Annotated in this window: 50 protein-coding genes and 2 tRNA genes (1 of these 52 cut by a window edge); 20 read left to right on the forward strand and 32 right to left on the reverse strand. The window is 66.6% G+C overall.

Annotated elements, in window-relative coordinates:
• Window positions 1–407: 407 nt before the first annotated feature.
• The 10 genes from pgaD to AC27VL_RS06020 all read right to left on the reverse strand — a co-directional run bounded on the left by pgaD (window position 408) and on the right by AC27VL_RS06020 (window position 11,188).
• A complete protein-coding gene (gene pgaD / locus AC27VL_RS05975) occupies window positions 408–899 on the reverse strand; it encodes a poly-beta-1,6-N-acetyl-D-glucosamine biosynthesis protein PgaD (protein ID WP_488765829.1) in 492 nt (163 codons plus the stop codon).
• A complete protein-coding gene (pgaC, locus tag AC27VL_RS05980; RefSeq protein WP_218946688.1) occupies window positions 896–2,143 on the reverse strand; it encodes a poly-beta-1,6-N-acetyl-D-glucosamine synthase in 1,248 nt (415 codons plus the stop codon). Before pgaC ends, pgaD begins: the two co-directional genes overlap by 4 nt.
• Before the next feature lie 7 nt (window positions 2,144–2,150).
• The gene (gene pgaB / locus AC27VL_RS05985) at window positions 2,151–4,058 is read right to left on the reverse strand and encodes a poly-beta-1,6-N-acetyl-D-glucosamine N-deacetylase PgaB (protein ID WP_100553031.1); all 1,908 of its coding nucleotides are present in this window, start codon (window positions 4,056–4,058) and stop codon (window positions 2,151–2,153) included.
• A gap of 1 nt (window position 4,059) precedes the next feature.
• Complete coding sequence (gene pgaA, locus AC27VL_RS05990; protein WP_488765830.1) at window positions 4,060–6,099, reverse strand: poly-beta-1,6 N-acetyl-D-glucosamine export porin PgaA; 2,040 nt, start codon at window positions 6,097–6,099, stop codon at window positions 4,060–4,062.
• 374 nt (window positions 6,100–6,473) lie between these two features.
• Window positions 6,474–7,679, reverse strand: a complete 1,206-nt coding sequence (locus AC27VL_RS05995) for a CynX/NimT family MFS transporter (protein WP_100553029.1) — start codon at window positions 7,677–7,679, stop codon at window positions 6,474–6,476.
• A 239-nt stretch (window positions 7,680–7,918) separates the two neighbouring features.
• A tRNA-Pro gene (locus tag AC27VL_RS06000) sits at window positions 7,919–7,995 on the reverse strand.
• A gap of 138 nt (window positions 7,996–8,133) precedes the next feature.
• A tRNA-Pro gene (locus AC27VL_RS06005) sits at window positions 8,134–8,210 on the reverse strand.
• A gap of 56 nt (window positions 8,211–8,266) precedes the next feature.
• Window positions 8,267–8,380: a cytochrome bd-I oxidase subunit CydX gene (cydX, locus tag AC27VL_RS06010; protein ID WP_025876452.1), complete on the reverse strand. Its 114-nt coding sequence runs from the start codon at window positions 8,378–8,380 to the stop codon at window positions 8,267–8,269.
• 54 nt (window positions 8,381–8,434) lie between these two features.
• A complete protein-coding gene (cydB, locus tag AC27VL_RS06015) occupies window positions 8,435–9,589 on the reverse strand; it encodes a cytochrome d ubiquinol oxidase subunit II (RefSeq protein ID WP_088101726.1) in 1,155 nt (384 codons plus the stop codon).
• Window positions 9,590–9,604: 15 nt separating this feature from the next.
• On the reverse strand, window positions 9,605–11,188 hold the full coding sequence (locus AC27VL_RS06020) for a cytochrome ubiquinol oxidase subunit I (protein WP_099821188.1): 1,584 nt from the start codon (window positions 11,186–11,188) through the stop codon (window positions 9,605–9,607).
• Between the two features lie 228 nt (window positions 11,189–11,416).
• Between AC27VL_RS06020 and cydD the strand changes: the two genes are divergently transcribed.
• Window positions 11,417–13,162 carry a thiol reductant ABC exporter subunit CydD gene (gene cydD / locus AC27VL_RS06025; RefSeq protein WP_488765831.1) on the forward strand — a complete coding sequence of 582 codons (1,746 nt, stop codon included), beginning with the start codon at window positions 11,417–11,419 and terminating at the stop codon, window positions 13,160–13,162.
• Window positions 13,159–14,838, forward strand: coding sequence for a thiol reductant ABC exporter subunit CydC (cydC, locus tag AC27VL_RS06030; protein ID WP_488765832.1), 1,680 nt, complete (start codon window positions 13,159–13,161; stop codon window positions 14,836–14,838). The genes cydD and cydC overlap by 4 nt, the downstream gene beginning before the upstream one ends.
• Before the next feature lie 50 nt (window positions 14,839–14,888).
• Here cydC and AC27VL_RS06035 read toward each other — a convergent pair whose 3' ends face one another.
• The 11 genes from AC27VL_RS06035 to ccmA form a co-directional block, all read right to left on the reverse strand.
• Window positions 14,889–15,233: a DUF1294 domain-containing protein gene (locus AC27VL_RS06035; RefSeq protein WP_488765833.1), complete on the reverse strand. Its 345-nt coding sequence runs from the start codon at window positions 15,231–15,233 to the stop codon at window positions 14,889–14,891.
• Window positions 15,233–16,345 carry a homoserine O-acetyltransferase MetX gene (metX, locus tag AC27VL_RS06040; RefSeq protein ID WP_488765834.1) on the reverse strand — a complete coding sequence of 371 codons (1,113 nt, stop codon included), beginning with the start codon at window positions 16,343–16,345 and terminating at the stop codon, window positions 15,233–15,235. Before metX ends, AC27VL_RS06035 begins: the two co-directional genes overlap by 1 nt.
• Window positions 16,346–16,498: 153 nt before the next feature.
• On the reverse strand, window positions 16,499–17,488 hold the full coding sequence (locus AC27VL_RS06045) for a tetratricopeptide repeat protein (protein ID WP_488765899.1): 990 nt from the start codon (window positions 17,486–17,488) through the stop codon (window positions 16,499–16,501).
• Window positions 17,482–17,940, reverse strand: coding sequence for a cytochrome c-type biogenesis protein (locus tag AC27VL_RS06050; protein ID WP_100554154.1), 459 nt, complete (start codon window positions 17,938–17,940; stop codon window positions 17,482–17,484). Before AC27VL_RS06050 ends, AC27VL_RS06045 begins: the two co-directional genes overlap by 7 nt.
• 4 nt (window positions 17,941–17,944) lie before the next feature.
• Complete coding sequence (locus AC27VL_RS06055) at window positions 17,945–18,562, reverse strand: DsbE family thiol:disulfide interchange protein (protein WP_025876469.1); 618 nt, start codon at window positions 18,560–18,562, stop codon at window positions 17,945–17,947.
• Between the two features lie 9 nt (window positions 18,563–18,571).
• Window positions 18,572–20,491, reverse strand: coding sequence for a heme lyase CcmF/NrfE family subunit (locus AC27VL_RS06060; protein WP_100553024.1), 1,920 nt, complete (start codon window positions 20,489–20,491; stop codon window positions 18,572–18,574).
• Entirely contained in the window at window positions 20,492–20,953 is a 462-nt protein-coding gene (gene ccmE, locus AC27VL_RS06065; RefSeq protein WP_191077877.1) for a cytochrome c maturation protein CcmE, read from the reverse strand.
• Window positions 20,950–21,141: a heme exporter protein CcmD gene (gene ccmD / locus AC27VL_RS06070; protein ID WP_100553022.1), complete on the reverse strand. Its 192-nt coding sequence runs from the start codon at window positions 21,139–21,141 to the stop codon at window positions 20,950–20,952. Before ccmD ends, ccmE begins: the two co-directional genes overlap by 4 nt.
• Window positions 21,138–21,911 carry a heme ABC transporter permease CcmC gene (gene ccmC, locus AC27VL_RS06075; protein WP_100460624.1) on the reverse strand — a complete coding sequence of 258 codons (774 nt, stop codon included), beginning with the start codon at window positions 21,909–21,911 and terminating at the stop codon, window positions 21,138–21,140. Before ccmC ends, ccmD begins: the two co-directional genes overlap by 4 nt.
• A gap of 43 nt (window positions 21,912–21,954) precedes the next feature.
• Window positions 21,955–22,650 (reverse strand): heme exporter protein CcmB, encoded by a 696-nt coding sequence (gene ccmB, locus AC27VL_RS06080; RefSeq protein ID WP_100553021.1) that lies wholly within the window; start codon window positions 22,648–22,650, stop codon window positions 21,955–21,957.
• Window positions 22,647–23,531: a heme ABC exporter ATP-binding protein CcmA gene (gene ccmA / locus AC27VL_RS06085; protein WP_425507003.1), complete on the reverse strand. Its 885-nt coding sequence runs from the start codon at window positions 23,529–23,531 to the stop codon at window positions 22,647–22,649. The genes ccmB and ccmA overlap by 4 nt, the downstream gene beginning before the upstream one ends.
• Here ccmA and AC27VL_RS06090 point away from each other — a divergent pair.
• From AC27VL_RS06090 to AC27VL_RS06100, 3 genes are all read left to right on the forward strand, one after another.
• Complete coding sequence (locus tag AC27VL_RS06090) at window positions 23,485–24,633, forward strand: pyridoxal phosphate-dependent aminotransferase (protein WP_265952928.1); 1,149 nt, start codon at window positions 23,485–23,487, stop codon at window positions 24,631–24,633. The genes ccmA and AC27VL_RS06090 overlap by 47 nt on opposite strands.
• Window positions 24,634–24,647: 14 nt before the next feature.
• Entirely contained in the window at window positions 24,648–25,454 is an 807-nt protein-coding gene (locus tag AC27VL_RS06095; protein WP_100553018.1) for an amidohydrolase, read from the forward strand.
• Between the two features lie 105 nt (window positions 25,455–25,559).
• Window positions 25,560–25,997 carry a hypothetical protein gene (locus tag AC27VL_RS06100; RefSeq protein ID WP_180166407.1) on the forward strand — a complete coding sequence of 146 codons (438 nt, stop codon included), beginning with the start codon at window positions 25,560–25,562 and terminating at the stop codon, window positions 25,995–25,997.
• On the opposite strand, the gene AC27VL_RS06105 is transcribed toward AC27VL_RS06100, so the two are convergent.
• A complete protein-coding gene (locus AC27VL_RS06105; RefSeq protein ID WP_100460594.1) occupies window positions 25,984–26,277 on the reverse strand; it encodes a hypothetical protein in 294 nt (97 codons plus the stop codon). The two genes, AC27VL_RS06100 and AC27VL_RS06105, sit on opposite strands and share 14 nt — an antisense overlap.
• A 95-nt stretch (window positions 26,278–26,372) precedes the next feature.
• Window positions 26,373–27,500: an MFS transporter gene (locus tag AC27VL_RS06110; protein ID WP_488765835.1), complete on the reverse strand. Its 1,128-nt coding sequence runs from the start codon at window positions 27,498–27,500 to the stop codon at window positions 26,373–26,375.
• A 90-nt stretch (window positions 27,501–27,590) separates the two neighbouring features.
• Here AC27VL_RS06110 and AC27VL_RS06115 point away from each other — a divergent pair, with 90 nt between their 5' ends.
• Complete coding sequence (locus AC27VL_RS06115) at window positions 27,591–28,424, forward strand: AraC family transcriptional regulator (protein WP_488765836.1); 834 nt, start codon at window positions 27,591–27,593, stop codon at window positions 28,422–28,424.
• A 73-nt stretch (window positions 28,425–28,497) separates the two neighbouring features.
• On the opposite strand, the gene AC27VL_RS06120 is transcribed toward AC27VL_RS06115, so the two are convergent.
• The 3 genes from AC27VL_RS06120 to AC27VL_RS06130 are packed head-to-tail and all read right to left on the reverse strand — an operon-like array spanning window position 28,498 to window position 32,003.
• On the reverse strand, window positions 28,498–30,219 hold the full coding sequence (locus AC27VL_RS06120; RefSeq protein ID WP_346558279.1) for a pseudouridine synthase: 1,722 nt from the start codon (window positions 30,217–30,219) through the stop codon (window positions 28,498–28,500).
• Entirely contained in the window at window positions 30,212–31,084 is an 873-nt protein-coding gene (gene scpB / locus AC27VL_RS06125) for an SMC-Scp complex subunit ScpB (protein WP_089236192.1), read from the reverse strand. The genes AC27VL_RS06120 and scpB overlap by 8 nt, the downstream gene beginning before the upstream one ends.
• A 13-nt stretch (window positions 31,085–31,097) precedes the next feature.
• Complete coding sequence (locus AC27VL_RS06130) at window positions 31,098–32,003, reverse strand: segregation and condensation protein A (RefSeq protein ID WP_089236191.1); 906 nt, start codon at window positions 32,001–32,003, stop codon at window positions 31,098–31,100.
• Between the two features lie 372 nt (window positions 32,004–32,375).
• On the opposite strand from AC27VL_RS06130, the gene AC27VL_RS06135 reads away from it, so the two are divergent.
• From AC27VL_RS06135 to AC27VL_RS06180, 10 genes are all read left to right on the forward strand, one after another.
• Window positions 32,376–32,675, forward strand: coding sequence for a YciI family protein (locus AC27VL_RS06135; RefSeq protein ID WP_025876500.1), 300 nt, complete (start codon window positions 32,376–32,378; stop codon window positions 32,673–32,675).
• Window positions 32,672–32,947 (forward strand): BolA family protein, encoded by a 276-nt coding sequence (locus AC27VL_RS06140; RefSeq protein ID WP_100460571.1) that lies wholly within the window; start codon window positions 32,672–32,674, stop codon window positions 32,945–32,947. The genes AC27VL_RS06135 and AC27VL_RS06140 overlap by 4 nt, the downstream gene beginning before the upstream one ends.
• A gap of 164 nt (window positions 32,948–33,111) precedes the next feature.
• Window positions 33,112–34,134: a LacI family DNA-binding transcriptional regulator gene (locus AC27VL_RS06145; protein ID WP_089238008.1), complete on the forward strand. Its 1,023-nt coding sequence runs from the start codon at window positions 33,112–33,114 to the stop codon at window positions 34,132–34,134.
• Window positions 34,135–34,210: 76 nt separating this feature from the next.
• Window positions 34,211–37,267 (forward strand): TonB-dependent receptor, encoded by a 3,057-nt coding sequence (locus AC27VL_RS06150; RefSeq protein ID WP_108266225.1) that lies wholly within the window; start codon window positions 34,211–34,213, stop codon window positions 37,265–37,267.
• Window positions 37,268–37,513: 246 nt separating this feature from the next.
• Window positions 37,514–39,118 carry a glucoamylase family protein gene (locus tag AC27VL_RS06155; RefSeq protein WP_089236188.1) on the forward strand — a complete coding sequence of 535 codons (1,605 nt, stop codon included), beginning with the start codon at window positions 37,514–37,516 and terminating at the stop codon, window positions 39,116–39,118.
• A gap of 64 nt (window positions 39,119–39,182) precedes the next feature.
• Entirely contained in the window at window positions 39,183–40,463 is a 1,281-nt protein-coding gene (locus AC27VL_RS06160) for a sugar ABC transporter substrate-binding protein (protein ID WP_165781021.1), read from the forward strand.
• Window positions 40,460–41,341 (forward strand): carbohydrate ABC transporter permease, encoded by an 882-nt coding sequence (locus AC27VL_RS06165; RefSeq protein WP_089236186.1) that lies wholly within the window; start codon window positions 40,460–40,462, stop codon window positions 41,339–41,341. Before AC27VL_RS06160 ends, AC27VL_RS06165 begins: the two co-directional genes overlap by 4 nt.
• Window positions 41,338–42,174 (forward strand): carbohydrate ABC transporter permease, encoded by an 837-nt coding sequence (locus AC27VL_RS06170; RefSeq protein ID WP_089236185.1) that lies wholly within the window; start codon window positions 41,338–41,340, stop codon window positions 42,172–42,174. Before AC27VL_RS06165 ends, AC27VL_RS06170 begins: the two co-directional genes overlap by 4 nt.
• Window positions 42,171–45,338, forward strand: a complete 3,168-nt coding sequence (locus tag AC27VL_RS06175; protein ID WP_488765837.1) for a discoidin domain-containing protein — start codon at window positions 42,171–42,173, stop codon at window positions 45,336–45,338. The genes AC27VL_RS06170 and AC27VL_RS06175 overlap by 4 nt, the downstream gene beginning before the upstream one ends.
• A 2-nt stretch (window positions 45,339–45,340) precedes the next feature.
• On the forward strand, window positions 45,341–46,222 hold the full coding sequence (locus AC27VL_RS06180) for an endonuclease/exonuclease/phosphatase family protein (RefSeq protein WP_488765838.1): 882 nt from the start codon (window positions 45,341–45,343) through the stop codon (window positions 46,220–46,222).
• 192 nt (window positions 46,223–46,414) lie between these two features.
• On the opposite strand, the gene AC27VL_RS06185 is transcribed toward AC27VL_RS06180, so the two are convergent.
• The gene (locus tag AC27VL_RS06185) at window positions 46,415–49,666 is read right to left on the reverse strand and encodes an Rne/Rng family ribonuclease (protein ID WP_488765840.1); all 3,252 of its coding nucleotides are present in this window, start codon (window positions 49,664–49,666) and stop codon (window positions 46,415–46,417) included.
• A 406-nt stretch (window positions 49,667–50,072) separates the two neighbouring features.
• Between AC27VL_RS06185 and AC27VL_RS06190 the strand changes: the two genes are divergently transcribed.
• Window positions 50,073–51,047: an RluA family pseudouridine synthase gene (locus tag AC27VL_RS06190; protein WP_100553008.1), complete on the forward strand. Its 975-nt coding sequence runs from the start codon at window positions 50,073–50,075 to the stop codon at window positions 51,045–51,047.
• Window positions 51,048–51,551: 504 nt separating this feature from the next.
• On the opposite strand, the gene zupT is transcribed toward AC27VL_RS06190, so the two are convergent.
• From zupT to AC27VL_RS06205, 3 genes are all read right to left on the reverse strand, one after another.
• Window positions 51,552–52,361 carry a zinc transporter ZupT gene (zupT, locus tag AC27VL_RS06195; protein WP_025876721.1) on the reverse strand — a complete coding sequence of 270 codons (810 nt, stop codon included), beginning with the start codon at window positions 52,359–52,361 and terminating at the stop codon, window positions 51,552–51,554.
• Window positions 52,362–52,458: 97 nt separating this feature from the next.
• Entirely contained in the window at window positions 52,459–52,875 is a 417-nt protein-coding gene (locus tag AC27VL_RS06200; protein WP_312705987.1) for an energy transducer TonB, read from the reverse strand.
• A complete protein-coding gene (locus AC27VL_RS06205; RefSeq protein ID WP_089236179.1) occupies window positions 52,872–53,222 on the reverse strand; it encodes a 4a-hydroxytetrahydrobiopterin dehydratase in 351 nt (116 codons plus the stop codon). The genes AC27VL_RS06200 and AC27VL_RS06205 overlap by 4 nt, the downstream gene beginning before the upstream one ends.
• Window positions 53,223–53,312: 90 nt before the next feature.
• Between AC27VL_RS06205 and AC27VL_RS06210 the strand changes: the two genes are divergently transcribed.
• Window positions 53,313–53,912, forward strand: a complete 600-nt coding sequence (locus tag AC27VL_RS06210; protein WP_089236178.1) for an NfuA family Fe-S biogenesis protein — start codon at window positions 53,313–53,315, stop codon at window positions 53,910–53,912.
• Between the two features lie 10 nt (window positions 53,913–53,922).
• Window positions 53,923–55,677, forward strand: a complete 1,755-nt coding sequence (locus AC27VL_RS06215) for a hypothetical protein (RefSeq protein ID WP_488765843.1) — start codon at window positions 53,923–53,925, stop codon at window positions 55,675–55,677.
• Between the two features lie 123 nt (window positions 55,678–55,800).
• Here AC27VL_RS06215 and AC27VL_RS06220 read toward each other — a convergent pair whose 3' ends face one another.
• Window positions 55,801–56,214 (reverse strand): barstar family protein, encoded by a 414-nt coding sequence (locus AC27VL_RS06220; protein ID WP_099821159.1) that lies wholly within the window; start codon window positions 56,212–56,214, stop codon window positions 55,801–55,803.
• A complete protein-coding gene (locus AC27VL_RS06225; protein ID WP_488765844.1) occupies window positions 56,211–56,666 on the reverse strand; it encodes a guanyl-specific ribonuclease in 456 nt (151 codons plus the stop codon). Before AC27VL_RS06225 ends, AC27VL_RS06220 begins: the two co-directional genes overlap by 4 nt.
• Before the next feature lie 223 nt (window positions 56,667–56,889).
• On the opposite strand from AC27VL_RS06225, the gene AC27VL_RS06230 reads away from it, so the two are divergent.
• Window positions 56,890–57,214, forward strand: the 5' portion of a protein-coding gene (locus AC27VL_RS06230; RefSeq protein ID WP_089236174.1) for a superoxide dismutase. The gene runs 287 nt beyond the window's last position; only the first 325 of its 612 coding nucleotides appear in the window; it begins with the start codon at window positions 56,890–56,892; its stop codon lies beyond the right edge, outside the window.

Raw genomic sequence — 57,214 nt, forward strand, 5'->3', positions numbered from 1 at the left:
CATCCATGGCGCTTACACCCCCGCAACCGGACCCACCCCGCCTTCGACAGATTTCCGCGAGCTGTCGGAACGGCATTCTGTGCTGCTCTTGGTGGGTGTCGATCTGGGTCGACACCTGGATCCACGCCATGCGTGGATGCTTTTCATTCCGAATTCGAAATATTCGATTCCGATGGAGATTCATCCACGCATGGCGTGGATCTACCAGATTGCGGAAATCTGTCAGAGGTGGGGCGGTGTCGGATTGCGGGGTGTCCGCGGCATGGATGCCGCGGCCAAGCCTACAGGGACGTACTTGCGGCGTCCCCGCAATCCGACACCGCCCCGCCATCCCACGGAATGCCAGCTGTTGCTGTTGCTTCGGCCGTTGCCTCTGCAGGTGCCGGGCGCAGCCCGGCCGAACCCCGTCACCGCAACAGCTGCGCAGTCATGCCCAGCGGCCGCGCATGCTCATCCATGTGCAGGGTGATGGCCTTCGCATTGAACATCTGTTCGGCGAGCTGATCACTGGCACCAAGCGAACGGGCGATCTCCGAACGGCTGGCGTCCTCGCGTGGGTTGCGCCGTTCCCTGCCGGCGAAACGGTAGCGGTTGTATTCGGCCCAGGCGATCAGCAGCAGCGCGCAGCCGGCCAGGATCACCGGCAGGGCGATGATCACGAACGGATCCAGGTGCTGCTTGCGCTCGTACAGCTGCAGCCACGCCTGCTGCCCACCCAGCATCCAGGACACCAGGGTGACCAGCGGCGCCCATAGATAGAAGTAGAACCCCCAGAACGCCAGGGTCACAAACCCCCAGGCGGTGCGCTGCAGGCGGGGCTGCTGGCGCGGCTTCTGGATCAGGCGCGAGTCGAAGCGGTTGGACGGCTTCCTCGTGGCGGTCTGGCGGTGTGCGTTCATCGGATACCCCTGTCTGGGCTGACCCAGGTTGCACGCTTGCCACGCCGCCTGAGCAGGGTCTTGGGCAGCGCCACCAGCGTGGTGAACAGGCTGATCAACCAGTACGCCATCGGGTACCAGATGACCCAGAAATAGTTGCGGCCGATATGCGTTTCGTAACGCCTGTCGATGATCAGGCTGCTGGCGAACTGCAGCAGGCAGACCAACGCCAGGATCACGCCATGCCATTGCGGCAGCAACGTGTCGATGTACAACTGCGGCGGCACCGGGATGAACTTGCCCAGTGCCCACAGCAGGATGATCGCGAGCATGGTGTAGGCCCACAGCACGCTGAGGATGTATTCCAGCAGCACGCCCCACATGCGCCGCTTGCGCCAGCTGAACAACGAGGAGCCATGGCGCAGCAGCACTTCCACGCCGCCCTGTGCCCAGCGCAGGCGCTGCCGCCACAGTCCCTTCAGTGTTTCCGGCATCAGGATGAAGCACAACGCATTGGGCTCGTAACGGATGTCCCAATGATCCAGCTGCAGGCGCCAGCTGATGTCGATGTCCTCGGTGACCATGTCATCGGCCCAGTAGCCGATGCGGTGCAGGGCCGTACGACGGAACGCGGCGATGACCCCGGACACCGTGAAGATGCGGCCGTAGACACGCTGGGCGCGCTTGATCATGCCGATGATCGAGGAGAACTCCGCCACCTGCAGGCGGCCGAGCAGGGTGGAGCGGTTGCGGATGCGCGGGTTGCCGGTCACCGCGCCCACGCGCGGACCGCTGGTCAGGTGCCAGACCATCCAGTGCATCGCGAACTCTTCCAGCATGGCATCGCCATCGATGCACACCAGATACTCCGAACGCGCAGCCAGGGCGCCCATGCGCAGCGCGTTGGCCTTGCCAAGATTGCGGTCCAGATGGACCACACGCAGGCGTGGGTGCAGGGCCGCAAGCGCATCCAGGCGGGCGCCGGTGTCGTCGCTGCTGCCATCGTTGATGGCGATCACTTCGAAGTCCGGATAGCGCTGGGCCAGGGCTGCGCCGAGGGTGTCGTCCAGGTTCGCTGATTCGTTGTGGCACGGAATCAGCAGGCTGGCGAACGGATACTCCGCCATGGGCGGTGGGTCGTTGCGCGGCCGCGACTTCCGCTCACGGCGGAAGAAGTAGTACAGGCCACCGGACATCCAGAAGAACGCCATCACCATGGGGTAGAAGAAGGCGAACTGGAACATGGCGTTGAGCCACGGGTTCATGTCCACGTCACTTCTCCGGATACGGGAAGTTGCGCGCGGACATCGCCGCGCGTGCATCCTGGGTCGACGGCTTGTCGGCGATGAAATCGTCCGGGTACCACGCGAAATGACGCACGCCCTGCGCCTGCAGGCGGCGGATCTGCGCGCGCAGCTGTTCGCCGCTGATCGGCGTCTGCGTGCGCCAGTCCACGGTCTGCAGCTCGAACATCGTGTGCTTCAGGTCCGGGTCGTGCTCGCGCACTGCCACGACCAGGCGGTCCATCCAGCGCTGGGGACGGCGGCTGCCTTCCATCCACGGCATCGCCATCAGCGCGGTGCGGTCGTAGGCCTGGTTGAACAGATCCAGGCGCTGGGCGAACCACGCCGCGCTCTGCGGTTCCAGCACCGGCTGCGCGTACAGGTTGCGCACGGTGCCCAGCTTGGGGCGCCAGCGTTGCGCGCTGTCACGCAGTTCCAGGGTGAAATCGATCAGCGCCTGGGTGCGGCCACCGTCGCTGCCTTCCTGTGGCAGCTGCGCCAGCTCGGTATCGCGTACGTAGCCGTCATCATGGAACAGCAGGCCTTCGAAGTACGAATTGATCGCCAGGTCTTCGTAGATGTCCTTGATGATCTGCCGTGCCTGCGGCTCGGTGAAATCCAGGCGGTACATGCCATCGCGTTCCGGGCTCTGGATGCCCAGCGCCGCACGCTGCGCGGCATCGGGCAGTTCATAGCCCAGCACCGGCAGCCACGCGTAGACCTTCACCCCGGCACGGGTTTTCAGCTGCCAGGCGACACGGTTGAACAGGTCCGCGCGCATCGGCAGGTGCCGGTTCGGGAAGTACAGGGCATCGGCGGTGTTGTTGCCGTCCGGGTCGGCGAAGGCCTGCAGGTAGACATGGGTCGGGCCGATCCGCTTCACGCGCTCGATCAGGGCGTCCAGGTTGCGCGCCTGCTGGGCAGGGTCGCTGTCGTAGACCGAATCCAGGTCGATCTGCAGTGCACGGGTACCGTCCAGGTTGACGTTGCGACGCAGCTCGAAGGCCAGCGAGGTGACGTTTGGATTGCTGGTCACCAGCAGGCGTGCAAGGCCATGCAGGTCGGCGGTCACCGGCGTGCTGCGTCCTTCCAGGTCGAAGGACACCGGCATGCCCAGCTGCTCGGCGATGTCGTTGCTCAACTGGTTGTAGGCGGCATACGGCCAGACGATCGCTTTCGGACGTACGCCCAGTTCCTTTTCGATGCGCTGCACGCTGCGGCCGAGATCGTCGCGCAGGCGCTTCTCGTACTCCTGCGCGCTTTCATAGCGCTGCGCCTTCGGGTCGTAGATGCGGGTGATCACCGCCGGGGTCTGGTTGCCCTGCGGGTTGGACTGCACGCCGTGGTGCAGGTTGTCGGTATGGCTGGCCAGTTCGATCAGGCCGCTGGCCTGCATCTCGCGCAGCTGGTCCCAGGTCAGGAAATCGTCATGGCCGAACGGACGGTAGCCGTAGTCGATGGTGCGGCCCGGTGCCATGTCCACGTAGTCGGTGATCACCGCCACCAGCGCCGGATAGTTGTACGCGCGCAGCAGTGGATAGACACGGCTGTACACGCTGCGCAGGCCGTCGTCGAAGGTCAGCAGCACCGGCCGCGGTGGCAGCTTTGCTTCTCCGCGCGAGGCCTTGATCAGCTGCGACAGCGAGACCGGGTGATAGCCATGGGCGGACAGCCAGTCCAGGTGTGCGGCGAAGTTCTGCGTGCTGACCGCGTAGGCGTCGGCATCGGACTTCTCCAGCACATCATCGCGTACGTCGTGATAGCTGAGGACCAGCAGGCCGTTGTCGGCCGCGTCCAGTTCCGCGGCCGAGCGGGCGCGCTGGGCGGCGGCGGGCAGGGCCAGGAACAGCAGCGCCAGCAGCAGTACGGTCGTCAGGTTGCGAAGCATCCGTTCCATCTCATTCTCCCCAGCGCAGCGCGGCATCGAAGCCGATATGTCGTTCACGTTGGCCGTCGTAGACCGGCCGCGACCAACTCACGCCGTACTCGAGGATCCGCCCCTGATCGAACTGCCATTCGTGGCGATAGGCCACGGTCGGAATGATTGAACTGCCAAATCCTTCCTGCCAGTAGTTGCCAACGGACACCGTCAGGCGATGGCGGAAGTGGCGCTCATAGTGGCGCCACAACTGCTGGTCGATGCGCAGGCCCACTTCCACCGAGCGATCCCGCGAGGGGTTGAAGTACGGCGCATCGTCGCGGCTGCCACGGCTGGTGTAGACACTGCCCAGGCCATCGATCAACAGGCGGGGGCGGGTCAACAGCCGTTGTTCGATCGCGCTGTTCAGCGTGTCGCGGCGGTTGCCATCGTCGTAACGGAACTGGCTGCCACCGATGCTCCAGTGCGTGCGTTCGTTGCGCGTGTAATCCACGGCAACGGCGACGCTGTCGGCGGTGATGCCGGCCACGCGTGCCTGCATCGAGGCTTCCGGGTCATTGCGGGCGGCCGTTACGCCAGCGTGCCAGCGGTCGTTGAACTGCCAGCCGAAGCCGCCCCGCAAACCGGTGTCGCCGATGCTGTCGTTGGGGCGCAGCACCGCCGCCTCGGCATCGACGCGGTCGAAGCGGTAGCGCACGCCGGCACCGATCCACAGCGGATCGATATCCTGATCCTGGAAGGTGACCGAACGGCGGTCGGCGAAGGCGAACAGGCGCCAGCGGTCGTTGAGCACCGGCGAGGCGACTTCCATGCCGTAGTGCAGGTCGTCGTTGCCCAGCGGCGAGGTGCCGCCACCGCCGGAACTGCGGCCGCCCTCGACCTTGGCCAACAGCTGCCAGCCGCGATGGGCGCGCCAGTCGCGGTCCATGCGCTGCACCGACGGCTGGCTTGGATAGCGGGCCAGAAGATCGTCATGCAGCGGTCGCGCCAGGTCGTCGCGTTGCAGTTGCACGTAGGATTCGTACATGCCCAGCCGCGGCGCGATGTCACGCGGGTCCAGGGTGTAGGCCATCTGGTGACGTTCCAGAGCGCGCCGTGGCCAGCCGCGCATCTGGTAGACGCTGCCCAGCGAGGTCTGCAGGCTGCCATTGCCCGGGCCGACGTCGACCAGCGCTTCCAGCTCGCGCTGGGCCGTGGGCAGATCGCCGCTGTAGGCCCGCACCATCGCCAGGTTCAGGTCGGCTTCGTAGCGCGCCCAGTTCTGGAAGGGTGTCTTGCCACCGCCCCAGCGCCATGCCGGTTCATCCTTCTGCCACGCCTGCAGGTAGCCCACCGCCTTCTCCGCCTGCTCGGTCTCCAGGTAGGCATAGGCCAGCTCCGAGCGCGACTGGAAGCGCGAAGGATCGTTCTTCGCGGCGGCCTCCAGCAACGGGATGGCCTCTTCCGGATTCTGGGTGGACATCAGCGAATCGCCGACCACTGGCAGCACGTAATCGGGCAGGGCATGGCCCTCGCGCTGCAGCGCCCGGGCCTCGTCGCGCACCTGCGCATGGCGGGCCAGGCGGTTGAGCAGGATCAGCCGGTCCATGCGGATCCGCAGCGGCGCCTGCGCCTGCGCGGTGCCATCGCGCTCGACGTACTGCTCCATTTCCGCCAGCGAAGCCTCGGCCTCGTCCAGCCGGGTGTCTTCGGTTTCCCCGTAGGCCAGGCTCCAGTTGACCAGCTTGGCCACGTAGTTGGCTTCCAGCCGCGTCTTCTGGTCCTGGTCGAACAGGTTGGGCCGTGCCTGGTAAAGCCGCCAGGCGCGATGGGCATTGCCGATGTCGCCCAGGGTCAATACCTGCAGCTTGTACAGCAGGTCGTCGTTGGGCTCGCGCAGCTGCGCCCGCTCGATTGCCGCCAGGGCATCGACCCAGCGTGCCTGGTCACGGTAGTGGCCGATTTCGGCGAGCCGTTCGGCGCGCGTGGTCGCGGTGGGCGGCGGCGCCGCATCAGCCCAGGACGCCAGAGTGGCGCAGGCCAGGCCGACGCAGAACGCCAGCGGACGGTAGACAACCATGAGACCCCCTAAGCATCCATACCTGAACGATGTGCTTAAAGTGTGACGCACATCACATGCCAACTATAGCTGACGCTTTGCCGATGCAGGCAGTTGCGGTCCGTACCAGATTGACGGAAAGTCCGTGAAGGATCGGCCAACCCTTCTGCAACTCATTGTTGAAACAGGTATTTTTTGATTTCTCTGGCGCCAGGGGGGCGGCAGCACGGCACGTCCCCGGGCTGTCCGGCACCCCAAGCCGCGCCCGGTTCTGGACGCGAACCGGGTCAGCTTTGGACACGCTACGTCACCCGCTGCGGTGGCGGTGTGTAGGTCGCGGTAGTGGGGTGTGTGGGTCCAGCTTCACGGCGGCGGGCGTCAGGCAGCCGGGGCGGTCACCACAGGTCTTCCAGCTTGCGCGGCTTGCAGGCGACCCACGAGGCGCACAGCATCAGCACCGCGCAGCCGAACAGGAATGCGAAGGGCAGGGTCCAGCCCTCGCTGACGGTATGCAGCCAGCCGACCAGGAACGGGCCCAGGCAGCTGAAGCTGTAGCCCACGCCCTGCATGAAGCCGGACAAGGCGGCCGAGCCGGTGGGGGTGCGCGTACGTAGATTGATCAGGGTCAGCGCCAGGGGGAACGTGGACGGCCCGACGCCCAGCAGGCAGGCCCACAGCAACGGCGCCTTCATCGGCGCGAACAGCAGGCCAGCGAAGGCGATGACGAAAGCGGAAAAGCCGATCAGCACCAGCGGGAACGGGTTCTGCAGGCGGACCGCCAGCGATGGGATCACCAGCGAAGGCAGCAGGCCCAATGCCGAAAACACCGCCACCATCACCCCACCGAAGGCGGGCGTGGCACCGGCTTCGACCACGATGCGCGGCAGCCAGGTGAACATCGAGTAGGTCATCAGCGAAGTCATGCCGAACATCAGCGTCATGCTCCAGCCCAGTGACGTGCGCCAGACCCTGCCGTGCGGCTGCACGGTGGGGTCGTTGCTGTCCAGCACCGGTTTCGGTGCACGGCGCGCCAGCAACAGCCACGGCAGGGTCGCCGCCAGCGCCAGCAGGGCCCACATGCCCAGCGACACCCGCCAGCCTGCGGCGTTGGCCACCGGCACCGCCAGCAGTGCCGGCATCATCGTGCCCAGCTGCAGCACGCTGATGTACAGCGTGCTCATGGTGCCGACCTTGTTGGCGAAGTAGCGCTTCACCAGCGGCGGCACCACCACGTTGCCGATGCCCATGCCGGCCAGTGCGATCACCGAGCCCAGCAGCAGGGTGCCGACATTGCCGGCGCTGGAGCGCAGCAGCAGGCCGGTGGCGGCCATCAGCATGGCCAGCAGGGTGGTGCGCTCAAGGCCCAGGCGTCGTGCCAGCGCCGGGGTGGCGACGCCGAACAATGCGAACGAGGCGGTCGGCAGCATGCCCAGCACACCGGTCATGGTGGTGCCGAAGCCGAACTGCTGGCCCAGCACGTCCAGCAGCGGAGTGATCGAGGTGACCGCAGTACGCAGGTTGACCGCTGCCAGCAGGATCGCGGCGAACGCCAGCAGGCGACCGTGCAGCAATGATGGCGAAGGGGAGGTGGGGGACGTCATGCGGTGTTCCTTGCAGGTGGCGCACGCCGCGCAGATGGCGTGCAGCGCCCGCACCGGACGGAGCCGGTGTGGCAGGTGGGGGAGTGGCGGCCATTGTACGTGGCCGGCCGCGTCAGGTCCTCGACCCCGGTGCGGGGCGGCACGTTGCTGACGACGGCGTAGCCGGGTGTCCCGGAGTGCAGGCACAAAAAAACCCGGAGGACAGTGATGTCTTCCAGGCTTCTTGGTGACCACCGAAGTGGTCGGGGAGACAGGATTCGAACCTGCGACCTCTACGTCCCGAACGTAGCGCTCTACCAGACTGAGCTACACCCCGAAGGGAGCCGCCTATTCTAGCCATTTCCCCCGATGGCGGCAAGGGGGAAGACCGTTCTGCTTCGCTGCCGTGACAGCGACTCCTGCGGGAACAAAAAAGCCTGGAAGACTTCACCAGGCTTCAATGCGACCACCGAAGTGGTCGGGGAGACAGGATTCGAACCTGCGACCTCTACGTCCCGAACGTAGCGCTCTACCAGACTGAGCTACACCCCGAAGGAGCCGCCAAGAATACGGTGTGAAGGCCGTATCGGCAACCCTTTTTTACAGTTTCAACGCACTTCCTTGTCGGCGCGGGCGCTTTCGCGCGCTTCGAACCACATCCCGTTGAGGATGGCCACGACCGAAGCCAGGCCAGCGCCGAGAATCCAAGCGAAATACCACATGGTCAATCTCCTGTGTGCGAGGGGTGTGCCGACCCTGGGCCGGCACACGGGCAATCAGTACGCGTTGGGGTTGTCGTCCATGTCCTCGACCGTCGTCTTGCCCTTCAGCACGCGGTACACCCAGGTGGTGTAGGCGAGGATGATCGGCAGGAAGATGGCCGTGGCCAGCAGCATGACCCACAGCGTGAGGTGGCTGGACGAACTGTCCCAGACGGTCAGGCTGGAGGTGGGCTGGCTGGAGGACGGCAGCAGGAACGGGAAGATCGCAAAACCGACGGTGAGGATGATGCCGGCAATGGACGCGCCCGAGGCGATGAAGGCCAGGCCGCCACGACGCGCGCGCAGCAGCACCGCACTGGCAAGCGCACCCAACAGGCCCAGCACCGGGAACACCAGCGTTGCCGGCATGCTGCTGTAGTTGCGCAGCCAGCCACCTGCGGCGGTGCCCAGTTCGGCGGTCTTCAACAGCGGATTGGTCGGCCCGTCGGTCACCACCTGCGAGGTGATCTGGTAGCCCGGCAGGCCGAAGGCCACCCAGGCGCCGGCAGCGGCGAACAACACGAAGCTGATGATGGCGGCGATGCTGCCGTAGCGCGCTGCACGTTCGGCCACCGGGCCGTCGGTCTTGAGCACCAGCATGGCCGCACCGTGCGACACCAGCATGGCCACGCTGATCAGGCCGGCGATGAGCGCGAACGGCGTGAGCAGGCCGAAGAACGAACCGGTGTAGGTCACGCGCAGCGTGTCATCGAAGTGGAACGGCACACCCAGCAGTACGTTGCCCACCGCGACGCCGGCAATCAGGCCCGGCAGCAGGCCACCAACGAACAGCACGCGGTCCCAGTTGTCGCGCCAGCGCTTGGACGGCAGCTTGCTGCGGTACTTGAAGCCGACCGGGCGCAGGATCAGCCCGAACAGCATCGCAAACACCGCCAGGTAGAAGCCGGAGAAGCTGACCGCATACAGCGGCGGCCATGCGGCGAAGATCGCGCCGCCACCCAGCACCAACCAGACCTGGTTGCCTTCCCACACCGGGCCGACGGTGTTGATCACCAGCCGGCGTTCTTCATCGGTCTTTGCCACGAATGGCAGCAGGGTGCCGACGCCCAGGTCGAAACCATCCATGACGGCCCAGCCGACCAGCAGGATGCCGAGCAGCAGCCACCAGATCACGCGGAGCGTGGTGTAATCAAGTGCAATGAATTCCATCTGGATTCTCCTGCCTCAGGCCTGGCCGGGGGCAACGGCATTGGGGGAAACAGGGCGGATGTCGGCCTGCAGCGTCGGCAGGATGTCGTCCGGACCCTTGCGGACCGCCTTCAGCATCAGCTTGATTTCGATGATCAGCAGCACCGTGTACAGGCTGGTGAACACCGCCAGCGTGGTCAGGATTTCATGCAGTGCCAGGCCCGATGCCGCATAGAAGGTGGGCAGCACGCCGTCCACCGCCCACGGCTGGCGACCGTACTCGGCCACGAACCAGCCGCATTCGATCGCGATCCACGGCGCTGGCAGGCTCCACACGGCCAGCTTCAGGAACCAGCGCTTGTCCTGGAAGTTGTTGCGGCACGAGTAGTAGAAGGCCAGCGCGAAGAAGGCGATCAGGTAGAAGCCCAGCCCGGCCATGATGCGGAAGGTCCAGAACAGCGGCGCCACGCGCGGCACGGTATCCATCGCGGCCTTGGAGATTTCCTCCGGCGTCGCGTTGAGGATGTCTTCGCGGTAGCGCTTCAGCAGCAGGCCATGGCCGAGATCCTGCCAATGGCGGTCGAACATTTCCCGGGCTTCGAGGTCGTTCTTGTCCTTCTTCACCCGTTCCAGCGCGCCGTAGGCGATCTGGCCACCACGGATGCGGTGCTCTGCACGGTCGACCAGTTCGAGGATGCCCGGAATCGGCTGGTCCAGCGAACGGGTGGCGATCAGGCCCATCAGGTATGGGATCTTGATCGCGTAATCGTTGGTGTGGGTGTCCTGGTTGGGAATGCCGAAGGCGGTGAAGTCGGCGGGCGCACGCTCGGTCTCCCACATCGCTTCGATCGCGGCCAGCTTCATCTTCTGGTGTTCGCTGGCGGCATAACCACTCTCGTCACCCAGCACCACCACCGACAGCGAGGACAGCAGGCCGAAGGCTGCGGCCACCGCGAACGAACGGCGGGCCATGTCCCTGTGCTTGTTGCGCAGCAGGTACAGGGCGCTGATCGACATCACGAAGATCGCGCCGGTCACGTAACCGGCGCTGACGGTGTGCACGAACTTGGCCTGCGCAACCGGGTTCAGCAGCACCGCAGCGAAGTCGACCACTTCCATGCGCATGGTTTCGGGGTTGAACACCGCACCGGTCGGGTTCTGCATCCAGCCGTTGGCGATCAGGATCCACACCGCCGACAGGTTGGTGCCCAGCGCCATCAGCCAGGTCACGGTGAGGTGCTTGACCGGGCTCAGGCGCTTCCAGCCGAAGAAGAACAGGCCGATGAAGGTGGCTTCCAGGAAGAACGCCATCAGGCCTTCGATGGCCAGCGGCGCACCGAAGATGTCACCCACGTAATGGCTGTAGTACGACCAGTTCATGCCGAACTGGAACTCCATCACCAGGCCGGTGGCCACGCCGATGGCGAAGTTGATGCCGAACAGGGTGCCCCAGAACAGGGTCATCTGCCGCCAGACCTGCTTGCGGGTCATGACGTACACGCTTTCCATGATGGCCACCATGAAGGACAGGCCAAGCGTGAGCGGTACGAATAGGAAGTGGTACATCGCGGTCAGAGCGAATTGCAGCCGCGACAGTTCTACGACTGTCTGATCAATCATGGCCTGGCTACCTCGTTGGATAGTGCCGTTGCAGGTGGCGGGAAGGGTGGTCTACGGGGTGAATGATGTGACCGACTACTTCAAACAGCCTTGATCCAGATCAATGTATGAACACGTGTTCAGGGGGATCGTATGCCAACCCGATGAAGACTGCGACCGCCGGCCGCAGGGGAAGGCTGTTGCCTGCGCCTACAATGCCGTCCATCCCCCTGCTGCCTGTGAAGAGCCTTGAGCGCTGCCGAACCGACCGCTGACGCCCCTGATCGGGATGACGAATCGACCCGCTTGCGGCGTGTCCGCACCGCGTGGCTGGCCGATCTGGCCCGCGCCGCGAAGGGACGGCAGCGGCTGGCGTCGCTGTGCATCAGCGTGTCCGGCGCGCTGTTGATCGGTCAGGCCGCCGCCATCGCCTGGCTGGTGCAGCAGGTGCTGGTCGAGCGCGCGCCGTTGGCCCAGGGCCTGCCGGTGCTGGCCGCGCTGGCGGTGATCCTGATGGTGCGGACCCTGCTGGGCAGTGTCACCCAGGCTGCGGCCGGTGACGTTGCCGATGCTGCACGCCTGTCCCTGCGCGAGCGTGTCTTCGCGCGCCTGCTCGGGCATGGCCCGCTGTGGCTGCGGCAGCGCCGCACCGGTGAGCTGGGTGAGCTGATGCTGCATCACGGCGATGCCATCGAGAATTACTACAGTGGTTTTCTGCCGGTACGCACCGAAGTGGTGGTGGTGCCCTTGTTGATCCTGGCCGCTGTGGCCTGGGTCGATTGGGTGGTTGCACTGATCCTGCTGTTCACCGCACCGCTGGTGCCGTTTTTCATGATGCTGGTGGGTTGGGGCGCCGAAGCGGCCGGACGCGCGCAGTTGGGCGAACTGGCGCGGATGAGCGGGCACTTCGCCGATCGCATCAAGGGCCTGGGCCTGCTGCGCCTGTATGGCCGCGGGGAGGCCGAACTGGCCGGCATCGAGGCTGCGGCCGAGGGCGTTCGCGTGCGCACCATGAAGGTGCTGCGCATCGCCTTCCTGTCGTCCACCGTGCTGGAATTCTTTGCGTCGGTCAGTGTGGCGATGGTCGCGCTGTATCTGGGCCTGAGCTATCTGGGCCTGATGTCGTTGCATGCGACCGTGCCGACGCTGGGGGCTGGCCTGTTCTGCCTGCTGCTGGCACCGGAGTTCTACGCGCCGTTGCGGCGCCTGGCCGCGCACTATCACGACCGTGCCAATGCGCTGGCCGCTGCCGCCGAGGTGGAGCGCCTGCTGCAGACGCTGCCGGAAGACGAGGCCACGATTGCAGAGGACGGCGTGCCGCTGGCACCGGAGCCGGCCGAGGCCGCCTTGCCGCCGCTGCAGGCGCACGGTCTGGTACTGCGTCCGTTGGGCGCTACCCACGACGTGCTGCAGAACCTCGACCTGCAGCTGGAACCGGGGCAGCGGCTGGCCCTGGTCGGCCCCAGTGGCAGCGGCAAGAGCACGTTGCTGGAAGCGCTGGCCGGGTGGCTGCCGCCGCGCGCGGGCCGGGTGCAGCTGCGGCCGGGACTGCAGGTGGCCTATGCCAGTCAGCGTCCCTATCTGTTCCACGGCACCATTGCCGAAAACCTGCGCCTGGCCGATCCCGGTGCCAGTGATGCGCGCCTGCGCGCCGTTGCCGAAGCCGCACAGGTGCTGCAGTTCGCGCAGCGCCTGCCAGAGGGGCTGGATACGCTGATCGGCGAGCGCGGCTTCGGCCTGTCGGGTGGCGAAGCACGTCGCATCGGCCTGGCGCGCCTGCTGCTGCGCGATCCGCAGGTGCTGCTGCTGGATGAGCCGACTGCTTTTCTCGACGCCGAAACCGAAGCGGCGCTGCTGCGCAGCCTGGCTGCGTATGCGCGCGGACGCAGCGTGGTGGTGGCCACCCACAGCCCGGCGGTGATTGCCTGGGCCGACCGCTGCCTGCTGCTGCCAGAAGGACGCCTGGTTGAACCGGCGCAGGCGGTGCGCGCATGAGCCGCTCTTCCGATTCACTGCGCGCGGTGTTCCTGCGCCATCGCCCGCGCCTGCTGCTGGCGGTGCTGCTGCTGTGGACCACGATGCTGGCCGGCACCGCGCTGCTGGGCCTGTCCGGCGGCTTCCTGACCGCTGCAGCGCTGGCCGGTGCAGCGGGCCTTGGCCAGGGGTTCAATTTCTTCACTCCGTCGGCCGGCATCCGCGGGCTTACCATGGCGCGCATCGCATCGCGCTACTTCGAAAAGCTGGTGGGGCATGACGCTACCCTGCGCATCGCCCGCGATCTTCGCGTGTGGTTCTTCCGCCGTGCGTTGCCGCTGGCGCCGGCGCGGCTGGGGGCGACCCGCACCGGCGATCTGCTGGCGCGGCTGCTGGGCGACATCGGCGAGATCGATGGCCTGCTGGTGCGTGCCATCGGCCCGCTACTGGCGCTGGCTGCGTTGACGCTGGTGGGCGTGGGCTCGGCGGCGTTGATCCTGCCATCGGCGGCGCTGCTGCTGGCGGTACTGGGGCTGCTGATCGGTGTTGGCGTGCCGTGGCTGGGCGTGAGGGGACATGACAGCGAAGAGGCCGACCGCGCTGCACATCGAGCGGCGTTGCGCACGGCGGCATTCGAAGGGCTGGAAGGGGCGGCCGATCTGGCCGCGCTGCATGCCGGCAATGCCTGGCAGTTGAAGGTGCGGGTGGCGGCCAAGCAGGTGGCCTCGCGCGATCGTCGTCGACGCCTGCGCCTGATCGCTGCATCAACGCTGCACGGCGTGCTGGCCGGGCTGGGGCTGGTGGCGATGCTGGCGCTGGCGCTGCACGCGGCCGAACAACAGCGGATCGCACCGGAAATGGCCGCCGGGCTGGTGTTCCTGACGGTGGCGATGATCGAGCTGTGGGCGGGCATGGGCCTGGCCTGGCAGTCGCTGCAATCGGGCCGCATTGCGGCCGCGCGTCTGCAGTCCATCGTCGAGCAACCGCCTTCGGTGGAAGAGCCGGCAGCGCCACAGCCGCTGGCGCCGGCCGCGACCGTGCACTGGGACGACGTCCACTTCCAGTGGCCAGGCGCCGCGCGGCCGGTTCTGTGTGGCCTGCAGCTGACGCTGGCGCCGGGCGAGCGCATCGCCATCCGTGGCGACAGCGGCAGCGGCAAGACCACGTTGTCGAGCCTGCTGTTGCGTCTGTGGGATCCGCAGCACGGACGGCTGACCTACGGCGGCCAGGACCTGCGCGATGTCGCCCAGGCCGACTGGCACCGGCATCTGGCATGGCTGCCGCAGAACGCACCGGTATTTGCCGGCAGCGTCGCCGAAAACCTGCGACTGGGCGATCCCGAGGCCAGCGACGAAACGTTGTGGTCGGTGCTGCAACGGGTACGGCTGGGCGAATGGGCCGAGCGCAATGGCGGCCTGCAGGCCTGGGTGGGCGAGAACGGCGCGACGATGTCGGCCGGCCAGGCGCGGCGCCTGGCGCTGGCCCGCGCGCTGCTGCGCAATGCGCCGATCCTGCTGGTGGATGAGCCCACCGAAGGCCTGGACGTGGATACCGCGCGCGCACTGCTGCAGGACCTGCCAGCGCTGTTGGAAGGACGCAGCCTGTTGATGATCACCCACGATGACCTGCCCGCAGGTGTTGTGGATGTGCAGTACCGGTTGCGCGATGGGGTGTTGGTCCGCGAACCGCTTCGGTAGATGCCGACCCTGGTCGGCATATCCACGCGTGGCGTGGATCTACAGGGCGGCTACCGCGAAAATTCGCGCAGCATCACCGCGATCGAGGCCGCGTTGGCCAGCACGCACAGCCAGAACACCCACTGGAACTGCATCTTGCGATGTTTGTGGCGGAACACCGCCTGGCCGAGCAGGGCACCAGGCCAGCCGCCAGCAAATGCCAGCAGCTGCAGCGTGCGTTCCGGCGTCCGCTGCTGTTTTCGCTGCGCTGCCCGCTTGTCGTGTCCATACAAGCCGAACGACACCGCGCTGGCCAGCGCGCACCATGCACCCAGCCACAGCGGAAAAACGCCGGTTGCGGTCAAGCCGATCAACGCACCGCACGCGGCCAGTGCGAGATTGCGCCGCCACACCATTACAGTTCGTCGAGGAAGCCGCGCACGGCCGGGCCGAAACGTTCGAAGTCGACCAGGAACGCGTCATGGCCCTGCGGTGATTCCAGGCCGATGAAACGCGCATCCGCGCCGCCAGCGCGCAGGCCATCGGCGACCTGTTGCTGCTGCTGTACCGGGAACAGGATGTCGGTGTTCGCGCCGATCGCCAGCGCCTTGTCGACGCGGAGGCTGGCCAGTCCGGCCAGCACATCGCCATCGCCATATTCGGCCAGGTCGAACCAGTCCATCGAGCGGCTCAAGTACAGATAGCAGTTCGGATCGAAGAAGCGCACGAACCGGCGTGCATGTCCTTCCAGATAGCTTTCGACCTGGAATTCCAGACCGAACGGGTCGTCGTCGGCCTGGTCTGAATCCAGCCGTACGCGACCGAAGCGGCCATCCCATTCCAGCGCCGAGCGGTAGGTGATCACACCCAGCTTGCGTGCCATGCGCATGCCCGATTCCGGGTATGCCTCATTGTCGTAGTGACCACCGTTCCAGCGCGGATCCAGGCGGATCGCTTCGCGCTGCAGCGAACGGATGGCGATGGAGAAGGGCAATGCCTGTGCGCTGCCGGAAATGTTGATATGGCTGCGGGCGATGCCTGGATGCAGCAGCAACACCGCCAGCGCCGTCATCCCGCCCATTGAATTGCCGATCACGCAGGCGAGCTGTTCGATGCCCAATGCGCGCACCACGTCGATCGCCGCGCGTGCGCCGTCTTCGATCGACAGTTCCGGAAAATCCAGGCGATACAGTTCGCCGCTGGCTGGATTGATCGATGCAGGGCCGGTGGAGCCCTTACAGCTGCCCAGCGAGTTCACGCAGACCACGAACCAGCGGTCTGTATCGATCGGTTTGCCGGGGCCGATCATGGCTTCCCACCAGCCTGGCGCAGGATTGGCTTCGTTGGCCGCCGCATGTGCGTCGGGCGACAGGCCGGTGACGATCAGGATCGCGTTGCCGGCGTCTGCGTCCAGCGCACCCCAGGTCTCGTAGGCCACGCGCGCACCGTGCAGGGCGCCGCCGCGTTTGCACGGAAAGGGCGAGGGCAGGGCATGGAAGCGGGTGCCGGGCGGAATGAATTCGGTCATGTGGGCATTCTAGCGGGGCGGCATGTGCAGCTGGCGACACGCTGGTTTCCATGGGCGGGCAGAGCGTGGATCCGCCGGCCATGGCCCGGCGCTACCGGTGGTGCGCGTGGGTAGCGCCGGGCCATGTCCGGCGAGCGCAGTGGCGCGGGTACGTTACGGGAACCGCAGCTCGACCATGCCGTCATGCGGCAGGCTGACCTTGACCGGCGCGGTCTGCAGGTCGTCTTCAGTGCGGTTGGCGCTGCCGCTGCGCGAAATGCGCGCCAGTACTTCCACTTCGCGATGCGCCGACAAGGGTGCAGTCGGCATCGGGCTGTCGCCGTCGCCGAGGCCGACCGTTGCAGGGAAGTTGGCCAGTGGCAGTTTGCGTGCAGCCACCGGCATCGGCGGGCCACCCACTGCGCGCGCCAGCACGAACACCTGGGTGCTGGCCGGCCAGTCACCCGTTTTCAGCGATGCGGGCAGGTGCACCCGCACCTGCAGCAGCGGCGGTGCCGCTGCCGGTGTGTCCGACGGCTGGCCGGCCGCCTCCCGGGCGATGGAGATCTGCGCCTGCAGCGCCTGCGCCGCACCCGGCTCCAGGCGAGGCAAGAGGGTGCTCCAGAGATCGGCAGCCTCGGCGTTGCGGCCACGCTGACGCAGCGCGATGCCGAGCAACCAGCTGGCGCGCTCGGCATCGGGCGACAAGGTATGCGCACGCTGCAGCCATGCCAGCGCGGTGTCATCGAACTGCTTGCCCGGATCGGCCTGCGCGCGTGCCTGCGCGGCCTCGACCAGCACGCCCGGTTCGTCCGGTGCCAGTGCTGCGGCGCGGTTGAAGGCATCGGCTGCAGCGGCGGCATTGCCGAGTTCGGCCTGCGAACGGCCCAGCAGTGCCCAGCCATCGGCGCGTTGCGGATCACGCTGCAACGCCTGCTGCAGTGCCTCTACGCCGTCGCGCAGGGTGGCCACCGAAGGCGCGGGTTGCACCTGTGCAGCGCGTGGATTGCCGACCAGCAGGTACAGGCAGGCGCCGGCTACACCGAGCGCCACCACCCCCAGCACGAAGCTGCGGCGGCCTTGCTGGCGCAGCGGCCAGAGCACTACTGCCGCCAACAGCGCAGCGGCCACTGCGGCGACCATCGGCAACCAGTGCGTCACCAGTCCTCTCCCTCGGTTGGGTTCACCGCAGCGGATGCATCCATCTGCCGGCTGCGACGACGGACGATGCCCATCACCACCAGCGCGCCGCCACCCAGTACCAGCAGCGGACCGCCCCACAACAGCCAGGTGCCGGGTTGCAGCGGCGGTTGATACAGCACGAACTCGCCGTAGCGGGCGACCAGGAACTGCTTGATGGCCGCATCGTCGAGGCCCTGCTGCATCAACTGCAGCACTTCACGGCGCAGGTCCTGGGCGATCTGCGCATTGGAATCGGCCAATGACTGGTTCTGGCACTGCACGCAGCGCAGCTGCGCGGCCAGGTCGTGGAAGCGCGCTTCCTCGGCCGCATCGCGGAACACCAGCGGCCGCGCATCATGCACCGGTTGTTGGGCGAGGCCGGCGTTCGGCAGCGCCAGGGTCATCGCCAGCAGCAGCGGCAGCAGCCAGCGCATGTGCTTACGGCGAGGCGTGCAGGGTGTTGCCGGCATCGCCTTGGGCCTTTTCAAGCTTCTCCAGCGCCGGAATCAATTTTTCGTCGACTACCTGCTGGGTCATCGCACCGCTGTACTTCCAGCGCACGATGCCACTGCCATCGACCAGGAAGGTTTCGGGTGCGGCCGTCACGCCCCAGTCGATGGCGGTGCGGCCTTCGATGTCGCTCAGCACGACCATGAACGGGTTGCCCAGCTGTTCCAGCCAGTGCAGCGCGTCGGTGGGTTCATCCTTCCAGTTGTAGCCGATCACGCGTACGCGCTTGCTCTCGGCGAAGCGGGTCAGCACCGGATGTTCTTCCCGGCAGGCCGCACACCAGCTGCCCCAGACGTTGAGCAGGTAGGGCGCGCCACGCAGTTCCTCGCTGCGCACGATCATCTGCGGGTCATGCAGCACCGGCAGCGCGAACGCCGGCGCCGGCTTGTCGATCAGTGCCGAAGGCAGCACATCGCGCTGCGGATCGCCCGATTTCATCACCCCGTAGATCATCAGGCCAAGCAGGCCGAAGAAGAACAGGACGCCAATCACGATGGCTACCGGCGGCAGCGGGCGGGAAGGGCGTGGGGCGGGTGACTCGGACATGGGGAACTCCTACGGACGACGAAAGCGGCGATCGGCGGCGGCGATGAATCCGCCCAGGGCCATCAACAGCGCGCCCAGCCAGATCCAGCGCACGAAGGGCTTGATGTGCACCCGTACCGCCCACGCATTGTTGCCCAGCGGCTCGCCCAATGCCACGTAGACATCACCGCTGAGGCGTGCATCGATGCCGGCTTCGGTCATCACCTGACCGCCGCTGGCGTACTGGCGCTTCTCCGGATGCAGCAGGGCCAGTTCGCGACCATCGCGCAGCACCCGCAGATGGCCGCGATCAGCGATGAAATTGGGGCCTTCGCGGTGGTCCACGCCCTCGAAGCGCACCTCGTGGCCGGCGACCACCACCTGCTGGCCGGGTGACAGCGCCACTTCGCGCTGCACGTTCAGTGCTTCCACCAGCAGCGCGCCGGCCAGGAACACCGCGACACCGGCATGGGCGACGATCATGCCAAGCATCTCGGCAGTGAAGCGGCCATTGCCACGCAGGCGCTGCCAGACGAAACGGGCGGTGCCCAGGCCGACCCAGGCTGCGGCCGCGACGCCGATGCCGGCTTTCCAGCCATTCTGCGGCGCCTGCCACCAGGCCCAGGCGCCGAGCAGCACGGCCAGGCCCGCCCATGGCAGCAGCAATGCCAGTGCGCGCGAGGGTTGGTCGCGCTGCCACTTCACCAGCGGACCGAACGGCAGCAGCATCACCATCGGTGCCATCAACAGCAGGAACAGGCTGCCGAAGTACGGTGGACCCACCGAAATCTTGCCCAGCGACAGCGCATCGGCCAGCAGCGGGTAGAGCGTGCCGAGCAGGACCATCGCGCAGGCGCTGGCCAGCAGCAGGTTGTTGGCCAGCAGCAGGGTTTCGCGCGAGGTCGCGGTGAAGCCGCGGCGCGGATCGCCAGCATCCACGGCCAGCCGTGGCGCACGCAGCGCATACAGCAGCAGGCTGCCACCCACCAGCACCGACAGGAAGATCAGGATGAACAGCCCACGCGAGGGATCGGCGGCGAACGAATGCACGCTGGTCAGCACGCCGGAGCGGACCAGGAAGGTGCCCAGCAGCGACAGCGCGAACGCCGCGATGGCCAGCAGCAGCGTCCAGCTGCCGAAGGTGCCGCGCTTTTCGGTCACCGCCTGCGAATGGATCAGCGCCGCGCCAACCAGCCATGGCATGAAGCTGGCGTTCTCGACCGGATCCCAGAACCACCAGCCGCCCCAGCCCAGCTCGTAGTACGCCCACCAGCTGCCCAGTGCGATGCCCAGCGTCAGGAAGCCCCAGGCCACGTTGGTCCAGGGTCGCGTCCAGCGTTGCCAGCGTGCGTCGACGCGGCCTTCCAGCAACGCCGCCACGGCGAAGGCGAAGGGCACCGCAAAGCCGACGTAGCCCAGGTACAGCATCGGCGGATGGATGATCAGCCCCGGGTCCTGCAGCAGCGGGTTGAGGTCACGGCCTTCCAGTGGCACCGGGTTCAAGCGCAGGAATGGATTGGAGGTGAAGATCAGGAAGGCGAGGAAGCCGACACTGACCACGCCCATCACCGCCAGCACGCGCGCCTGCACCGGTGCCGGCAGATGCCGCGAGAACAGCGCCAGCGCGCCGGTCCACAGCGCCAGCACCAGCGCCCACATCAGCAGCGAGCCTTCGTGCGCCCCCCACACCGCCGAATAGCGGTAGATCAGCGGCAGCAGTGAATTGGAGTTTTCGGCGACGTAGCGCACCGAGAAGTCCTGCTGCACGAAGGCCGCCGTCAGTACGGCGAATGCGCCGGCCAGCAGCACCAGCTGGGCAAAGGCTGCCGGGCGGGCAATGGACATCCATGCGTCGTTGCCGCGCTGCGCACCGACCAGCGGCAGCACTGCCTGCAGCAGCGAGGCCAGCAACGCGCAGAGCAGGAGGATCTGACCGAATTCGGGAAGCACTCAGCGCACCTCGGGCGCCGTGACCGGCACATCATGCTTGCGATGGGCCTGGCCCATCTTGTCGGCCACTTCCTTGGGCACGTACTTTTCATCGTGCTTGGCCAGTACCTCGTCGGCGACGAACGTACCGTCCTGCAGGCGACCACTTGCGACCACGGCAGTGCCTTCGGCGAACATGTCCGGCAGGATCCGCGAGGTGGATACCGGCAACTGCGCATCGCCGTCGGTGACCTTGAAGTGCGCTTCCAACGAGCCGAGCGGGCGGTTGAAGGAACCCTTCACCACCATGCCGCCGAGGCGGAACCGGGTCTGTGCATCGACATCGCCGCGCAGTACTTCCGAGGGTGTGTACAGGTAGGCGATGTTGCGTTCCAGCGCCATCGCCACCAGCGCGGTGGCCAGCCCTGAGGCGAGCAGGGCCAGCAGCACCCAGACCAGACGGCGGCGTTGGATCGGCGTCATCGCTCCAGCTCCGCCGACAGCGCAGGCGCGGCGACCTGCTGTGCGGCCTGACGGGCCTGCTGCCGCTGCTGGCGCGACTGCGCCTGGCGGCGTGCCGCGCGCAGGCGCAGCCACGACCCAAGGGCATCGGCGCCGAGCACCAGCACGAACACGGCGTAGGCGCCGATCACGAAGGGCAGGTGAGTCATGGCCGCGATTCCTCCACCTCGGTTGCCCGGGCATCGACGCGGTCGCCAACCCAGGCCTTGCCGGCTTCGCGGTACAGGTTGTCGGCGCGTGCCTTGGCCAGCAGCGAACCACAGAACCAGAGTTTGGTGGCGATCACCATCCACCACAGCGGAGCAATCAGCTCGGTACGGATGGCCGATTCACCGAACACGCTGATCGACTGGCGCTGGTGCAGGCCACCCCACCAGTCCACCGAGTAACGGATCACTGGCAACAGGCTGACGCCGACGATGGCCAGCAGGCCGGCGGCACGCGCGGCACTGCGGCGGTCTTCGATGGCGTGGTAAAGCCCGATCACGCCCAGGTACAGGAACAGCAGCACCAGCTCACTGGTCATGCGCGGGTCCCAGTCCCACCACGTGCCCCAGGTGCCTTTGCCCCAGATGCTGCCGGTTACCAGGGTGATCAGGGTGAAACCGGCGCCCATCGGCGCGCACGCCATGGCCAGGATCTCGCAGATCTTGATCCGCCAGATCAGTGCGATGGCGGCATACAGCGCCATCAGCGCGAACACGAACAGGCTCATCCAGGCGCTGGGCACGTGGATGTAGAGGATGCGGAAGCTGTCCAGCTGGCGGGCTTCCGGCGGCACCACCAGCAGCGCCTGCCACATGCCGACCAGCAGCACCGGTACCGCGGCGATGTAGAACAGTCGCGACCAGCGGGCAGCGAAACGATCGAACGTGGGAGGCGAGCCGAGTTGATGGAACCAGCGGACAATCGGATTCATGCGTGGCGGCTATCCAGCAGGGGTGGATTGGCTCTCAGCTCGGTCAACTCAGAGAAATACGAATCGCAGCAGCGGTCGCCAGCGGTGCCAGCACCAGGGCGATCACCAGTCCAGCGCCCAGCATCAGCAGCGCACCGACCGGATCCTGTCCGCGGCTGGCTGCCGCCAGGCTGCCGGCACCGAAGACAAGCACCGGTACATACAACGGCAACGACAGCAACGCCACGAGAATACCAGAGCGCCGGATGCCCACGGTCAGTGCAGCGACCACGCCACCGATCAGGCTCAACAACGGTGTTCCCAACAGCAACGATGCCAGCAACATCGGCAGCTGGTCATGCGGCAGATGCAGCATTTCCGCCAGCAGCGGGCTCAGCAGGATCAACGGCAGGGCGGTGGTCGCCCAATGCAGCAGCACGCGTACCAGCACCAGCCACGCCAGTGGCACCGGCGCCAGCAGCCATTGTTCGAGCGAACCGTCTTCGGCATCGGAGCGGAACAGCGAATCCAGCGCCAGCTGCCCGGCCAGCAGCACCGCCAACCACAGCACCGCACCGGCGGTGGCAGCCAGCGGCTGCGGATCCCGGCCCTGGGCGAGGGCGAACAGCACCACCACCAGCAGGGCGAACAGCAGCGGCTGCAGTGCATCGCCGCGACGGCGCCAGAGCAGACGCAGGTCGCGCGCAACCAAGGCGCGGGCGGTCTGCCACAGGCCCGGTTCAGTGCCCGGCGCGATCATGCGGCACCGCCGAGATCGAGCTGGCGGGTGCGTACCGGCGGGGCGGCATAGGCGCCATGGGTAGTGACCAGGGCGGCGCCGCCGCTGCGCAGGTGTGCGGAAATCATCCGGTTGACCAGGTTGATGCCTTCCAGGTCGAGGTTGGCATAGGGTTCGTCGAGCAGCCACAGCGGTGCTGGCGACAGCCAGATGCGGGCCAGTGCCAGGCGCCGTTTCTGTCCGGCCGACAGGTGCCGCACCAGGGTGTCCTCGTAGCCGGCCAGACCAACGATGGCCAGCGCATTGCCCGGCATCTGCCGTGCGCGGCGGCCGTGCAGGCCACACAGGAAATGCAGGTTCTCCAGCGTGTCCAGGTCCGGCTTCAGCGCCGGCAGGTGGCTGAGGTAGGCGACATAGCGCGCACGCTCGGCGTTGCTGGCCGGCTTGCCGTCGATCAACACCTGGCCCGCGCCCGGGCGCGCCAGGCCCGACAGCACGCGCAGCAGGGTGGTCTTGCCGGCACCGTTGCCGCCCTGCACCAGCAGCGCTTCGCCGGCATCCACGTGGAAGTCCAGCGGGCCGAACACCGGCTCGTCATTGCGGGAGAAGCTCAGGCCGCTGGCAGCCAGCAATGCAGGGGTGTTCAAGGCGCAGGGGTCTTCATGCAGGAGTGCGGCGGCAATTGTAGCGGTGAAACCGCATCGGGTAGTGCCGGCCGCTGGCCGGCAGCTTTGCCAGGCGCCGGTGTGGCATGTGCAAAGAGCCGCCGGGTATGACCCGGCGCTACCGTCGGCGCCGCAGGCCGGGTCGGGATTTCGTACACTTCCAGCCCTTGTTTCCCCACAGCCCAGGCCGATGCAACCGAACACCAAGCTGCCCAAGGTCGGTACCACGATCTTCACCGTGATGTCCCAGCTCGCCGCCGAACATGGCGCGGTCAACCTCGGCCAGGGGTTCCCGGATTTCTCCGCGCCGCAGCGGCTGATCGACGAAACCAGCAAAGCGATGGCCGCCGGCCTGAACCAGTACCCGCCGATGACCGGCGTGGCGCCGCTGCGCCAGGCCATCGCACAGAAGTCGCTGGACCTGTACGGCGCGCAGATCGATCCGGACACCGAGATCACCGTCACCAGCGGCGCCACCGAGGCGATCTTCAACGCCATCCACGCCGTGGTGCGTGCCGGTGAGGAAGTGATCGTGCTCGACCCGGCCTACGACTGCTACGAACCGGCGATCGAGCTGGCCGGTGCTACGGCGGTGCATGTGCCGCTGGACCCGCAGACCTTCGCGGTGGACTGGGACCGCGTGCGTGCGGCGATCACCCCGCGCACCCGCCTGCTGATGGTCAACACCCCGCACAACCCGTCCGGCGCGATGCTGGACGAAGCGGACATGCAGGCGCTGGCCGATGTGCTGCGCGGCACGCAGATCTACCTGATCTCCGATGAGGTGTACGAGCACATCATCTACGACGGCCGCCGTCATGAATCGGCACTGCGCTACCCTGAGCTGCGCGAGCGCACCTTCGTCATCTCCAGCTTCGGCAAGACCTACCACTGCACCGGCTGGAAGATCGGCTACGCGGTGGCGCCGCCGGCGATGACCGCCGAATTCCGCAAGGTGCACCAGTACAACACCTTCACCAGTTTCGGCCCGGCGCAGTACGGCTTTGCCGCAATGATCCGCGACGAGCCGCAGCATCATCTGGAACTGGGCGCGTTCTATGAAGCCAAGCGCGACCGCTTCCGCGAGCAGCTGGCCGGTACCCGCCTGAAGGCGCTGCCGGTGCCGGGCGGCTACTTCCAGCTGGTCGATTATTCGGCGATCAGTGACCTGCCGGACCACGAGTTCGTGAAGTGGCTGACCATCGAGAAGGGCGTCACCGCCATCCCGCTGTCGCCGTTCTACGAAACCGCGCCGGTCGGCCAGCGCCTGGTACGCCTGTGCTTCGCCAAGAACGAGGCCACCCTGGACGCGGCGATCGAACGCCTGCGCCTGCTGTGAGCGGAGTAGACGACATGCAGGATCTGCGCATTTCCCTCGTTCAGGGCGACACGCGCTGGCACGACCCGGCCGGTAACCGCGCCTACTACGGTGCGCTGCTGGCGCCGCTGGCGGGGACCACCGATCTGGTCATCCTGCCGGAGACCTTCACCAGTGGCTTTTCCAACGAGGCCATCGCCCAGGCCGAAGGCATGGACGGCCCGACCGTGGCCTGGGTGCGCGAACAGGCCAAGGCCTTGAACGCGGCGGTGATCGGCAGCGTGCAGCTGCGCGATGGCGAGGGTGTCTACAACCGCCTGCTGTTCGCCACCCCCGACGGTGGCCTGCAGTACTACGACAAGCGCCATCTGTTCCGTTACGGTGGCGAGCACGAGCGCTATGCCGCCGGCCGCGACCGCCTGTGCGTGGAATGGAAGGGCTGGCGGATCAATCCGCAGGTCTGCTACGACCTGCGTTTCCCGGTGTTCTGCCGCAACCGCTACAACGTCGAGCGTGTTGAACAGCTGGACTTCGACCTGCAGATCTTCGTCGCCAACTGGCCGTCGGCTCGCGCTTATGCGTGGAAGACCCTGCTGCGCGCGCGGGCGATCGAGAACCTGTGCTTCGTCGCTGCGGTCAACCGCGTAGGCGTGGACGGCAACCAGCTGCATTACGCCGGCGATAGTGCGGTCATCGACTTCCTCGGCCAGCCGCAGGTGGAGATCCGCGAGCGCGAGCAGGTGGTGACCACCACCATCTCGGCCGAAGCGCTGGCCTCGCACCGTGCACGCTTCCCGGCGATGCTCGATGCCGACGCCTTCCATCTGGATGTGCAGGCCTGATACGGCGGCTGAACGCCTCCTGCCTCACCGCGCGCGCCTGCATCCAACGTGCACGCGCGCGCTGCTAGATTCGCCCACATTCCGACCGATGTGGACGTTCTGCCGATGAATACCAAGCCGTTTGCCCTGCTGCTGGCGCTGGCCACTGCCTCCCTGGCCCCGACCGCGCAGGCCGGTGGCAATCTTGATTGCCAGCTGCGCTACAACCTGTCGGGCTGGTCGCTGATCTACAAGACCGCCTCGGGCAACGGCACCATCCACTGCACCAACGGCGCCAGCATGCCTGTGCGGATCCAGCTGAAGGGTGGCGGCCTGACCGTCGGCAAGTCGAAGATCACCGATGGCCGTGGCAGCTTCACCGGCGCCAGCAGCGTCGGCGAGCTGCTGGGTACCTACGCCTCGGTAGGCGCGCACGCGGGTGCAGTGAAGTCCAGCAACGCGCAGGTGATGACCAAGGGCGATATCTCGCTGGCCCTGTCCGGCACCGGCAAGGGCTGGGACCTGGGTGTGGACGGCGCCGCGTTCACCATCAGCCGGCGTTGAGCCGGGCCGGCGCGGCTCCTTCCCAGCTGATGCGGATGTAATGCTGCTCGGCATCGCTGGGCAGTCGTTCGACCTCGAAGCCATTCTTCTGCAACTGCGCGACGACGCCCTCGACGAGCCGCTCGCTGGCCAAAGCCTGGCTGAAGCCGAACACGATGTAGCGGCGGCCATTTTCCGACCCCGCCTGGATCGATGTGTCGAGATCGCGGTAGTACTGGTCGACAGGACGCGTAGCGGCATCTGCGTTGGCGCGGGCCTGTTCGGCGGTGATGGTGATCATGGGCATCTGCCTCGTTGGGGAGAGTGCGCACGATAGCCAGTGCATAGGGGGCGATTCCGGAAGCAGCGCACAGCGCATGGCCTTTGCAATAATTCCTAGGCCACAACGGCGCGCGGCCGCTGCAGACAAAGTGCAAGCAGCCCGCATGCGATGAGCGTCGGTGCCAGCAGCTGCAGTGCACCGACCACGGCCATCGCCACGCCGATCAACAGGTAATAGAGCAGGCCGAACAGCGCGCCTGCGCTGCCGAGGCAATGCGGATAGCCGCGCAGGGCCTGGCCGAGCACATTGGGAATGGCCAGGCCGAAGCCGGTCACCACCGGCACCATCGCCACGACCAGAGCGGGTCGATCATGCAGCAGTACAGCCAACAGGCCACCGGCCAGCACCAGCCCCGCGGCGAGTTGGATGCGGGTGGTGGCGCACGCGCCTGCGCGTAGCAGGCGGCCATTGCCCCAGGCGCCCAGCGCCGAACCCAGCGCCAGCAGCGCTCCGCTGGCACCGAACCAGGCCAGCGGCCAGTGCAGTCGCTCGAACACGAAGGGCCCCAGGGCGTACCAGCTGTACATGGCCACGTTGAATGCCATCACCAGCAGCGCCTGTGACCAGATCCAGCGGTCGCAGAGCAGTTGCCGCAGCAGTGGCAGCAGAGGGGTGTGCCCGACGTTGGCAGGGCGGCTCTCGTGCAGGCCGGATGTGCATCCGAGCATCAGCAGTAGGGCAATCAGCAGCAGGCCTGCCTGCACGCCGGCATAGCCATGGGTGGCAACCAGCAACGTCCCCAGTGCCAGCCCGATCGCCGGGCTCAATGCCAGCGCCATGCCGATCCACGAGAACGCCTGCGCCAAGGCCGGCCCCTGCAGGTGATCGCGCAGTACTGTCTGCGTCACCACCGAGGCCGTCGCCGCGCCCAGCGCGGCCAGTGCCTGGGCCAGCAGGACCTGGCCGAACGTGCTGGCCAGCAGGCCTCCGCAGGCCGCCAGTGCGAACACGGCCAGGCCGCCGAGCAGGGCTGGGCGGCGGCCGATACAGTCGGCCAGCCATCCCCACAGCGCGACACCGGCGGCGAAACCGAACAGGTAAAGGCTCATCGCCTGGCTGGCGGCGCCCGGGGGCAGCGCGAAGCGCCCGGCGAGATCGGCCAGGGCGGGGCTGTACAGGGTCTGGGCCAGCTGCGGGAACATCAGCAGCGCGATGGTGAGCAGCAACAGGCGACGCGACATGCGGGCGCTCCGGAATCGGGGCCGCGCATTGTGGTGGCCGGCGCGTTGGCGCAATCTGTCGGTCCTGACAGAAAGTGTAGGAAATCGGACATGGCCTGGCTGCAGCCGGATGCGCACTTCGATGCCGATGCCTGGGACGCGCCGGTGCTGGGCATTGCCTCGTCGCTGGCTGATCACGATTCGGGCTGGCATCAGCACGCACGTGCGCAGCTGCTGTACACGCGGCAGGGCTGCACGCGGCTGACTTTTGGTGACCGCATCAGTCTGCTGCCGCCGTCGCGCGCGGCCTGGATCCCTGGCGGCCTGCGCCATCGCGCGCAGATGCGTCAGGCGGTGGACTACCGCTCGCTGTACTTCGATACCACGCTGTCGGCACAGCTGCCGCAGCAGCCGGCAATCATCGGGGTGGGGCCCTTGCTGCAGGCGCTGCTGGAGCCGATCGCGCAGGCACCGTTCGATCACGACTGGCAGGCGCCACGTGCGCACCACCAGCTCGCGCTGTGCTTGCTGGAGATCGCCGCCGCACCGGTAGCGCCGATGGACCTGCCATTGCCGCACGATCCACGCATCGCACGTTGCCTGCCGCTGGCCGAACACCTGCCGCCCGAACTGGGGGAGCTGGCCGCACGCACGGGCTTGAGCGTGCGCACCGTGGGCCGGCTGATGCAGCGCGACACCGGCATGGGCTACCAAGCCTGGCGCCAGCAATGGCGCCTGATGCGGGCGATGGAACTGCTGCTGCTTGGCCATCGCGTCGCACACGTCGCGCAGGACACCGGCTTCTCGGCAGAGAGCCCGTTCATTGCCTTCTTCCGCAGCATGGCTGGCACCACACCCGCCGCCTTCCAGCGCCACGCGAAAGGGGACGGAGGGGATCAAGTCGCTTTCGCCCATTCGACACACAGTCTGGCAAAAACGACTTGATCCCCTCCGTTCCCTGTTTAAAGAAAAACCCCGGCCGGAGCCGGGGTTTTTCATGTGTCAGCAGTGCGGCCGATCAGCCGCCGCGCGGGCCGCTGCGACGCGGGCCACCCGGGCCACGGTTGCCGCCGGGGCCACCCGGGCCGCGGTTGCCACCCGGGCCGCCGGGACCACGATTGCCACCGGGGCCACCCGGACCGCGATTGCCGCCCGGACCACCCGGACCACGGTTACCACCCGGACGTGCATTCGCATTGCCGCCCGGACGACCGTTGCCGGCCGGACGCGAGGTGCCGTACGGACTGAAGCCGGGATTGGCGTGGTCGGACGGGAAGCTGGGGGCATTGCCCGGATGGCCGTACGGATGCTTGTTGCCCTGGCCCTGCGAGCGGTTGCCCGCACCGGCCGGACGACCCTGGCCGCCGGCGCCACCACGACCTTCTCCACCGTAGCCACCACGACCTTCACCGCCGTAACCGCCGCGACCCTGGCCGCCACCGGCGCCTGCGCCCGGGCCCTTCGGCTTGCCGTACGGACGGCCCTGGCCGCCTGCACCTGCACCCGGACCACGCGCGCCGGGGCCGCGTGCGCCCGGACCGGCATTGCGGTGGCCGCTCGGGCCGGTGCTGACGCCATCAGGCACGTACCAGGTACGGAATGCGGCCGGGTTGCCTTCCGGCAGCGAGCGGTCGTTCTTCGGCGCGCGCTGTTTGAACGGGCGCTGCGCCTGCTTGGCTGCGGCTTCACCGCTGACCGTCAGGCCGCCCTTGAAACCGCCGCCACCCTTGCCGCCGCGACCGCGGCCGCGGTCTTCGCGGACGTTGTCGAAACGACGCAGTTCGCGACCTTCATCGGCGGTGTTGTGCCCGTTGACGTAGGCGTTGCCGCGGCCACCTTCGCGCACGCGCACGGTGGTCTTGGCGGCACGACGCTGGCCGATCACCGGCTGCAGGGTCAGGGCCGACGGCGCGCCTTCTTCCAGCTTCAGTTCGGCGCGCAGCGCTTCGACCTGGCTGCCCGGCAGTTCGACGGACTGGCCGCGGGCCAGTTCGCGCGGCAGGCTGACCTTGCCGTAGCGGGTGCGCTTGAGGCGGCTGACCTGGCAGCCCTGCGATTCCCACAGGCGGCGCACTTCGCGGTTGCGGCCTTCCTTCACCACGACGCGGAACCAGTCGTGCGAATCGGTACCGCCGATGCGTTCGATCTCATCGAACTTGGCCGGGCCATCTTCCAGCGCGACACCACGGGTGAGGCGGTCGACGACGGCGTCAGGCACCTTGTCCTCGCCTTCCGGGGCACGCACGCGCACCACGTACTCGCGCTCGACCTCGAACGAGGGGTGCATCATGGCGTTGGCCAGCTCACCGTCGGTGGTCGCCAGCAGCAGGCCGGTGGTGTTGATGTCCAGGCGGCCGACGGCGATCCAGCGGGCGCCCTTCAGCGCCGGCAGGGATTCGAACACGGTCGGGCGACCTTCGGGGTCTTCGCGGGTGGTCACTTCGCCTTCCGGCTTGTTGTAGACCAGCACGCGCGAGGGTTCGGCCAGCGCGGTGGCGACGAAGCCGCGACCGTCGAGCTCGATCTTGTCGCCGCTCTTGACCGACATGCCGGTCTGCGCGACTTCACCGTTGACCTTGACCAGGCCTTCAGCGATGCGCTGTTCCAGCGCACGACGCGAGCCGAGGCCGGCCTGGGCCAGGACCTTGTGCAGGCGTTCTTCCAGCTTGAACTGTTCGGACGTGGCTTCGCGCTTGAGCGAAAGCTTGTTCAACGAGGGCTTGCGGGGGGTGTCACTCATCAGTTTTGCTCCGGCCGACGGTTTCGAGGTCGGCCTCTGGTTCGGAATCGGCTTGGTCAACAGCCACGGTCGTCTTCGCGACGGCGTTGTCTTCGCGTTCGTTCACTGTCACCGCGCGCTCGCCCGGCGCGGAATCGGGGTGCCCATCATCGGAGGGCGAAGGTGCTTGCTCATCGTCGGCCGCCGCAGGACGTGCGTCGGCAGAATCGGGGGTGTCGCCAGCGGTGATGCCGGCGTCGTCATTTGCAGCGGTATCCGGGTCGGCGCTCACGTCCGGGCCGTCGGCACTGGCGGCGAGGGGGGCGTCGCGATCCAGCGCCAGCTGCGGTTCCAGGTCGCCCAGGTCCTTCAGCTCGGAAAGGGGCGGCAGTTCGTCCAGGCGTTTCAGCCCGAAGTAGTCCAGGAAGCCCTTGGTGGTGCCGAACAGGGCGGGCTTGCCGGGTACGTCGCGGTGGCCGACCACGCGGATCCACTCGCGCTCTTCCAGTGCCTGGATGATGTTACTGCTGACCGCCACGCCGCGCACCTGCTCGATCTCGCCACGGGTGATCGGTTGCCGGTAGGCGATCAGTGCCAGCGTTTCCAGGGTGGCGCGGGTGTAGCGGGTTTTGCGTTCGGTCCACAGCCGGCTGATCCAGCCATGTACTTCGGCAGTCACCTGGTAGCGGAAGCCGGAGGCCACCTCCACCAGTTCCACGCCACGGTCCTGGCAGCTCTCGCGCAGCCGTTCCAGCGCACGTTCGATGCTGCCCGGCGGCGCCGGCTCATCTTCCGGGAACAGGTCCTTCAGCTGGGCCAGGGTGAGCGGCTGGCTGGAGGCCAGCAGCGCACCTTCGACAATGCGGTTGATCAGCGTTTGATCCATCGGCAGTCAGCGCTCACTCGTTTTCATTGGCGGCGTCGTTGTCGTCGAATTCGCTGCTGAACTGCAGCGGGGCATTGGTATTGCCGGCGGCCAGGGACTTCACGTAGATCGGCGCCAGCGGTTCTTCCTGCACAAGGTCCAGCAGCTGCTCCTTGGCCAGTTCCAGCACGGCCAGGAACGTGACCAGCACGCCCAGCTTGCCTTCTTCGGCGGTGAACAGGTTTTCAAAACGATAGAACCTGCCGTCTTCAAGCCGTCCCAGCACTTCGCCCATGCGCTGCCGGACACTCAGCGCCTCGCGCTTGATCGCGTGGCCGGTGAACAGCTCGGCGCGCTTGAGCACGTCGTGCAGCGCCATCAGCATTTCCTTCAGGTCCACCGGCGGCGGCAGCTTCACTGCGGCGCGCTCGGGCATGAAGGCATGCGCCACGCTGGTGTCACGGTCCTGCCGGGGCAGGGCGTCGATATCCTCGGCGGCCTGCTTGAAGCGTTCGTACTCCTGCAGCCGTCGCACCAGCTCCGCACGCGGATCGGCCTCCTCGCCCTCCACGCTGGGGGGGCGCGGCAGCAGCATGCGCGACTTCACTTCCGCCAGGATCGCCGCCATCACCAGGTACTCGGCGGCAAGCTCGAAGCGCAGCTCGCGCATCACGGTGATGTATTCCACGTACTGCCGGGTGATCTCGGCCACGGGGATGTCCAGCACGTCCAGGTTCTGCCGGCGGATCAGGTACAGCAGCAGGTCCAGCGGTCCTTCAAAGGCGTCCAGGATGACTTCCAGCGCATCCGGCGGGATGTACAGGTCCTGCGGAATCTGCAGGACCGGTTGCCCATGCACCACGGCCAACGGCATTTCCTGCTGCTGGGGGGCGGGCGGCCGGGTTGGCGTGTTCGCGTCGAGCGCGAGTTCGGAAGTCATCTAATGGAGATCAGGATTGCAACGGACCAGTCGCGGCAGCTGGCATACCGGGCAACTGCCACGGACCGCCAGGACACCAAGCACGCCTGTCTCGGCGCGGTTCCACACATCAAACAATATGACGCTCCGCAGGACACGGCAGCGACAGGACTACGGGAGGTCGTCTACGGGGCCCGGTCGGGTGGACCGGTTCGAAGCAGCGGGTCGGTCGTCGGGGGCTGCGTTGGCCGCAAAAACCGACGGGCTGCTGCATCCAGCCACGTGCAATGGTCCCTAGGGTAAGCCTTTGCCGCGTCGGTGTCCAGCCGAGGCCGGGCAGGGTGTTGGATTGGCTAGAATCGCTTGACCAGCAACGCGAGCGAGGAAATGCCGGTGTGGTATGTGATTGAAGGATATGACGGCCAGGATGTCCTGGCCCAGCGGCTGCAGGCGCGGCCCGAGCACCTGGCGCGGCTGACCGCATTGCGCGATGAAGGCCGCCTGCTTCTGGCTGGACCGTGTCCGGCGATCGACAGCGAAGACCCGGGCCCGGCAGGGTTCAGTGGCTCGGTGGTGATTGCCGGCTTCGACTCGCTGCAGCAGGCCCAGGCTTGGGCCGATGCCGACCCATACGTCGCCGCGGGCGTCTACGTGCGGGTACAGGTGCGTCCGTTCCGCAAGGTGCTGCCGTGAACGCGAAACGGATCGAGCAGATTCGTGATGCGCTGCAACAAGCACTGGCCCCCAGCGTGCTTGAGATCGAAGACGACAGCCATCGCCATGCAGGCCACGCCGGAGCGCGCGATGGTCGTGGCCATTTCAACGTGCACGTGGTCAGCGAGCGCTTCGCGGGAATGGCGCCGCTGGCCCGTCATCGCGCGGTCTACGCGGCGTTGGGCACGCTGATGGAAACCGACATCCACGCGTTGTCCATCCGCGCACACACCCCGTCAGAGCAGGGCTGAAACCCTGTCCCGAGCTGTCCTGGCAGGTCCGTCGAGGGGCCTGCCAAGGACAGATTTCTGTGTCCGTTTAGGGACATTCGCCTAACGGACTGTTTACAAGCGCAGATGGAAACGCTTACATTCCGCGCCATTGCTGGTAGATCCAAGCCGTGGAGGGCGGCTTCGTGAACAAAGCAGCCATAACAATCAAAGACGTCGCCCGTGAAGCCAAGGTCTCTGTGGCCACCGTTTCGCGCGCGCTCAACGGGCATGAAAATGTCGCCGAACCGGTCCGCCAGCTTGTGCTGGAGGTGGCCGCACGGCTGCGTTACACCCCGCACGCCGCCGCCCGCAGCCTGAGCAGCCGCCGCACCAATACGGTGGGCGTAGTGCTTCCAGACCTGTACGGCGAATTCTTCTCCGAGCTGATGCGTGGCATCGACAACGTCGCCCGCAGCCGGCGCCAGCACCTGCTGGTGTCGAGCTATCACGGCGACCAGGAGCAGCAGGGCGCAGCCCTGCGTGCCATGCGCGGCCGGGTCGACGGTCTGCTGGTGCTCTCACCCTATGCCGAGAGCCCGGGGTTCCTGACCGACAACCTGCCGCAGGCATTGCCGACGGTACTCATCAACACCTACCTGCCTGGGCAGGACCATCCGGTGTTGAGCATTGATGACCACGCCGGGGCGATGGCGATGACCCGCCACCTGCTCGACGCCGGCCATCGGCGCATTGCATTCATTTCTGGCCCGGACCTCAACTTCGACGCGCGTGAGCGCCTGCGCGGCTTCCGTGATGCGCTGGCGGCTTTTGGCGGTGGCGCCGAGGGGATCGAGTTGCCCGGTGATTTCGACGAAGCTTCCGGCCATCGCGCCGGTCAGGAGTTGCTGGCAGCCGGCACGCTGCCCGATGCCGTATTCGCCGCCAACGACATGATGGCCCTGGGCTGCCTGTATGCCTTCGCGCAGGCAGGTGTCCATGTGCCGTCCGATGTCGCCCTGGCCGGTTTCGATGACATTCCGCTTGCGCGTTTCGTCCACCCGTCGCTGACCACCATGCAGGTCAGCATCGCCGAACTGGGCGATCGGGCGATGTCGCGCTTGCTGCAGTTGATGGACGGCACCTCCACGGATGGGACAGGGGACAAACAGACCCTGGTCCCGCGCCTGATTGTTCGCGATTCCACCACTCCGCCATCCGGCCATTGAAGCCAGAGGCGTTCCTTCTTTTTTGATTGATCGCAGGTGCCGCGCAAGCGGTCACCGCCACCCGGAGATTGAGTTGATGATGCATTCCACGATCCGCACGCCGGCGCGCCGGCTGCTGAGCACCGCCCTGGTCAGCTGCCTGATGCTGGCCGCCGCCCCGAACGTCATGGCGCAGTCGGCCAACGCCAGCCTGCGTGGCCAGGTCTCCGGCGCGCAGGCCGGTGCCGAAGTCACCGCCACCAACGTCGCCACCGGTACCGTGCGTCGCGGCACCGTGCGCGCCGACGGCAGCTATTCGCTGATGGGCCTGGACCCGGGCACCTATGACGTTGTGGCCAACGGCCAGACGCAGAAGGTCACCGTCACCGTCGCCTCGACCTCGACGCTCAACTTTGCTGGCGCCGCCGCCGGTGGCACCGGTACGACCGCCGCCACCAATCTGGACACCGTCAACGTCGTCGCGCCGACCCTGCTGCAGGAAGTGCGTACCTCCGAAGTCGGCAAGACCGTCAGCCTGCAGCAGATCCAGACCACCCCGCAGGTGTCGCGCAACTTCCTGGAGTTCGCCGACGCCGTGCCGGGCATGATCTTCACCCGCGATGCCAAGGGCAACACCTCGCTGCGCGGCGGTGCCACCAACTCCGACGGCACCAACGTCTACATCGACGGCGTGGGCCAGAAGAGCTACGTCAAGGGTGGCGGCGTGGCCGGCCAGTCCGGCAGCGCCGGCAACCCGTTCCCGCAGTTGGCCATCGGTGAATACAAGGTCATCACCGGCAACTACAAGGCCGAGTACGGCCAGGTGTCCAGCGCTGCCGTCACCGCTGCGACCAAGTCGGGTACCAACGAGTTCAAGGGTGAAACCTTCTACCGTTACACCAACGACAGCATGCGTGCGATGACCCCGGCCGAGCGTCAGCCGAACAAGGGCAAGGAAGATTCGGCCGAGAAGGAATACGGCTTCGCCCTGGGCGGTCCGATCATCCAGGACAAGGCCCACTTCTTCGTGACCTATGAAGCCAAGCGCTTCGACCTGCCGGTGACCATCGCTCCGCACGGCTCGGTGACCAACAAGGCCGACCGTGTGCCGGCCGATGCGCAGGCGGGCCTGGGCCCGGCCAGCCAGCCGTTCCAGCAGGATCTGATCTTCGCCAAGATCGACTTCGAGCCGACCGACAACGACCGCCTGGAGTTGACCTTCCAGGACCGTGACGAAACCCAGCAGCAGTTCTCGGACCAGACCGCGCCGATGGCTGGCAAGGAAACCAAGAACACCGACCGTCGTTACGCGCTGCGCTGGAACCACAGCGGTGAGCGTTACTACAACGAGCTGATGGTCACCCACGAGGATTCGTTCAACAATCCCAAGCCGCTGAGCCTGGGCAACGGCTTCAACTACACCGCTCCGGACGGCGCCAACGAGGAGCGCCCGATCGTCTCCATCGGCGGCTCCTCGGCGATGTCGTCGCAGGTGAAGGGCCAGAAGGGCTGGTCGATCGAAGACAACCTGACCCTGGACGGCATCGAGTGGGCCGGTGACCACACCATCAAGATGGGTGCCAAGTACAAGCAGATCGACCTGTACGCCTCCGACGCGGCGCAGATCAATCCGCAGTTCTACTACACCATCGACAACCCGACCTTCCCGGACAGCATCCCGTACAAGGCGCAGTTCGTGAAGCCGGTCACCGGCGTATCCGGCGTGTCCGGCGAAGTTCGTTCGAAGGTCAAGCAGATCGGCCTGTTCATCCAGGACGACTGGCAGGTCAACGACCACCTGCAGCTGAACCTCGGCCTGCGCTGGGACTACGAGAAGAACCCGTCCTACCTGGACTTCGTGACCCCGCCGGAAGTGGTCAACGCACTGTTCGCGCAGGACCCGCGTGCCGCAGCCGGCCAGAGCTACGCCGATACGCTGGCGCTGAGTGGCCTGAACATCAACGATTACATCAGCAACGGCCACAACCGCAAGGCATTCAAGAATGCCTGGCAGCCGCGCCTGGGCTTCTCGTATGACATCAATGCCGACGAGCAGCACGTGATCCACGGTGGCGCGGGCCGTTCCTACGACCGCGACCTGTTCGACTACCTGCAGCTGGAAACCACCAAGCTGGCCCTGCCGCAGCCGACCATCTACTTCCGCAACCCGGCCACCGGCCAGTGCTTCCAGGGCAATGCGGCCTGCTATGACTGGAACCCGAACCTGCTCAACGGCATCGGCAACCTGCAGAGCCTGGTCGGTTCGACCAGCAATGCCGGCCTGGAAGTCGACCTGCTGAACAACAACCTGAAGGTGCCTTACGCTGATCAGTTCAGCCTGGGCATGAGCAACCAGATCGGCGACTGGCTGACCGATGCCACCATCGCGCGCACGCTGACCTACGATGGTTTCGCCTTCACCCTGGGCAACCGTTACCCGACCGGCAACTTCTTCGATGACCCGCGCCTGTGCGGTGGCACCGAACCTGGCCTGGGCCAGGCCTGGAGCTGCAATGTGCCGGGCTTCGGCAGCCTGATCATCGGCCAGCAGGGCATCAAGACCCGCGCCACCCAGATCCTGCTGTCGGCGCAGAAGCCGTTCACCCAGGAAAGTGGCTGGGGTACCTCGATTGCCTATACCTGGACCACTGCCCGCCACAACCGTGACATCAACGAGCACTACGCGTTCGACCGCGGCGTGATCGGTGACTACCCGACCATCCGCTCCAACGGCGCGCCGCGCCACCGCCTGGTGGTGACCGGTTCGTACGCGGGCTTCTGGGGCATCACCTTCGGTGGCAAGATCACCCTGGCCACGCCGACCGCGATCAATGACTGGTACGGTGTGCCGCAGGCCAACGGCTTCGATCTGCCGACCCCGATGGCGGCGGTTCCGGGTGGCAATGGCAAGTTCCTGCTGGGCGGCAAGATCTTCGGCTACCGTTCGGTCGACCTGCAGGCCACCAAGACGTTCAAGATGGCGGGCGATACCGAGCTGTATGCGCGTATCGACATCATCAACGTGTTCAACTTCGACAACTTCTCGAACTACAACTACTACAAGAACGGCAAGTTGACCGCGAGCTACAACGAGACCGGCGACATCGTCGGTACCCCGCGCCAGGTCAAGGCGGAAGTGGGCTTCCGCTTCTAAGCGGAATGCCTGGTGCAGCATCACGGAGCCATCGGATCGCCGATGGCTCCGGTTTTAACGGCAATGGCCGGCCTCCGGGCCGGTCCATTGTCCAGGCCATTGCCAGACAGGGGGCAATGGCGTGGGCAATGACTGCGGTGTCATCGACCACGTTTCCGTGGTTTTTTAAGACCGCACTTTGTAAACGATTTCAGGTCATTGGACGTTATGCTCTTTCATCGATCAGCCCACCGGAGGAACCGCGCCATGCAGGCACGCCACCTGATGACCGCCGCTGCGATGACCCTGGCCATCGCCGCCTGCAAACCGGCCCAGCAGGAGCCTGCCAAGCCGCGCCCGCCGGTGATCCTGATCGAGGCGGACGCACCGCCTCGGCCGATGAAGCCCGAGCTGCCGCCGCTGTTCGATGACCTCGAGCGCCGCACCTTCCAGTTCTTCTGGGATACCACCAACGAGATCAACGGCCTCACCCCGGACCGTTATCCGTCGCGGCCGTTCGCCAGCATCGCCTCGGTCGGCTTCGCCCTGACCGCGTATCCGATCGGCATCGAGAACGGCTGGGTCAGCCGCAACCAGGCGATCGACCGCACCCTGACCACCCTGAAGTTCTTCCGCGACGTGCCGATGGGCCCGCAGCGCACCGGCAAGGCCGGCTACAAAGGCTTCTACTACCACTTCCTGGACATGCAGGAAGGGCGCCGCTACGACAGCTGGGTGGAACTGTCCTCGGTGGACACCGCGCTGCTGATGATGGGCGTGCTGTTCGCCCAGTCGTACTACGACGGCGACGATCCGCGCGAGAAGGAAATCCGGCAGATCGCCGACACCCTGTACAAGCAGGTCGACTGGCCGTGGCTGCAGCAGCGTGCGCCGCTGATCTCGATGGGCTGGTTCCCCGAGAACGGCTTCATCGACCATGACTGGATGGGCTACAACGAGGCGATGATGGTCTACATCCTTGCCCTGGGTTCGCCCAGCCATCCGGTCAGTCCGGATGCGTGGACGGTATGGACGCGGACCTACGACAACGACTGGGGTGTCTACCAGGGCCAGGAATACCTGTCCTTCGGCCCGCTGTTCGGCCACCAGTACAGCCACGTCTGGATCGATTTCCGCGACATCCAGGATGCCTACATGCGCGAGCGTGGCAGCACCTACTTCCTCAACAGCCGTTCGGCCGCGCTGGCCCAGCGCGAGTACGCCATCGCCAATCCGATGAACTGGAAGGAGTACGGCGAGAACGTGTGGGGCCTGACCGCCAGTGATGGTCCGCAGAACACCACCCAGGAATACCGCGGCGAGCAGCGCCAGTTCCGCCATTACTCTTCGCGCGGCGCAGGCCTGCGCGAGAATTTCGATGACGGCACGATCGCGCCAACCGCCGCGATCTCCTCGGTCGTGTTCGCGCCCGAGGAAGTGATCCCGGCCACGCTGGAGATGCACAAGCGCTACGGCGACTACATCTACTCCAGCTATGGCTTCCTGGATTCGTTCAATCCCAGTTTCAACTACGACATCCCGATCAAGACCGGGCGCGTGGTGCCTGATCGCGGCTGGGTCGCCAGCGACTACATCGCCATCGACCAGGGCCCGATCCTGACCATGATCGCCAACTACCGCAATGACTTCGTCTGGGATGTGATGAAGAAGAACCCGTACATCCGCAAGGGCCTGGAACGGGCGGGCTTCAGTGGTGGCTGGCTGGCGCCGGAAGGTTCCTTCCAGCCGCTGGAGCTGCAGAAGGATGAGAAGGCCGCGGCGGCACGTGCGGTCGGTATCGCTGAATCACGTGCGGCCGCCGCGCAGGAACAGAAAAACAATGCCAACCGCAACACCGGCCAGGGGAAGTAACAAGGTGCACGACTGGAAACACCGCCTGCGACGCTGGGCATTGCCTGCACTGGCCGCGCTGGTCATGGCCGGCTGTGCCCGCCCCGAGCAGGGCACCACCACCGTGCGCTTCTGGGCGATGGGCCGCGAGGCCGAAGTGGTCAGCGAGCTGATCCACGAATTCGAAGCGGAGAACCCCGGCATCAAGGTCGATGTGCAGAACATCCCGTGGACGGCAGCGCACGAAAAGCTGCTGACCGCGTTCGCCGCCGATGGCCTGCCCGACGTATGCCAGCTCGGCAACACCTGGGTGCCCGAATTCGCCGAACTCAACGCACTGACGCCGTTGCAGCCGTTCGTGCAGCGCTCGACGGTGGTCGATCCGAAGGACTACTTCCAGGGCATCTGGGATACCAACGTGATCCACGACGAGCTGGTCGGCGTGCCGTGGTACGTCGATACCCGCCTGATCTACTACCGCAAGGATCTGTTGGCCAAGGCCGGCTTCGACCACCCGCCGCGTACCTGGGCGGAATGGAACGAGCAGATGGCCGCGATCAAGCGCATGCAGGGCCCGAACCGTTATGCCGTGCTGATGCCGATCAACGAGTTCGAGCAGCAGCTGTCGCTGGCGCTGCAGCAGCCCGATCCGCTGCTGCGCGACGATGATACCCGCGGCAATTTCTCCAGCCCCGGTTTCCGTCGCACGCTCGGTTTCTACGCCAACATGTTCGAGCAGGGCTGGGCGCCGAAGATGTCCGAGACGCAGATCTCCAACGTCTGGGATGAATTCTTCCGCGGCTTCAACGTGTTCTACATCTCTGGCCCCTGGAACATCCGCGAGTTCAAGAAGCTGCAGCCGAAGGAACTGGAAGGGCAGTGGGGCACCGCCGCGCTGCCGGGTCCGGATGGCCCGGGCGCGGGCATCGCCGGCGGCACCAGTCTGGTGATCTTCCGCAAGTCGCAGCAGAAGGAAGCGTCCTGGAAGCTGATCGAGTTCCTGTCGCGGCCGGCAATCCAGGCGCGTTTCCACGCGATCATCGGCGACCTGCCGCCGCGCCGCAGCACGTGGGACGCGCCGTCGCTGGCGAACGATCCGCTTGCCGCCGCGTTCCGCGACCAGCTGGAGCGTGTGAAGCCGACCCCGAAGGTGCTCGAATGGGAGCGTATCGTGCAGGAAATGCGCATCGTCACCGAACAGGTGGTGCGTGGCGGCCTGCCGCAGGACAAGGCCGTGGCCGAACTGGACCAGCGCGTGGACAAGGTGCTGGCCAAGCGTCGCTGGATGCATGAACAACAACGCCTGCAGCGCAGCGCACCCCCCTCGGGTTCGACCAGTGCAGTCGCGGCCGGGAGCCCGCAATGAAACGTTCTTCCCTTGCCGGCTGGATCTTCGCCGGCCCCTCGCTGATCGTGCTCGGTGTGTTCTTCGGCCTGCCGGTAGCCTCGGCGCTGGCGCTGAGCGTGACCGACTTCGACCTGTACGCGCTGGCCGACAGCAGCAACCTGCGCTTCGTGGGCCTCGGCAACTACATCGACCTGCTGCAGACGCCGATGTTCTGGAAGTCGCTGTGGAACACCACGTATTTCGTGGTGATCGGCGTGCCGTTGTCGATCGGCGTATCGCTGGGCGCGGCGATGCTGCTCAATGCCCCGGCGGCACGCTTCAAGGCGCTGTTCCGCACGGCGCTGTTCGCCCCGGTGGTGACCACGCTGGTGGCGGTGGCGGTGATCTGGCGCTACCTGTTCCACACCAGCTACGGTCTGGTGAACTACGGCCTGGGCCACCTGGGCATCAGCCCGATCGACTGGCTGGGCGATCCCAACTGGGCCATGCCGACCATCATGTTGTTCGCGGTGTGGAAGAACTTCGGCTACAACATGGTGATCTTCCTGGCCGGCCTGCAGGCGATCCCACATGACCTGTACGAGGCCGCGCGCATCGATGGCGCCTCGCGCTGGAAGCAGTTCCTGCACATCACCCTGCCGATGCTCGGCCCGGTGCTGCTGGTGGTCGGGGTGATTACCGTGTCCGGTTACTTCCAGCTGTTCGCCGAGCCTTATGTGATGACCCGTGGCGACCCACTGCAGAGCACCGTCAGCGTGCTGTATTTCATGTTCGAGGAAGGCTTCAAGTGGTGGAACCTGGGACGCGCCTCGGCCGTGGCGTTCCTGCTGTTCCTGATCATCCTGGCGGTGACCACCGTGATGCTGCGCTTTGGCCGCAAGAGGCAGTTGGTATGAGTCGTGAAATCGGCCAGTCACGCTGGCACCCGTGGATGATCAACGGCGCGCTGCTGGTGCTGGCCCTGGTCAGCCTGGCACCGTTGCTGTGGATGCTGTCGGTCTCGTTCATGCCGCAGGGTGAGGCGACTCATTTCCCGCCGCCGCTGCTGCCGTCCAGCATCACCACGCACAACTACACGGAGCTGTTCGCGCGCACCGGCATGGGTGGCAACTTCGCCAACAGCCTGCTGGTATCGTTGGCGATCACCCTCGGTTCGCTGCTGCTCAACACGATGGCCGGCTACGCCTTCGCCAAGCTCAACTTCGTCGGTCGTGAGCGCCTGTTCCAGGTGCTGATGGCGGCGCTGGTGATCCCGGCACAGGTGGCGATGCTGCCGCTGTTCCTGCTGATGAAGCAGCTGGGCCTGGTCAACAGCTTCGGCGGCGTGATCGTGCCGGCGCTGGCCAGCGTGTTCGGCATCTTCCTGGTGCGCCAGTACGCCCGCTCGATTCCCGATGAGCTGCTGGAAGCGGCGCGCATCGACGGGGCAGGGGAACTGCGGATCTTCTTCCAGATCGTGCTGCCGATGCTGAAGCCGGTGCTGGTGACGCTGGCGATCTTCACCTTCATGGGCGCATGGAACGATTTCATGTGGCCCCTGATCGTGTTGACCGACCAGGAGCACTACACTTTGCCGGTGGCCCTGGCCACCCTCTCGCGCGAACACATCATGGACGTGGAAATGATGATGGCCGGCGCAGTGGTCACCGTGGTTCCGGTGCTGGCGCTGTTCCTGGTGCTGCAGCGGTACTACATCCAAGGATTGTTGCTGGGGAGCGTGAAGGGATGAAGCGTGCGATCGCCGTTGGACTGGGCCTGTTGTGGTCTTCCCTGGCGATCGCCGCACCACCGGCGCTGCCCGCGCCGAAGGTGCTGGATGATTTCGACGACATCAGCGCATGGAAGCTGGTGTTGTCCGACCAGGTCAGCGGCTCGCTGCGGCCGGTCAGTGGTGCCGGCGGTGGCCGCGCGCTGTGCCTGGATTACGACTTCCATGAGGTCTCCGGCTACGTCGGCATCCGTCGCCCGCTGAACATCGAGTACCCGGCCAACTACCGTTTCGGCTTCCAGCTGCGCGGTGATTCGCCCGCCAACGACCTGCAGTTCAAGCTGATCGACGCCAGCGGCGACAACGTGTGGTGGGTCAACCGTCCCGGCTACGCCTTCCCCAAGGCGTGGACGCCGGTGGAGTACCGCCGCCGGCAGATCGACAAGGCCTGGGGGCCATCGCCAGAGAAGGACATGACGCGCAGCGCGTCGATGGAGTTCACGATCTACAGCAAGGTCGGTGGTCGTGGCACCGTGTGCTTCGACAAGCTGACCCTGCAGGGCCTGCCCGCGCAGGATGATTCGGCACTGCGGCCCTCGGTGATCGCCGATACCGCAACCGCGCTGCAGGACCGGATGATCGACGGCAAGTCCGATACCTTCTGGATCAGTGGCGGGGTCAAGCAGCAGACCATCAGCCTGGACCTGCACAAGAGCCGCGAGATCGGCGGTGCGGTGATCGACTGGCTGCCCAGCCTGGAAGCGAACCGCTACACCGTGCGCACCTCCGAGGACGGTCGTGACTGGCGTACCGTGCGCGAAGTGACCGCCGGTGCCGGAGGCCGCGACTGGCTGGCACTGCCCGACACCGATGCGCGCTATGTGCGTTTCGACCTGCAGAGCGGGCCGAACTGGCGCTACGGCATCCGTGACATCACCCTGAAGCCGCTCGCGTTCGCCGCGACCCCTAATGCCTTCCTGTCCTCGGTGGCGGCCGACCTGCCGCGTGGCGCATTGCCGCGCGCTTACGTTGGCGAGCAGCCGTACTGGACCCTGCTTGGCCTGGACGGTGGCCAGGAACAGGCGTTGATCAGTGAGGACGGTGCACTGGAGCCGGCCAAGGGCAGCTTCAGCATCGAGCCGTTCATCCGCCTCGACGGCAAGCTGCTGGATTGGGCCGACGTTGCCATCACCCAGTCGCTGCAGGATCGCTACCTGCCGATCGCCACGGTCGACTGGGTGCACGAGAAGGCCGGCCTGTCGGTGACCAGCTTCGTGCAGGGCACGCCCGAGCGCGCGCAGCTGATCGGGCGCTACCGGTTGAGCAATCCGGACAAGGTCGCGCACGAATACACCCTGGCACTGGCGATCCGTCCGTGGCAGGTCAATCCGCCCACCCAGTTCCTCAACACGGTGGGCGGCTTCAGCCGCATCGACAGCCTGGACGTGGGCGAGCAGTTGGTGCGCATCAATGGCGAACCGCGGCTGTATCCCCTGCAGGTGCCGGATGCGCGCTTTGCCAGCAGCTTCGACGGCAAGCTGGATGCGATGCACCTGGCCAGCGGCAAGCTGCCCGGCACCACCGCCGTGAAGGATCCGACCGGCATGGCGTCCGGCGCGCTGCTGTACACGATCAAGCTCGAACCCGGGCAGAGCCGCGAAGTGGCGATCGTGCTGCCGCAGACGGGCAGCTGGGCGCCGCAGGCGCTGGACGTGGCCAAGGCGCAGCAGCAGGTCGCGGCAATGTGGCGCGACAAGCTGGGTGCTGTGACCCTGCAGGTGCCGGCTGCCGGCCAGCCGCTGGTGGAAACCCTGCGCACGGCGGTGGCACACATGCTGATCTCACGGGTCGGTCCGCGTCTGCAGCCGGGTACGCGCTCGTACGCACGCAGCTGGATCCGCGACGGCGCGATGATCTCCGAAGGCCTGCTGCGGATGGGCCGCAGCGATGCCGTGCGCGACTACGTGACCTGGTATGCGCCCTATCAGTTTGAGAACGGCAAGGTGCCGTGCTGCGTCGATGCGCGTGGCAGCGATCCGGTGCCGGAGAACGACAGCCACGGTGAGCTGATCTACAACATCGCCGAATACGGCCGTTACACCGGCGACACTGCCTTCCTCGAGCAGATGTGGCCGCACGTGCTGGGCGCCTATAGCTACATGGAACAACTGCGCGGCAGCGAGCGCACCGAGGAGAACCGTGCGCGCAATCCTGCCTTCTACGGGATGATGCCGGCCTCGATCAGCCACGAGGGCTATTCGGCCAAGCCGATGCATTCGTACTGGGACAACTTCTGGGCGCTGCGTGGTTACAAGGACGCCGCGCAACTGGCAGCGCAGCTGGGCAAGGTCGAAGCGATGCAGATCAGTGAATCGCGCGATCAGTTCCGTGATGACCTACAGGCCTCGCTGCTGGCGGCCATGCAACAGCATCGCATCGACTATCTGCCCGGCTCGGCCGAGCTGGGCGATTTCGATGCCACGTCCACCACGATCGCGCTGGCGCCGGGCGGCGAGCAGGGGCGGTTGCCGCAGGAGGCGCTGGACGCGACCTTCCAGCGCTACTGGAACGAATTCGTCGCGCGCCGCGATGGCAAGCGCGAATGGAAGGACTACACGCCGTACGAATGGCGCAACGTCGCCGCGTTCGTGCGCCTGGGCTGGCGCGATCGCGCCTGGCAGGCCACCGAGTTCTTCTTCAAGGATCGCGCGCCGCAGGCCTGGAACCAGTGGGCCGAGGTGGTCTCGCGTACGCCGCGCAAGCCGTTCTTTGTGGGTGACCTGCCGCATGCGTGGGTCGCATCGGACTTCGTCCGTTCGGCGCTGGATATGTTCGCCTACAACCGCGACGCAGACGAGGCTCTGGTGCTTGCCGCGGGTATCCCGGTGTCGTGGCTGCAGGGCGAGGGCATCGCCGTGCAGGGCCTGCGCACGCCGCAGGGGCAGCTCAACTATCGCCTGCAGCGCAGCGACAAGCAGCTGGTGCTGGAGGTGCAGCCCGGCCTGGTGCCACCAGCCGGCGGCGTGGTGCTGCCATGGCCGTATGCAGGCGAACCGGGCCAGGCGACGGTCAATGGCGAGACGGTGGAATGGATCAACAACGAGCTGCATGTGCACCAGTTGCCGGCGCGGGTCGAGATCGATGTGCCGAGCGCGGTGCGCCGCGCCGAACGCAAAGGGCAGTAACCATGCGTCAACTGATCGGGATCGGCCGCCGTCTCTGCGTGCTGGGGCTGGCGATCGCGCTGGCCCTGCCGGGGCTGGCCGCAGCCGCTGAGCCGGTCGCCGCGGCGAACGCGGCGGCCGTCAGCGAGCCTGGCATGAGCATGGTGACGTTCAACCTGCACCATGACCGCGAGGATTGGCCCAGCCGCCGTCGCACGATCGTGGCTGAGCTCAAGCGCCTGCAGCCCGATGCCATCGCGCTGCAGGAAGTGATCCAGAAGCGCAACGTGCGCAACCAGGCGCAGTGGCTGGCCAGCCAGCTCGGTTACCGCTACGTATTCGTGTCCACCGATCCGGTGGGAGCGCCCAAGCGGTATGGCAATGCGCTGCTGACCCGGCGCCCGATCCTGGCCCGTGGCGAGCACCTGCTGCTGCCGCTGGATGACTACCGCACCGTGGCCCATCTGCGCATCGACGTGGACGGCAAGCCGGTCAATGTCTATGCCACCCATCTCAACGAGCGCAGTGACGACGCCGGCCAGCGCATCCGCCGCAGCCAGGTCGAGGATCTACTGCGTTTCATTGCCGGCAGTTCTGCGGGTGCACCGGTGGTGATTGCCGGCGACTTCAATGCACTGGTCGATGCCGGCGATCTGAGCGAGCTGCGCAGCCACTACGGCGACAGCTACGGCAGCGTGCACGTCAACACCGACCTGGCCGGTGTCAGTACGCTCAACCGTCATTACTACCAGGCGCCGTCGCGGATCGACCACATCTTCTTCCAGCAGGACGAGATGGTCGCGCGCGAAGCGAAGATTCTGTTCGACCAGCCGGATGACGGCGGCCGTTGGGCGTCGGATCACTACGGGGTGTGGACCCGGCTGCAGTTCGCGCCGGCAAACTGACGCACGCCTCGGTAGATGTCAACCTTGGTTGGCACAGGCGCTGCCGCGTGCATGAAACCCACGGTGCCAACCAAGGTTGGCCTCTACCAGAGCGTGCCCTCTTGATAGCAGGGGACGGTGGGCGCCAGACGCACAAAAAAACGGCGGGGATCATCGATCCCCGCCGTTTCGTTGTTGCCGATCAACGATCGATCAGGCGGCAGGCGGCGTGCGCTTGCCGGCGTCCTCGTCTTCTTCCGAAGCCTGCGCGTCGGCGGCCTGTGCGGCAGCGTCGGCGTGGCCATCGGCGATCGGGTCGACCGCCGCCGGTACGACCGGCTCGGCGACCGGTGCAGCGGTTTCCACCGGTGCGGCTTCGACAGCCACCGGCGTTGCCGGCTGCTCGACGACCGGGGCGACTTCAACCGCGGCCTTCGGTTCGACTGCCGGAGCAGCTTCCACCACCGGCGCGACGTCGGCTACCACCGGCTTCGGCTCGGCCACCGGAGCGGCTTCGACCACCGCGGTCGGTTCAGCGACCGGGGCTGCTTCGATCGCGACAGCGGTCTCGACCACCGGCGGCTTCGCCTCGATCACCGGAGCCGCTTCAGGCGCGGGCTGCACGGGCGTCGCCGCGTCGATGGCATCCAGCATGCTGGTCTGCACCGGCGACGGGGTCGGTTCGACCTTGGCGACGGCTTCCAGCGGAGCCGGGGTCTGCACCGTGGCTGCCACCGGCGCGGCTGCTTCGACCACGGCGCTGCTGACGGCGGCGACCGGAGCAACTGCGGCGGCTACCGCAACCGGTGCACGTGCCGGCTTGCCGGCATCAGCGGCGGCCGGCTCGACTTCGTCATCGAAGTCGAATTCCGGCTGCGAACGCGACGGCTGCGCGGCGGCAACCGGGGCGTCCACCGAAGCCTGGGCACTGTGCTCGACGGAATCGCCGTCGTTGTCATCGCCCTCGGCATCATCGCCGTCGTCCAGGTCATCACCCAGCACGTCGCCTCCGGCGGCGTTCTCGGCACCACCACGACGACGACGGCGACCACCGCGACGACCACGGCGGCGGCGCGTTGCGCCTTCGCCGGTCTGATCGCCTGCGGCATCGGCTGCAGCCTCTTCGGTAGCGCCGGTCGCAACCACGACCTCGGCGTCGGTCGCGGCGGCGGTGGTATCCACGGCCGCGACAGTGTCGACCACGTTTTCAGTAGCAACGGCCGGTGCCAGTGCCTTCTCTTCCTGCACCGCGACCGTGGCCGCAACCGCGGTCGTGGTGGCCACGGCAGCTGCTGCGGTCACGACGTCGGCCGGGGCTTCGGCAGCGGCACGCTGCGGCTTCTCGGCCGGCTTGTCACCGTCCTGCGGGCGCGGCTGCTTCGGCTGCTTCAGCTTCGGCTGCTGCTGGCTTTGGCCCTGGCCCTGACCCTGTTCGTTACGCGGCTTGTTCTGCTGCGGCTGCTGCTGGGCGTCCTTCGGCTTGCCCTGCTGCTGCGGCTGCTGCTGGCCATTGCCATTGCCATTGGCCTGGTTGCCGCCGTTGCGGCCATCCTTGCGCTGCTCACCGCGGTCCTTGCGGTTGCCGCCGTCCTTCTGCTGCTGCGCATTGCCATTGCCGCCGTTGCCACGGCTGTCCTCGCGACGGTCCTTGCGGTCCTTGTTGCGATCCTTGTTGCGGTCACGGCGGCCGCCATCCTGCTGCTGGCGCGCGGCCGGTGCCGGTGCAGGAGCGGGAGCGGGCTCGCCGCCAAAGATGCGCTTCAGCCAGCCAACCACGCCACCGCTGGCGGCGGCAGCCGGAGCCACTGCGGCCACCGGCGCGGGTGCCGGCGCTGCGGTCGGTTCCACTTCGTCCCGCACCGGGGCGGGGGAGTTGTGCTTGACCTGGGTCACCATCGGCGGCGGGATGTTCAGCTGGCCCTTGGTCAGCGCGTGTACCGGCAGCTTGCGCGGGGTACCGCGCTGGTAGCTCGGCTTGCCGCTTTCCTCGCCCAGTTCGTTGTCGCGCAGACGGGTGACGGTGTAATGCGGGGTGTGCAGCTGCTCGTCGGCAACGATCACGATCGGCGCCTCGTGGCGCTTCTCGATTTCGCCCAGCGCGCCGCGCTTTTCGTTCAGCAGGTAATTGGCGATCTCCACCGGGGCCTGTACCAGCACCTGCCCGGTGTTCTCCTTCATCGCATGCTCCTCAGCGACGCGGATGATCGACAGCGACAGCGACTCGACGCTGCGCATGCGGCCATGGCCGTCGCAACGCGGGCAGACGATCTGACTGGATTCGCCCAGGCTCGGTCGCAGACGCTGGCGGCTCATTTCCAGCAGGCCGAAGCGCGAGATGCGGCCGACCTGCACGCGTGCACGGTCGTACTTGAGCGCATTCGCCAGACGGTTCTCGACTTCGCGCTGGTGCTTGTTGGACGCCATGTCGATGAAATCGATCACCACCAGGCCGCCGAGATCGCGCAGGCGCAGCTGGCGGGCCACTTCTTCGGCCGCTTCCAGGTTGGTCTGGAACGCGGTGTCCTCGATGTCGCTGCCCTTGGTGGCGCGCGAGGAGTTGACGTCGACGGCAGTCAGCGCTTCGGTCTGGTCGACCACGATCGAGCCGCCCGACGGCAGGCGCACGTTGCGCTCGTAGGCGCCTTCGATCTGCGATTCGATCTGGAAGCGGTTGAACAGCGGGATGTCGTCCTTGTAATGCTTGAGCTTGCGCAGGGTCTGCGGCATCACCTGCTGCATGAACTCCTTGGCGTGCTCGTACATCTCCTCGGTGTCCACCAGGATCTCGCCGATGTCGGCGCGCAGGTAGTCACGCAGGGCGCGCACGATCAGGCGCGATTCCTGGTAGATCAGGAACGGGGCCGGCTTGCTCAGGGCAGCTTCGGCGATGGCGCGCCAGACATTCAGCAGGTAATCCAGATCCCACTGCAGCTCTTCCGCATCGCGGCCGACGCCGGCGGTACGGATGATGACGCCCATTTCGTCGGGGATGTTCAGCTTGTCCAGGGCGTCCTTCAGGGCGGCCCGGTCTTCACCCTCGATGCGACGGGAGACACCGCCGGCGCTGGGCGAATTCGGCATCAGCACCATGTAGCGGCCGGCCAGGGAGATGAACGTGGTCAGGGCAGCGCCCTTGTTGCCACGTTCTTCCTTGTCCACCTGGACGACGATTTCCTGGCCTTCCCTCAGCAGCTCGCGGATGCCGGCCTTGTTGTGGTCGACACCAGCCTGGAAGTAATCGCGGGAGATTTCCTTCAGCGGCAGGAAGCCGTGGCGGCCGCCACCGTATTCAACGAAGGCCGCTTCCAGCGAGGGCTCGATGCGGAAGATCCGGCCCTTGTAGATGTTGGACTTCTTCTGTTCCTTGGACGGCTGCTCGATGTCGATGTCATACAACGACTGGCCATCCACGATGGCAACACGCAGCTCTTCAGCCTGCGTGGCGTTGATCAGCATTCGCTTCATTGTTGCGTTCCTCGCAAGCGGCTACCGCGCGGAACGCCATGGAGTTTCGCCTCTGGACACGGCTCGCCGCCCATTCGCGCAAGCGCGGGGAGGGCGGCTTGGGTTTCCAGCGCTACGACACCACGGCAGGCCGCGGGAGCGCTTCAATTTTCTGGTTTTGGGTGTTGCAGGGCCGGAGGCAGCTGTCAGCCAGGCTGGAGCGCCGCACGGGACATGTTCAGCGCGACTGCGTGTCAGGCAATCGGCGATGGCCGGGAACGCCGGTGAGCCGCTAACATGGCCGCCCCGCGGGCGGTGGTCGCGCACTGTGCCGGATTCGTCGGAAGCGGGGCTTCTGGCCCTGAGTAACTTCCAACGAAATCAATCCCTTATCTCGCCCCCCGAGTGTAACAGAATAAACAGGCTGATGACTGCACAAGACCCTACCAAGCCGGCCGGCGACAAGCCTTCCGTGCGCATGATCACCGTTCCGGCCGACCGTGCCGGCCAGCGCCTGGACAATTTCCTGCTCGGCCAGCTCAAGGGTGCCCCGCGCAGCCTTGTCTACAAGCTGGTCCGCAGCGGCCAGGTACGCGTCAATGGCGGCCGCGCCAAGGCAGAGCGCAAGCTGGAGGCCGGCGACGAAGTGCGGATACCGCCCGTTCGTCTCACTGAAGAAGGAGACAAGGCGGGTCCGCCCGAGGCGTTCATGCGTCGGCTGGAGCAGGCCATCGTCTTCGAAGACGCCCGCCTGCTGGCGCTGAACAAGCCGACCGGCGTCGCCAGCCATGGCGGCAGCGGCATCAGCTTCGGCGCCATCGAGACCCTGCGCGCCCTGCGCCCCGGGCAGACCCTGGAGCTGGTCCACCGGCTGGACCGTGACACCTCGGGCCTGTTGATCGTTGCCAAGAAGCGTTCGGCGCTGAGCGAGCTGCAGGCGCTGCTGCGTGAAGACCACGGCTCCGGCATCCGCAAGCGCTACCTGACCCTGCTTGCCGGGCGCATGCCGGACGGTGTGATGACGGTCGATGCGCCGTTGCACGTAGGCCTGCGCCAGGGCGGCGAGCGCCATGTGCAGGTCAATGCGATCGGCAAGGAATCCATCAGCCATTTCCGGGTGCTGGAGCGCAAGGGTGGCCATTCCTACTGCGAAGTACGCATCGAAACCGGCCGCACTCACCAGATCCGTGTGCATGCCCAGCATCTGGGGCATCCGGTGGCCGGAGACGACAAATACGGCGATCCTGCAGTCAACAAGCGGCTTCGTGAGCAGATCGGGCTGAAGCGCCTGTTCCTGCATGCTGCGTCACTGGAGTTCGCGCTGGACGACGGCAAGAGCCCGTATGTGCTGAGTGCGCCGCTGGCGGATGAGCTGGTCGAGGCGCTGGACAGGCTGAAGTAGCCCCTGCGGGGCTGACCGGCCAACGGGCGCAGCCCCCTCGTGGCTGGCACTGTGACGGATTGCTGGGGAGCTCTGGGCGGGGTGGGCCTGCGGGGGACGCCGCAAGTACGTCCCTGTAGGCTTAGCCGCGCCATCCATGGCGCGGATACCCCCGCAAGCCCACCCCACCCAGCGCCAGACAGATCGCGCGCGTGCCAGCCACGGGACATCAAAAGAAAAGCAGACCCGGTCCGCGCGGCGGCCCGGGTAGAGTCGAGCCATGCTCGACTCACGCGCGCAGAGCGGGCTTCGCTTTTCATTCTTTCATTGCGCGGCTGGCACGCACGGAAAAATGACGGGGCGCGGGCGGGGTCGGTTCGCGGGGGTGTCCGCGGCATGGATGCCGCGGCCAAGCCCCCAGGGAAGGGTTTACGGCGTCCCCCGCGAATCGACCCCGCCCGTGACCTCTCGATACTGTGGAATGCGCCAGCCGCGAGGGGGCTCAGCCCGTTGGCCGGACACCCTTCACCACTTGAACAGCACCAGGCTGATCGCCAGCGTACCCATGCCCGCCACCAGCCCGTACACGGTCTCGTGCCCTTTGGCGTAGCGCTTCGCCGCCGGCAGCAGCTCGTCCAGCGCCAGGAACACCATCACCCCCGCGATCAGGCCGAACACCCAGCCGAATGTGGCGTGGGACAGGGAGCCGGACAGCAGTACATAGCCGATCGCTGCGCCGACCGGTTCGGCCAGGCCTGACAGCAGGCTGGCGGCGAACGCGTAGAACTTGTTCTGCGTGGCGAAGTACACCGGCACTGCAATGGCGATGCCCTCGGGAATGTTGTGGATGGCAATGGCGAAGGCCAGCGGCATGCCCACCGACGGGCTCTCCAGCGTCGCGAAGAACGTCGCCAGCCCCTCCGGAAAGTTGTGCGCGGTGATCGCCACCGAAGTCAGCAGGGCGACCCGCTTCAGGTATTCGCGGCTGTTCTCGCGGAACGCCGGGTCCTGCTTGTCCAGGCTGTCATGCGGGTTGGGAATGAAGTGGTCGATCAACACGATCACCACTACACCCAGCAGGAAGGCGAGGGTGCCGTAGGTGAAGCCGGTGCGCTCACCATAGGCCAGCGCGAACGAGGCGATGGATTTGTTGAGGATCTCCGACAGCGAGACATACACCATCGCGCCGCCGGCAAAGGCCAGGCCGAAGGCCAGCAGGCGCGGGTTGGGGCGGCGCGAGAACAGCACCAGCAGGCTGCCGATGGCGGTGGCAAGGCCCGCAGCGAGGGTGACCGCCAGGGCGATCCAGATGTTTTCGGGGGGAATCTGCAGCATGTTCCGACGCGTTCCTTGTCATCAAGCAATCGCCCCGGCACGGGCCGGGGCGGCAAAGGCGAGGCGGGCGTCGGCTGGCCTCGTCAGCGGCAGGCGATCAGCCGCCGCGGCGCAGGCTTTCTTCGATGGCGAAGCACTGGTCCGGCTTCGGCTGCGGCGGGTTGAAGCTGACCGGCACCTGGATCGTGGCCGGCACGGCCTCGCCATTGCGGGTGGCGGCCTTGAACTGCCAGCCCTGCACGGCGGTCTTGGCCAGATCGTCCAGCTGCGGGTTGCCCGCGCCGGTCAGCAGGGTGACCTCGCTGGGCTTGCCGTCGGTGCCGATCACCACCTTGAAGGTGCTGGTGCCGCCCACGCCGGTGCAGGCCAGTTCAAGCGGGTATTGCGGCGGCGGGGTCTTCACCGCCGCCACTTCGGTGGGGGCCGCAGCCGGCGCTGCCGGCGGCTCGGAGGTGCCGCAGCCGGCCAGGCTGGTCACGGCAAGCAGGGACAGGCTCAGCAATCGCACGTTCATTTCAGTTGCTCCGTCAGGGCCGAAGTCTTCGCTGCGCAGATGAAGTCGTTCTCGCTCAGGCCGCCCACGTCGTGGGTGGAGTAGCGGACGACGGCACGGTCGTAGTGGACGCCGAGGTCCGGGTGATGGTCCTCGCCGTGGGCGATCCAGGCCAGCGCGTTCACGAAGGCCATGGTGGCGTAGTAATCCTTGAAGCGGAACGTGCGCACCAGCGCCTGGCCGGCCTCGGCCAGCTCCCAGCCGGGAACCTGCGGCAACAGTTCGGCCAGGCGGGCCTCGCCCAGCTTGTGGTCGCTGCCTTTGCGCGGCACGCAATGGGCCTGCGCCAGCGGAATCAGGTCGGCCATGGGTTCCTCCACCTCGTGTTGACTGAACAATGCGCCGGCCGGTGTATAAAACGAATGAGCGGCTGACGCTTACTTGGCTAGAATAGCCTGATGATCCAGATCTCCGACACTGCCCAGACCCATTTCCGCAAGCTGATCGAACGCGAGGGCGTGCCCGGCATGGGCGTGCGCTTGAGTGCGGTCGAACCCGGAACCCCGCGTGCCGACGCCCGGCTGGAGTTCGCCGAGCCGACCGACCTGCTCGGCGACGAGTGGGCGGTGGACTGTGATGGCTTCACGCTCTATGTCGACGCCACCAGCGTTGGCTGGCTCGACGGCGCGGAGATCGACATCGTGCCCGGTACGGCCGGCACCCAGCAGCTGACGATCAAAGCGCCGCGGATCAAGGGCGAAGCGCCCGGTGATGCCGCCTCGCTGGTCGAGCGCGTGCATTGGGTGGTGGAAAACGAAGTCAATCCGCAGCTCGCCTCGCATGGCGGCAAGGTGGCCGTGCAGGAAGTCTCGGCCGAAGGCGTCGTGTTGTTGCGCTTCGGTGGTGGCTGCCAGGGCTGCGGCATGGCCGACGTCACCCTCAAGCAGGGCATCGAGAAGACCCTGATGGGCCGTGTGCCCGGAGTGACCGCCGTGCGTGACGCCACCGATCACGACAGCGGCCACGCCCCGTATATTCCGCGCGGCAACGCCGCCTGATCGCCAACGCGTGCCTCTGCCCAGAGCCGAGCAACTCATCGACCTGCTGCTGGCGCGCCAGCAGCGACCGCCCATCCTCGAGAAGAACACCGGCCTGCCGTACGGCTGGGCGATCTGGCTGCGGACGCTGACGCCGCTGCCACGTCCGTTGCACGCGCGCGAAGTGATCGCGGTGCTGCTGCCGCGACCGCTGCCAGGCCCCCCGGGGCAATTGCCGGCGCTGGGACCATGGGCGTCCCTGCGCCGCCTGTTCTGGCAGGACTGGGATCCGGCGCCTCGCGACCAGCGCTGGATGCGCTGGACCTCGGCGCTGCTCAGCGCGCTGCTGCATCTGTTGTTCTTCCTGCTGCTGCTGTGGGTAGCGGTGATCCGCACGTCTTCGCCGGACGAGCAGGGCAGCGAGGGTGAGCGCGTGCAGATTGAATTCGTCGGCCGTGCTGCGCAGGAAGGCGGTGGCGACCAGGCCGGAGCCGAGGCGGCTGCTGCTGCAGCAGCCGGTGCCGTAGCCGCAGGCCAGGACGCGGGGGGCGCAACTGCACCGCGCCCGCAACCGGCGTCGCCTGCGCCGTCTTCCGCTGCCGCTGCCACGGCACCGACTGCCAGCGTGCCGCCGCCGCCCGAGGTTGAGCCGGCGCCGGTGGCCGCACCACCGCCCTCACCGGTGCAGGCCACCGAAGTGGCGCAGGCCACCAGCGATTTCGTGGTGCCGCCGATGGCGCCGCCGCGAACCGAAGTCAGCATCGTTCCGCGAGACACCGTCCCGACCGTGCGCGAGCGCAGCGTGCAGCCGGTGCAGGCTGCGCCGACACCAACGCCAGTGCGCACGCCCGAGGTGGCAGTGCAGGCGCCGCGGGTGCGCGATGTACAGGTGCAGGAGCGCGAAATCAGCACGGTTGAAGCGCCGGTGGCGCCGCAGCCGATGCGCACCACCGACATCCAGGTGCGCGTGCCGCAGCGTGAGGTGCAGGTGCGCGAACGCGAAGTGCAGGCCATCGCCGATCCGCAGGTGCGCATGGCCGCCGTCGCAGGGCGCGAGCCCACGGTGCGTGCGCCTGCCGGGCGCGAGGTGCAGGTGCGCGAACGCGAGGTTGCAGCCGCCCCGCTACCGGCAGCGTCGACCTCGGCCGGCAGTGCGCCGACGTCTACCCCAGCGCCCGCAGGCAGCGCGGCCCAGAACAGTGCCAATGTGGCGCGTCCTGCGGCGACCAGCACCACCGCCGCGCAGGCGGGTGCGCGCCCGGCGCCGACCCCGGGCAACTGGGCGACACCTGCACGGGGTGACGACTGGGGTGCCTCCAGCCGCAATCGCGAAGGCGCCAATCAGGGCGCCGCGCAGGCCAGCGCCGGCAAGGGCGATGGTCTGTTCAATGCTGACGGCAGCGTGCGGGTGACCGGCCAGGACGGGGCCGGCAAGGCCGAGCGTGGCGCACCTGGTGGAGCCAACGACGGCTGGAGCAAGGAACGCATCGCCGAGTCCGGCAAATGGCTGAAGCGACCGCCGTACGACTACACGCCCACCTCGTTCGATAAGTACTGGGTGCCGCAGGAGTCGCTGCTTGCCGAATGGGTGCGAAAAGGCGTCAAGGCGATGGAGATTCCGTTGCCGGGCACCAGCACGAAGATTTCCTGCGTGATCTCGATCCTGCAGGCCGGTGGCGGCTGCGGCCTCACCGATCCGAACATGCAGGACCAGCCGGCGGTGGCGCGTCCGCCGCCGGATATCCCGTTCAAGAAAGAGCTGCAGGAAGATAACGGCAGCCGGTAGGGTGCCGCATCCACGCATGGCGTGGATCTATTGAGCATCCAGCTGCACCGGGTAGATCCACGCCATGCGTGGATGATCCATGCGCTTGCGCGTGCATGCCGACCAAGGTCGGCCTCTACCAGGTCACGCGCTCTGCGACAGGAATACCCAGAACGGGACGTCGCGGCCCACCCAGTCACGGCTGGCTTCATCAAGGATGTCCAGCAGCGTGTCGAACTCCTTGCCTGCACCGGCGCGCAGGGCATCGACATCGGCCAAGAACAGCGCGTACCCGTTGGCCGGTAGCCATTGCAGGTCGCGCAGGTTGTCGGCCAGTGCATCCCAGTTGCCGCCGAAGCCGGCAGGGAAATCAAGCTGGGCGGCCAGCCGTGCCAGCAGGGTGCGCTTGTCGCTCACGCCATCCAGGTCGATCCGGATCACCTTCAGGTCGGCATCGCGCATCGCTGCCGACAGCGCGCTGATATCCGAGGTGTCGATCGCGTAGACGCCGGCATTGTTGATGTCATGCAGGCCGAGGCCGAAATCATCGTGGCTCATGGACGTTCTCCGGAGGCCGGTACGGTGAAGCTGCGGAACGATTCGTAGTGGTCATCGGTGTAGTACCAGGCATCGGGCGGGTTGCCACCGGTGACGATGCGCCGCGCGCCGCGGTTGCCTGCGCCTGGCGTGTCGACGGTGTATTCGCGGTAGTAGCCGCGCGGACGCTGAGGCAGTTGCTGTTCGCGGTTGCCGAAGGTGCTGCCGTCCTGGCGATGCGGGAACGGGCCGCCGCGCTGGATCAGCGCGATGGTCTGGCGGGCTTCGGCCGGCAGGAAGGCGGGCAGGCCGCTTTCAGTGCCGTTGCTGCGCACCGCGGGTGCACTGGCGGCCGGCGTGCTCTGCAGGTCCGGCGCGAACTGCGGCGGCGGCGGCCGCTGCAGGAAATGATTGACGACCAGGCCGAGCAGCAGCAGGGCGATGGCGGTGATCAACAGCCGGGGGTTGCGCATGGGCAGTGGCGGGCGAGGGTGGTGCGCCCACTGTAGCGCCTGCGCGCTGCACCCTGCATGAGGGCACGCGCTGCGTCACTGCTGCGTAACAATTGCCGGCATGCTCACCTGCAGGACGCAATTTCCTTTACATCCCCCTTGGTAATCTTGCGGTCTGTCCCCATCATTCACCGCGCACCGCCCGACGATGCCGTCGGGTGCCCTCGCTATCAGGAGATGCATCATGGCCTACACCCTGCCCAAGCTGCCCTACGCCTACGACGCGCTGGAACCGCATATCGATGCGGCGACGATGGAAATCCATCACACCAAGCATCACCAGACCTACATCAACAACGTCAACGCTGCGCTGGAAGGCACCGAGTACGCCGACCTGCCGGTCGAAGAACTGGTGAAGAAGCTGAAGTCGTTGCCGGAGAACCTGCAGGGTCCGGTGCGCAACAACGGTGGCGGCCACGCCAACCACTCGCTGTTCTGGACCGTGATGGCCCCGAACGCTGGCGGTAATCCGGTCGGTGATGTGGCCAAGGCGATCGACAAGGACCTGG

The organism is Stenotrophomonas sp. 14P6.2.3 (assembly GCF_057799055.1).

Coding starts and splice junctions, on each gene's coding strand:
- AC27VL_RS06110 (WP_488765835.1), bottom strand. CDS start 27,500: ATGTCGCGTCGCCTGTTGCTGCTCACCATCGCGCTGCTGATGTTCCCG.
- AC27VL_RS06180 (WP_488765838.1), top strand. CDS start 45,341: ATGCGTCAACTGATCGGGATCGGCCGCCGTCTCTGCGTGCTGGGGCTG.
- AC27VL_RS06105 (WP_100460594.1), bottom strand. CDS start 26,277: ATGATCACCATCACCGCCGAACAGGCCCGCGCCAACGCAGATGCCGCT.
- ccmB (WP_100553021.1), bottom strand. CDS start 22,650: ATGATCGCGCCGGGCACTGAACCGGGCCTGTGGCAGACCGCCCGCGCC.
- cydB (WP_088101726.1), bottom strand. CDS start 9,589: ATGGAATTCATTGCACTTGATTACACCACGCTCCGCGTGATCTGGTGG.
- AC27VL_RS06175 (WP_488765837.1), top strand. CDS start 42,171: ATGAAGCGTGCGATCGCCGTTGGACTGGGCCTGTTGTGGTCTTCCCTG.
- AC27VL_RS06115 (WP_488765836.1), top strand. CDS start 27,591: ATGGCCTGGCTGCAGCCGGATGCGCACTTCGATGCCGATGCCTGGGAC.
- AC27VL_RS06190 (WP_100553008.1), top strand. CDS start 50,073: ATGACTGCACAAGACCCTACCAAGCCGGCCGGCGACAAGCCTTCCGTG.
- AC27VL_RS06050 (WP_100554154.1), bottom strand. CDS start 17,940: ATGCGCTGGCTGCTGCCGCTGCTGCTGGCGATGACCCTGGCGCTGCCG.
- AC27VL_RS06165 (WP_089236186.1), top strand. CDS start 40,460: ATGAAACGTTCTTCCCTTGCCGGCTGGATCTTCGCCGGCCCCTCGCTG.
- AC27VL_RS06185 (WP_488765840.1), bottom strand. CDS start 49,666: ATGAAGCGAATGCTGATCAACGCCACGCAGGCTGAAGAGCTGCGTGTT.
- scpB (WP_089236192.1), bottom strand. CDS start 31,084: ATGGATCAAACGCTGATCAACCGCATTGTCGAAGGTGCGCTGCTGGCC.
- metX (WP_488765834.1), bottom strand. CDS start 16,345: ATGACCGAATTCATTCCGCCCGGCACCCGCTTCCATGCCCTGCCCTCG.
- pgaA (WP_488765830.1), bottom strand. CDS start 6,099: ATGGTTGTCTACCGTCCGCTGGCGTTCTGCGTCGGCCTGGCCTGCGCC.
- AC27VL_RS06100 (WP_180166407.1), top strand. CDS start 25,560: ATGAATACCAAGCCGTTTGCCCTGCTGCTGGCGCTGGCCACTGCCTCC.
- AC27VL_RS06220 (WP_099821159.1), bottom strand. CDS start 56,214: ATGAGCCACGATGATTTCGGCCTCGGCCTGCATGACATCAACAATGCC.
- AC27VL_RS06210 (WP_089236178.1), top strand. CDS start 53,313: ATGATCCAGATCTCCGACACTGCCCAGACCCATTTCCGCAAGCTGATC.
- ccmD (WP_100553022.1), bottom strand. CDS start 21,141: ATGACTCACCTGCCCTTCGTGATCGGCGCCTACGCCGTGTTCGTGCTG.
- pgaC (WP_218946688.1), bottom strand. CDS start 2,143: ATGAACCCGTGGCTCAACGCCATGTTCCAGTTCGCCTTCTTCTACCCC.
- AC27VL_RS06200 (WP_312705987.1), bottom strand. CDS start 52,875: ATGAACGTGCGATTGCTGAGCCTGTCCCTGCTTGCCGTGACCAGCCTG.
- zupT (WP_025876721.1), bottom strand. CDS start 52,361: ATGCTGCAGATTCCCCCCGAAAACATCTGGATCGCCCTGGCGGTCACC.
- pgaD (WP_488765829.1), bottom strand. CDS start 899: ATGAACGCACACCGCCAGACCGCCACGAGGAAGCCGTCCAACCGCTTC.
- AC27VL_RS06090 (WP_265952928.1), top strand. CDS start 23,485: ATGCAACCGAACACCAAGCTGCCCAAGGTCGGTACCACGATCTTCACC.
- AC27VL_RS06095 (WP_100553018.1), top strand. CDS start 24,648: ATGCAGGATCTGCGCATTTCCCTCGTTCAGGGCGACACGCGCTGGCAC.
- AC27VL_RS06155 (WP_089236188.1), top strand. CDS start 37,514: ATGCAGGCACGCCACCTGATGACCGCCGCTGCGATGACCCTGGCCATC.
- AC27VL_RS06170 (WP_089236185.1), top strand. CDS start 41,338: ATGAGTCGTGAAATCGGCCAGTCACGCTGGCACCCGTGGATGATCAAC.
- AC27VL_RS06130 (WP_089236191.1), bottom strand. CDS start 32,003: ATGACTTCCGAACTCGCGCTCGACGCGAACACGCCAACCCGGCCGCCC.
- AC27VL_RS06035 (WP_488765833.1), bottom strand. CDS start 15,233: ATGGTGTGGCGGCGCAATCTCGCACTGGCCGCGTGCGGTGCGTTGATC.
- AC27VL_RS06055 (WP_025876469.1), bottom strand. CDS start 18,562: ATGTCCGAGTCACCCGCCCCACGCCCTTCCCGCCCGCTGCCGCCGGTA.
- ccmE (WP_191077877.1), bottom strand. CDS start 20,953: ATGACGCCGATCCAACGCCGCCGTCTGGTCTGGGTGCTGCTGGCCCTG.
- AC27VL_RS06150 (WP_108266225.1), top strand. CDS start 34,211: ATGATGCATTCCACGATCCGCACGCCGGCGCGCCGGCTGCTGAGCACC.
- AC27VL_RS06020 (WP_099821188.1), bottom strand. CDS start 11,188: ATGATTGATCAGACAGTCGTAGAACTGTCGCGGCTGCAATTCGCTCTG.
- ccmC (WP_100460624.1), bottom strand. CDS start 21,911: ATGAATCCGATTGTCCGCTGGTTCCATCAACTCGGCTCGCCTCCCACG.
- pgaB (WP_100553031.1), bottom strand. CDS start 4,058: ATGGAACGGATGCTTCGCAACCTGACGACCGTACTGCTGCTGGCGCTG.
- AC27VL_RS06225 (WP_488765844.1), bottom strand. CDS start 56,666: ATGCGCAACCCCCGGCTGTTGATCACCGCCATCGCCCTGCTGCTGCTC.
- AC27VL_RS05995 (WP_100553029.1), bottom strand. CDS start 7,679: ATGACGTCCCCCACCTCCCCTTCGCCATCATTGCTGCACGGTCGCCTG.
- cydC (WP_488765832.1), top strand. CDS start 13,159: ATGAGCCGCTCTTCCGATTCACTGCGCGCGGTGTTCCTGCGCCATCGC.
- AC27VL_RS06205 (WP_089236179.1), bottom strand. CDS start 53,222: ATGGCCGACCTGATTCCGCTGGCGCAGGCCCATTGCGTGCCGCGCAAA.
- cydX (WP_025876452.1), bottom strand. CDS start 8,380: ATGTGGTATTTCGCTTGGATTCTCGGCGCTGGCCTGGCTTCGGTCGTG.
- AC27VL_RS06120 (WP_346558279.1), bottom strand. CDS start 30,219: ATGAGTGACACCCCCCGCAAGCCCTCGTTGAACAAGCTTTCGCTCAAG.
- AC27VL_RS06160 (WP_165781021.1), top strand. CDS start 39,183: ATGGCCGGCTGTGCCCGCCCCGAGCAGGGCACCACCACCGTGCGCTTC.